The sequence below is a fragment of the Ruminiclostridium herbifermentans genome (assembly GCF_005473905.2).
Classification (GTDB): domain Bacteria; phylum Bacillota; class Clostridia; order Acetivibrionales; family DSM-1351; genus Ruminiclostridium; species Ruminiclostridium herbifermentans.
This window is the reverse complement of record NZ_CP061336.1, coordinates 2,811,270-2,868,940: the sequence shown is the minus strand read 5'-3', so window position 1 is coordinate 2,868,940 and position 57,671 is coordinate 2,811,270. Positions and strand designations below refer to the sequence as shown.

At 32.9% G+C, this 57,671-nt stretch carries 35 protein-coding genes, 2 pseudogenes, 2 CRISPR repeat arrays and 1 riboswitch (2 of these 40 cut by a window edge); of the genes and pseudogenes, 33 read left to right on the top strand and 4 right to left on the bottom strand.

Annotated elements, in window-relative coordinates:
* The 13 genes from EHE19_RS11660 to EHE19_RS11600 all read left to right on the top strand — a co-directional run.
* Positions 1–411 carry the 3' portion of a GNAT family N-acetyltransferase gene (locus tag EHE19_RS11660; RefSeq protein ID WP_137698688.1) on the top strand. Its footprint begins 117 nt before the window's first position, so only the last 411 of its 528 coding nucleotides appear in the window; its start codon lies off the left edge, out of view; it ends in the stop codon at positions 409–411.
* A gap of 126 nt (positions 412–537) precedes the next feature.
* Positions 538–669: riboswitch (cyclic di-AMP (ydaO/yuaA leader) on the top strand.
* A gap of 4 nt (positions 670–673) precedes the next feature.
* The gene (locus tag EHE19_RS11655; RefSeq protein ID WP_137698689.1) at positions 674–1,561 is read left to right on the top strand and encodes a C40 family peptidase; all 888 of its coding nucleotides are present in this window, start codon (positions 674–676) and stop codon (positions 1,559–1,561) included.
* A gap of 702 nt (positions 1,562–2,263) precedes the next feature.
* The gene (locus tag EHE19_RS11650) at positions 2,264–4,678 is read left to right on the top strand and encodes a DNA internalization-related competence protein ComEC/Rec2 (RefSeq protein WP_244648214.1); all 2,415 of its coding nucleotides are present in this window, start codon (positions 2,264–2,266) and stop codon (positions 4,676–4,678) included.
* Positions 4,679–4,965: 287 nt separating this feature from the next.
* Entirely contained in the window at positions 4,966–5,988 is a 1,023-nt protein-coding gene (gene holA / locus EHE19_RS11645) for a DNA polymerase III subunit delta (protein ID WP_137698690.1), read from the top strand.
* A gap of 139 nt (positions 5,989–6,127) precedes the next feature.
* Complete coding sequence (recJ, locus tag EHE19_RS11640) at positions 6,128–7,843, top strand: single-stranded-DNA-specific exonuclease RecJ (protein WP_171003629.1); 1,716 nt, start codon at positions 6,128–6,130, stop codon at positions 7,841–7,843.
* 612 nt (positions 7,844–8,455) lie between these two features.
* Complete coding sequence (locus EHE19_RS11635) at positions 8,456–8,971, top strand: adenine phosphoribosyltransferase (RefSeq protein WP_137698711.1); 516 nt, start codon at positions 8,456–8,458, stop codon at positions 8,969–8,971.
* Between the two features lie 100 nt (positions 8,972–9,071).
* A complete protein-coding gene (locus EHE19_RS11630) occupies positions 9,072–11,276 on the top strand; it encodes a RelA/SpoT family protein (RefSeq protein ID WP_137698692.1) in 2,205 nt (734 codons plus the stop codon).
* A gap of 394 nt (positions 11,277–11,670) precedes the next feature.
* Positions 11,671–12,120, top strand: coding sequence for a D-aminoacyl-tRNA deacylase (gene dtd / locus EHE19_RS11625; RefSeq protein ID WP_137698693.1), 450 nt, complete (start codon positions 11,671–11,673; stop codon positions 12,118–12,120).
* A gap of 184 nt (positions 12,121–12,304) precedes the next feature.
* On the top strand, positions 12,305–12,931 hold the full coding sequence (locus EHE19_RS11620) for an MBL fold metallo-hydrolase (protein ID WP_137698694.1): 627 nt from the start codon (positions 12,305–12,307) through the stop codon (positions 12,929–12,931).
* Positions 12,932–13,781: 850 nt separating this feature from the next.
* A complete protein-coding gene (hemZ, locus tag EHE19_RS11615; RefSeq protein ID WP_137698695.1) occupies positions 13,782–15,278 on the top strand; it encodes a coproporphyrinogen dehydrogenase HemZ in 1,497 nt (498 codons plus the stop codon).
* A gap of 384 nt (positions 15,279–15,662) precedes the next feature.
* The gene (hisS, locus tag EHE19_RS11610; RefSeq protein WP_137698696.1) at positions 15,663–16,979 is read left to right on the top strand and encodes a histidine--tRNA ligase; all 1,317 of its coding nucleotides are present in this window, start codon (positions 15,663–15,665) and stop codon (positions 16,977–16,979) included.
* Between the two features lie 82 nt (positions 16,980–17,061).
* Entirely contained in the window at positions 17,062–18,843 is a 1,782-nt protein-coding gene (aspS, locus tag EHE19_RS11605; RefSeq protein WP_137698697.1) for an aspartate--tRNA ligase, read from the top strand.
* Positions 18,844–19,082: 239 nt separating this feature from the next.
* The gene (locus EHE19_RS11600) at positions 19,083–23,369 is read left to right on the top strand and encodes a 2-hydroxyacyl-CoA dehydratase (protein WP_137698698.1); all 4,287 of its coding nucleotides are present in this window, start codon (positions 19,083–19,085) and stop codon (positions 23,367–23,369) included.
* Positions 23,370–23,523: 154 nt separating this feature from the next.
* On the opposite strand, the gene EHE19_RS11595 is transcribed toward EHE19_RS11600, so the two are convergent.
* Together EHE19_RS11595 and EHE19_RS11590 are read right to left on the bottom strand one after the other, a co-directional pair.
* Positions 23,524–25,863, bottom strand: coding sequence for a HAMP domain-containing sensor histidine kinase (locus EHE19_RS11595; RefSeq protein WP_137698699.1), 2,340 nt, complete (start codon positions 25,861–25,863; stop codon positions 23,524–23,526).
* The gene (locus tag EHE19_RS11590; RefSeq protein WP_137698700.1) at positions 25,838–26,524 is read right to left on the bottom strand and encodes a response regulator transcription factor; all 687 of its coding nucleotides are present in this window, start codon (positions 26,522–26,524) and stop codon (positions 25,838–25,840) included. Before EHE19_RS11590 ends, EHE19_RS11595 begins: the two co-directional genes overlap by 26 nt.
* 923 nt (positions 26,525–27,447) lie before the next feature.
* On the opposite strand from EHE19_RS11590, the gene EHE19_RS19590 reads away from it, so the two are divergent.
* From EHE19_RS19590 to EHE19_RS11550, 9 genes are all read left to right on the top strand, one after another.
* Positions 27,448–27,636: a hypothetical protein gene (locus tag EHE19_RS19590; protein WP_137698701.1), complete on the top strand. Its 189-nt coding sequence runs from the start codon at positions 27,448–27,450 to the stop codon at positions 27,634–27,636.
* Entirely contained in the window at positions 27,629–28,765 is a 1,137-nt protein-coding gene (locus tag EHE19_RS11585; protein WP_137698702.1) for a glycerate kinase family protein, read from the top strand. The genes EHE19_RS19590 and EHE19_RS11585 overlap by 8 nt, the downstream gene beginning before the upstream one ends.
* A 1,259-nt stretch (positions 28,766–30,024) precedes the next feature.
* On the top strand, positions 30,025–31,326 hold the full coding sequence (spoIIP, locus tag EHE19_RS11580; protein WP_137698704.1) for a stage II sporulation protein P: 1,302 nt from the start codon (positions 30,025–30,027) through the stop codon (positions 31,324–31,326).
* A 111-nt stretch (positions 31,327–31,437) separates the two neighbouring features.
* On the top strand, positions 31,438–31,716 hold the full coding sequence (locus EHE19_RS11575; protein WP_137698705.1) for a hypothetical protein: 279 nt from the start codon (positions 31,438–31,440) through the stop codon (positions 31,714–31,716).
* Between the two features lie 311 nt (positions 31,717–32,027).
* Positions 32,028–33,836 (top strand): translation elongation factor 4, encoded by a 1,809-nt coding sequence (gene lepA / locus EHE19_RS11570; RefSeq protein ID WP_137698706.1) that lies wholly within the window; start codon positions 32,028–32,030, stop codon positions 33,834–33,836.
* 430 nt (positions 33,837–34,266) lie between these two features.
* Positions 34,267–35,361: a substrate-binding domain-containing protein gene (locus EHE19_RS11565; RefSeq protein WP_137698707.1), complete on the top strand. Its 1,095-nt coding sequence runs from the start codon at positions 34,267–34,269 to the stop codon at positions 35,359–35,361.
* Entirely contained in the window at positions 35,342–36,850 is a 1,509-nt protein-coding gene (locus EHE19_RS11560; RefSeq protein ID WP_244648213.1) for a sensor histidine kinase, read from the top strand. Before EHE19_RS11565 ends, EHE19_RS11560 begins: the two co-directional genes overlap by 20 nt.
* A 97-nt stretch (positions 36,851–36,947) precedes the next feature.
* Positions 36,948–38,546, top strand: coding sequence for a response regulator transcription factor (locus EHE19_RS11555; RefSeq protein WP_137698708.1), 1,599 nt, complete (start codon positions 36,948–36,950; stop codon positions 38,544–38,546).
* Between the two features lie 5 nt (positions 38,547–38,551).
* Complete coding sequence (locus EHE19_RS11550; RefSeq protein ID WP_137698709.1) at positions 38,552–39,604, top strand: substrate-binding domain-containing protein; 1,053 nt, start codon at positions 38,552–38,554, stop codon at positions 39,602–39,604.
* Between the two features lie 891 nt (positions 39,605–40,495).
* Here EHE19_RS11550 and EHE19_RS20145 read toward each other — a convergent pair.
* Both EHE19_RS20145 and EHE19_RS11540 read right to left on the bottom strand, forming a co-directional pair.
* A pseudogene (locus EHE19_RS20145) lies at positions 40,496–40,645 on the bottom strand (transposase domain-containing protein); the annotation flags it as partial.
* Positions 40,646–40,692: 47 nt separating this feature from the next.
* Positions 40,693–41,064: pseudogene (locus tag EHE19_RS11540) on the bottom strand (ATP-binding protein); the annotation flags it as partial.
* Positions 41,065–41,141: 77 nt separating this feature from the next.
* Between EHE19_RS11540 and tnpA the strand changes: the two are divergent.
* The 11 genes from tnpA (at position 41,142) to cas2 (ending at position 54,674) form a co-directional block, all read left to right on the top strand.
* Positions 41,142–41,477 (top strand): IS66 family insertion sequence element accessory protein TnpA, encoded by a 336-nt coding sequence (tnpA, locus tag EHE19_RS11535; protein ID WP_190530278.1) that lies wholly within the window; start codon positions 41,142–41,144, stop codon positions 41,475–41,477.
* The gene (gene tnpB, locus EHE19_RS11530; protein ID WP_137699309.1) at positions 41,471–41,824 is read left to right on the top strand and encodes an IS66 family insertion sequence element accessory protein TnpB; all 354 of its coding nucleotides are present in this window, start codon (positions 41,471–41,473) and stop codon (positions 41,822–41,824) included. Before tnpA ends, tnpB begins: the two co-directional genes overlap by 7 nt.
* A gap of 60 nt (positions 41,825–41,884) precedes the next feature.
* The gene (gene tnpC / locus EHE19_RS11525) at positions 41,885–43,438 is read left to right on the top strand and encodes an IS66 family transposase (protein ID WP_190530276.1); all 1,554 of its coding nucleotides are present in this window, start codon (positions 41,885–41,887) and stop codon (positions 43,436–43,438) included.
* A 91-nt stretch (positions 43,439–43,529) separates the two neighbouring features.
* Positions 43,530–44,950: direct repeats of the CRISPR family, unit length 30 nt; unit sequence GTTTAGAGAATACCTATAAGGAATTGAAAC.
* Positions 44,951–45,662: 712 nt separating this feature from the next.
* Positions 45,663–46,421 carry a CRISPR-associated endoribonuclease Cas6 gene (gene cas6, locus EHE19_RS11520; RefSeq protein WP_137699222.1) on the top strand — a complete coding sequence of 253 codons (759 nt, stop codon included), beginning with the start codon at positions 45,663–45,665 and terminating at the stop codon, positions 46,419–46,421.
* Positions 46,422–48,443 (top strand): TM1802 family CRISPR-associated protein, encoded by a 2,022-nt coding sequence (locus EHE19_RS11515; RefSeq protein ID WP_137699221.1) that lies wholly within the window; start codon positions 46,422–46,424, stop codon positions 48,441–48,443. It abuts the gene before it with no gap.
* Complete coding sequence (cas7b, locus tag EHE19_RS11510; protein ID WP_137699220.1) at positions 48,427–49,341, top strand: type I-B CRISPR-associated protein Cas7/Csh2; 915 nt, start codon at positions 48,427–48,429, stop codon at positions 49,339–49,341. The genes EHE19_RS11515 and cas7b overlap by 17 nt, the downstream gene beginning before the upstream one ends.
* Before the next feature lie 4 nt (positions 49,342–49,345).
* A complete protein-coding gene (gene cas5 / locus EHE19_RS11505; protein WP_137699219.1) occupies positions 49,346–50,110 on the top strand; it encodes a CRISPR-associated protein Cas5 in 765 nt (254 codons plus the stop codon).
* Positions 50,111–50,376: 266 nt separating this feature from the next.
* Entirely contained in the window at positions 50,377–52,674 is a 2,298-nt protein-coding gene (gene cas3, locus EHE19_RS11500) for a CRISPR-associated helicase Cas3' (protein ID WP_137699218.1), read from the top strand.
* A 106-nt stretch (positions 52,675–52,780) separates the two neighbouring features.
* Entirely contained in the window at positions 52,781–53,272 is a 492-nt protein-coding gene (gene cas4 / locus EHE19_RS11495; protein WP_244648211.1) for a CRISPR-associated protein Cas4, read from the top strand.
* 14 nt (positions 53,273–53,286) lie between these two features.
* On the top strand, positions 53,287–54,279 hold the full coding sequence (gene cas1b / locus EHE19_RS11490) for a type I-B CRISPR-associated endonuclease Cas1b (RefSeq protein WP_137699217.1): 993 nt from the start codon (positions 53,287–53,289) through the stop codon (positions 54,277–54,279).
* A gap of 131 nt (positions 54,280–54,410) precedes the next feature.
* Positions 54,411–54,674 carry a CRISPR-associated endonuclease Cas2 gene (gene cas2 / locus EHE19_RS11485; RefSeq protein WP_137699216.1) on the top strand — a complete coding sequence of 88 codons (264 nt, stop codon included), beginning with the start codon at positions 54,411–54,413 and terminating at the stop codon, positions 54,672–54,674.
* 176 nt (positions 54,675–54,850) lie between these two features.
* Positions 54,851–57,671: direct repeats of the CRISPR family, unit length 30 nt; unit sequence GTTTAGAGAATACCTATAAGGAATTGAAAC; it runs 4,484 nt beyond the window's last position.

Below are 57,671 nucleotides of genomic sequence, written 5' to 3'. Positions count from 1 at the left end.
ATATTTAACACTATAGATTACAAACAGTTTTCACATCAAATTTCTCAGTTTATTACAAGACAAAATGTATTTTTTCTTGATATTTATTTAGTACCATCAAGAGAAGTTATTGGTTTTATTAAAGGCATAATAATTAAAAATGAAAAAATTATATGGATTAACTCTCTGGCAATAAACAAGCCATATCAAAGAAAAGGACATGGAGTTCAAGTAATGAATTTATTAGAAAATTTTTTGATGCAGCAATTTGGTATGGAGAAAAGTTATATTTCGGTATATAAGAAAAATATTACTGGGATAAGGTTTTGGAAAAAATGTGGATATAAAGAATGTAATCAGCTCTCTGAATTATGTTCAGATTCATCAAGTAAATTAGTTACATTCATGTATAAAGATATAAGAAATCAATAACTGATTGGAAAACTAATCCATATGTATCAGTATTTAAAAGAAGATTACAAAAATATTACCAAAAAATTGCGCAAATGTTGCGAAAAGTTTGACAAACTGTTACAAAATGAATATAATAGCTTTGTAGCATAAAAATAGCTGAATCCCGTTATACGGGTACGGAGGAACCAAAATATTTGGGGTGAATCTATGAAAATAGTAGGGCGATCCTATTGCCCGAGCCCGACAGCTAACTTCGGAAGCGTTATTATAGGAGGAGCTAATGATAGGTAAGATTAACAAGATACTCGTTGCATGTATTTTTGCTTTTTCTCTGGTTCTTGTTTGTTCAGCTGTAATGGCTGCTAGTCAGTCAGGACAAATTGATGGAACAAATGTAAATATGAGAAAGGCACCTAATACATCTTCCGATGTTATCACAAAGTTATCCAATTCAAAGGTTTCAATTATTGATAAGTCTAATGGCTGGTACAAGATTTCCTTTAGTGGAAAGACAGGTTGGGTAAGCAGTGACTACATAAAACCACTGCAGACAGCAGGGAAAATTAATGCTAATGGTGTTAATTTTAGATCTAGTGCTAGTACAGAAAGCAATATAATTGGTACTTTGAATAATGGAAAAAGTGTTGTTATTCTTGATACTCAATCAGGCTGGCACAAAGTTAAAGTAGATTCAAAGGAAGGATATGTTGCTACCAAATTTGTAGATTCTACTACTGCTTCAGCAAAAACATCACGTTCAACAACTGCAGTTACTATTACTGAGTCTGATAATTCTGATCTCAGTGATGTTATAGCTTTTGCAAAGCAATACGTTGGTGTACGTTATGTAGCTGGAGGTAAAAGTCCAAATGGTTTTGACTGCTCGGGCTTTGTAAGTTATGTTTACAAGCATTTCGGAGTTAGTCTAAGTAGTTCAGCATCAGATATGTATTCAAATGGTACCAAAGTTTCTAAGAGTGCATTAAGACCTGGAGATATTTTATTTTTTGATGCATCTCGCAGAGGGAAAGCAGGCTCTATAGATCATGTTGGTATTTATATGGGTAATGACAAATTTATTCATGCTTCATCTACGAATAATTCAGTTATTATTCAGAAATTATCAGAGTATAGAGGAACATATATTGGTGCTAAAAGAGTTATGTAATATTATGTAATACTATATAGAACGTAAAATCTCTAGTATTAGCTGATTTTACGTTCTATGATGTTTTTGGCAGTTTTTATTTTGTTATTTTTATTTTGTGATAAGTAATCATTTTTATTTCAAGATTTTTTATTGATACTAAATTTCATTCAGCAATTCCAAAGGTAATATTTACTTCTAAAAACTCTTGTTTTTATAAAATATCAAGTAATGATATAACTAAGTTCTTTATTTTTAGATTAACAATTCACAGATTTACCAATCTTTAAACTTTCTTTAGTTAACAAATCTTATTGTTCTATCAAAGTTATAATCATGGTTAAGGAATGGGTACTTCATATCCAAAAGAGATTTGGTTCTTTCCTTTCGTACCGATGAACTCTATATACGCAAGTTGATTATTAAACTTTAGATTAATCTTTTCACAGGTGCATGTTCGCAAAATTTAGAAATTCATAAATAAAAAAATCAACTTTCTCACTTAAAAAAATTAGTTTATTTGACAATAATAAAACAAATCAGAACCCTAACGAACAAATCACTTAAAAAGTTGGTTTACTAGGAAGCAGCTATTAATAATCTTTAAATATACCTTTCATTGGAAAGCTGAATTATCGTACTTATCTGCACATTACTTAAAAAATGAAATAAAGAAATGAAATTAAAATAGATATTGTATTGTAAACCAATATTACTCAAAGGGTGGTTAATTTGAAAAAATTTAACGTTTACATAAAGAGGCCGCTTTGCTTTTTTTGTGTATCATTTATTTTAGGCATTTTGTTATGCTCTTATTTTGGAATGTTATTTGTTTTAACATTTATAGCCTTAAGCTTATTTTTTATTTTCCTCTTTTTCAATAAAATTAAGAAAGCTATGTTTATTGTAATAGCATCCCTTGCTTTTTTAGCCTATGGTGGTATTAGTTTTTATAATGCGGAGAAAAACTATTCAAACACATTTGATGGATTTTACAATCAGACGGTGACTATTGAGGGCTATGTGGACAGTGAAATTGAAAGTTCATCAGATGGAAAAATAAAATTTTTTATGAAAACAAATAAAATTATCTATGAACAAAATGAGAAAGAAGTTATTGGAAAGCTGCTTATTAATACTTCAAATAATAGCGAGTATTTTGAGAAAAATAACGCATTTGTCTATAGAGCTGCTATATCATTTACTGGAAACATAGAAAAGCCAAAACCAGCTGTCAATCCTGGAGGATTTAATTATAAACGCTATTTAGCCGGTTTAGGTGTATCGGGGGCAGTGTATTTAAGAAATATTTCAGATATAGATTTAATTGGAAATAAAGGCGGTGGATGGATTAACAAGCTGGGATTTAGCATAAAGAATTATGTGCTGGGAATAGTTGAGTTTTGTTTAGACAAGAACCAAGCAGGATTGCTAGCGGGAATGATTATAGGATATAAAGACGGACTTGATGAAAATGCATATAATGCTTTTAGCAAAGCCGGCTTAACGCACATAATGGTTGCCTCTGGTATGAATGTTGCTTTTATTATATTGCCTCTTACGTACATATTTAAAAAAATGCGTATTGGAAATGCTGTGTCAAGTATACTGATAATAGCTGTTTTAATTCTTTTTGTTTTTGTTGCTGGATTTTCAGCCTCTGTAGTTCGTGCTGTAATAATGGGAATTATAATATTGGTTGGAAAATTAGTTATGAGGGAAACCGATATATTTACCAGTATTTCAGCTGCTGCAATTATTTTGTTATTTATAAATCCATATACATTATTTGATATAGGATTTCAGCTTTCATTTGCTGCAACAATTTCACTGGTAATGTTTTATCAAAAAATTAAGGAATGTATTGATAATAAGTATTTACCCAATATTATATCGGACACACTTGCAGCGACTCTTGCAGCACAGATTGGGGTTATACCAATTACGCTTTATTATTTTAATAATCTTTCAACAATATCAATAATATCAAATCTTTTGGTAGTGCCTGTGGTTCAGATGATTACAATTATTGGCTTTATTATGGTATTTGCAGGCATTGTAAATATAAATCTTGCCGTCTTGATAGGTTACATAAATAATACATTTTTATCTTTTGTACTATTTATAACTGAAAGCACGGCAAAGCTTTCTTATGCTTCTTTAAAGCTTCCTACACCACCTTTATGGATAATTGTATTTTACTATATTGCTGTACTATATATTTTTAAATGGAGATATTTTATAAAAAACAAACAATGGTTTAGATATGTGAAATATATTTGTTTAGCATTAACAATTATAATTATTATCATAAAAAATATAATTCCTAAGCCCCTGGAAATTACTTATTTAGATGTAGGTCAAGGGGACTGCACCTTTATAAGAACTGCTCACGGTACGAAAGTATTTATTGACGGTGGTGGTAAGTCTGCAGGCTCGAAATCAACATATGATGTAGGGGAATCAGTTGTGGTACCGTATATTTTGGACCAAGGAACTAAAAAAATAGACATTGTAATTGCAACTCATGGACATTCTGACCATACTGAGGGCTTAGAGGCAATACTAAAAGAGATGAGCGTTGGAATGGTTATATTGCCTGATACTGATGGCAAAGGCTTTGAAAGATTAATCAATTTGTGTAATCAAAAGAAAATTAATATTGTTGAGTGCAAAAAAGGAGATATAATAAGATTGGATGAAGACACTGTATTTGATGTTCTTAGCCCTATGAAATTTGAGCAAGATGTTTTGTCTCAACAGTCTTTGAATAACAGTTCATTAGTGTTAAAATTGAAATACAAGAATTTTAAGGCTTTATTCCAAGGCGATGCAGAAGTTCCAATAGAACAGAGAATGATAGAACAAGGCTTGGATTTGAGTACTGATATTCTGAAGGTTGGACATCATGGGTCATATAGTTCAACAAGTGAAGAGTTTGTTAAGCAATTAAAATCTAAATATGCAGTTATTTCTGTAGGAAAAAATAATTTTGGACATCCTTCTCAATTTGTTGTTGATAGACTTACAGAGAGTGGGATATTACCCCTTAGAACTGATGAAAGAGGCGCAGTCATTGTAACTAGCTATGGTGAAGGCGCTAGCATTAAAACCATGCTTTATAGCGGAAATAGCTGATTTTAGACAATGTCTGCTATTGCCAGTAAAATTATTTTGCAATTGTAAGTCAATGTTGCAGAATTATGGTTAATGATATTTGTAATGGAAAGTAAGTGTGGTTCTGTTTTTTGTCCAGAAGTTTGATTAGAAATAGTTGCAAGAATTAGTTGTGTTATAAAGTCTACCTTACCATTTTTATGTGCCAGGCTTGAATAATTTGAATAAAATTAACTTGAATAAAATTAAAATTTGAATGAATTAGTTTTGTTACCATTTCATTTATAAAAGGTGAAAGAGGAAAATATATGAGTATAGATATATTAAAAAAACAGATCAAAGAAAATAAATTACAAAATGTTTATTTATTTTATGGTGCTGAAGAGTATTTAATAAAATATTATATTAATGCTATTCAGAAATTAACAGTTAATGAAGAAAATAGTGAACTTAATTTTATTACCTATGAAGGAAAAATAGATGAAGAATCAATTATAGCCAGCTGTGAAACCCTGCCTATTTTCAGTGAAAAGAAGCTGGTTATTGTAAAGAATTCAGGCTTGTTTAAGTCAAAAAAAGGTGATGCTGCAGGAAGTTCCTCAAAAAAAACTGGTAATGACAAATTATCTGATTACTTAAAGAATATGCCGTCATATACCTGTCTGATTATGGTTGAAGCTGAGGCTGATAAAAGGCTTAAGCTGTATAAAACCATAAGTAGTGCTGGTCTTGTTGTTGAATTCCCTTTTCAAAAGCCAATGGTTTTAGTTAAATGGGTTATTAAGGCATTTGAAAGTCACAACAAGAAGATAGATCAGCTGACTGCTTCGTATTTGGTTGAAAATAGCGATTATTCTATGACTGAGCTGCTTAACGAAATTGATAAAATAGTTAATTATGTGGGTGAAAAGCCTCAAATAACAATGAATGATATTGAAAGCGTATGCAGCAAATCAATTAAAAGCAAAATATTTGACCTAACAGATGCTATTTCAGGTGGTGATGTGTCAAAAGCCCTTAATTTGCTAAATGATATGGCAGCCCTCAAAGAACCTATGCAAAAAATTCTATTTATGATAATTCGTCAAATAAGGATGTTGTACAGGATTAAGCTTTTGAAGCAAAAAGGTGTGAGTGAAGAAATGGTAAAAAAGCAATTAGGTCTTACACCATATGTTGCAGAAAAGGTAATGAAGATTAGCAAAGGACTAAGTTTAAGTATCCTCGAAAAAGCTATGAGTTACAGCTTAGAGCTGGATGAGTCTATAAAAACAGGAAAAATAACCGATAGAGTAGCGGTTGAATTGCTGATTGCAGCTATGGGTCAATAAACCATTGCAGATTTTAAGTTGTTATTTTAAGATTTTATAGAAGTTTACTAATAGAAGTTTAATATCGGAAAACGAAAAAATCGGGGGTTAAAAATTGGAAAAGTGGATTTTAAAGAATCCTAAAAGGGATTTTAAGAAGATGTCTCAGTCATTGGGAGTTAGTGAACTTATTTGCAGAATTTTAGTTAATAGGTGTATTGATGACTATGAGACGGCTAAACGCTTCATACAACCAGATATAGAAGGTTTGTATGATGGCAGATTAATGAAGGACTTAGAAAAGGGAACTTTAATAATCAAGGATAAAATAGCTGGTAATAAAAAAATTCGAATCATTGGCGATTATGATGTGGATGGTGTAATAAGTACATATATACTATATAAGGCACTTAATAGATGCGGTGCTAAAGTTGACTATGTAATTCCTCACAGAATATATGATGGATATGGCATTAACAATAGCATAATTGAAATTGCAAAAAAAGATGGCATTGATACTATTATCACATGTGATAATGGAATATCTGCCCTAGAACAAATTAAATATGCAAAGGAATTAGGAATTACGGTCATTGTTACAGATCATCATGATGTTCCTTTTATAGAGGATGCCAATTTAAATAGAATACAAGTAACCCCAGAGGCTGATGCAGTTATTGATATGAAGCAAGGTGATTGTGAATATCCTTTTAAGCTGTTGTGCGGTGCAGGGGTAGCGTTTAAATTCATACAGGTGCTGTATCAATATATGAATGTTCCGAAGCATGAAGAAAAATATTTTTATGAATTTCTAGCTATTGCAACTGTATGTGATGTTGTTGATTTGACAGGAGAGAACAGAATACTTGTTAAAAATGGCTTAGAGGCTATAGGCAATAGTAAAAATATAGGGCTAAATGCACTTATTGAACAGACAGGAATAATGGGTAAGGAGATAGGCGTTTATCATTTAGGATTTATCATAGGACCTTGTATAAATGCATCGGGAAGATTGGATTGTGCTATCAAGGGACTAGAACTTCTGTTATGCGATGATAGGGAAAAAGCTGTTCAAATGGCTCAGGAGTTGTATAGCTTAAATAACGAAAGAAAGAATATGACACTTGCTGGAGTGGAAGAAGTTGTTGCCACTGTTGAAAATAGTGACTTGAAAAATGACAGAGTGCTTGTGGTATATAGGCCAGATATCCATGAAAGTATAGCTGGTATAATAGCTGGAAAGATCAGAGAAAAATATAATGTTCCAACATTTATTCTTACAGATAGTGAAAATTGTGTAAAGGGTTCAGGGAGATCTATTGATGCATATAATATGTTTGAAGAACTACAAAAATGTAAGGAGTTGTTGACAAAATTCGGAGGTCATCCGTTAGCAGCCGGATTTAGTCTTGAACCTGATAAAGTAGACGCTTTAAGGCTTAAGTTAAATTTTTGTTCTACATTGACAGAGGATGACTTGATTGCAAGGATATATATTGATGCGCAAATTCCTATTGATACAGTTAATCTTCAATTAGCTGAGGAACTAAAGCTGCTTGAACCTTATGGAAAGGGAAATTCAAAGCCTCTTTTTGCCGATAAAAATATATCAGTAATCAGAGCTTCTGTTTTAGGTGCAAACAGGAATGTTTTAAAACTTAGATTGCTGTCTAATAATAGATACACTGATTGTATTTATTTTGGAGATATACAAGAATTTGATTGCTATATAAAATGTAAATTCGGAGAACAAGAGTTAAATAAGATGTACTCAGGACAAAATAATAATGTTAAGCTAGATATGACTTTTCATATTGATGTAAATGAATATAATGGAAATAGAAATGCTCAGATTATTATGCAAAATTATAGATAATATATATACAAAACTTTACTGTTGATATTTGGTAACAGGGATAGTTATAATAGAGACAATAACATAGTGTATCATGTAAGCATAACTATACTTTCGAGTTGTTTTGACAACAAAATATTGATAAAAATTAAAATTCATAGACTCAGCTAAAAATATTATTAGGCTAATAGTAAATATATGAAAGTAATAGTAAATATATGAAAGTTAATTCAAATAGTTATGTATCAAATTACTTGTAAGTATGTAAATATTTCATTATAATAGTTATATCCTTTATTGATTTTATATGAATTTTATATATTTAGTGGTGTTACGTTAATATTAGCAATTCTGAGTTTAATATATATACATTAGAAAATATTGACCATTAATATAGATATTTGTAATAAAATAATAATAAAAATAAAAAAATACTAAATAAAAAATTATTTAAATGATTGTACGGTAATTGTATGATATAAATACAGTAACATAAAATAGAGTATTAGTAATATTAAACATTATTTTAAATTAGTCCATGCCTTAGGTATGGATATAGTTATAGCAAATTCTTAAATTACAATATATATAGCTTGATACTATATAAATAATTATCGAAGAGGAGTATTAATGATGGATTTAAAGTCAAAACTCAGACATGTTATGGATTTTCCAAAAGAAGGCATTGATTTTATTGATATTACTACAGTATTACAGGATCCAGAGGCGTTTCAATGTTGTATGGATTCTTTCAAAGAACTTGCTGATCAGATAGGCGATTTTGATATGATTGTTGGTTCTGAGTCTAGGGGATTTATTTTTGGAGCACCTCTTGCTTACAAAATGGGAAAAGGGTTTGTCCCAGTAAGAAAGAAAGGAAAACTTCCCTACAAGACTATTAGCGCAGAGTATGATTTAGAGTACGGAACGGACATTTTAGAAATACATGCAGATGCTATAAAACCCGGACAGAATGTTTTAATAGTAGATGATCTTCTTGCAACGGGTGGAACTTCTCAGGCTAATATCAGGTTGATTGAACAGCTTGGAGGAAAGGTTGTTGGACTTATATATTTTATTGAACTTAAAATGCTTAATGGCAGAGAAAAATTAAATGGTTACAAGGTAAGTTCTATAGTAGAGTTTTAAGTAATCAAGCCCAATTTTTTAAATTGATAGTTGCCGGTATGGGGATATCAATGGAAAGTTGAGTAGTTAATTCATATTGACCAATGGAGGGCATTATATTTTGACAGAACGCTTTTTATTACTTGTTGAAAAAGTTAAAAAGTACGATCCTAATGCTAATTTTGATTTGCTGGAGAAGGCATATAATGTATCAAGTAAAGCACATGAGGGTCAACAAAGAAATTCTGGAGAGCCATATATTATTCATCCAGTTGAAGTTGCAATAATTTTAGCTGATATGGAGCTGGATGTTACTGCGCTTGTAGCGGCACTTCTCCATGATACTATTGAGGACACAACATGTACATATGAAGCGTTAAAAGCTGAGTTTGGAACAGCAGTAGCTGAACTTGTTGATGGAGTCACAAAGCTGGGTAAGATTCCGTTTACTTCAAAGGAAGAGCAGCAGGTTGAAAATCTTAGAAAAATGTTTGTGGCTATGGCTAAAGATATTCGAGTAATTATGATTAAGCTTGCAGACAGACTTCACAACATGCGTACCTTAAAATATATGACTGAGGGTAAACAGATTGAGAAAGCAAGAGAAACCTTAGAAATATATGCTCCCTTGGCGCACAGACTTGGTATTTCAAAAATAAAATGGGAACTTGAGGATTTATGTCTGAGATATTTAGATCCCAAAGGTTACTATGATTTAGTTCAAAAAGTAGCTTATAAGAGAAAAGAAAGAGAAGCATATATAAATGAAATAGTAAAAACGCTTAAAGAAAAGACAGCTGAACTTGGACTTGAAAATGTACAGGTAGACGGAAGACCAAAACACTTTTATAGTATATACAGAAAGATGGTTGACCAGGGTAAAACAATAGAACAGATTTACGACTTGTTTGCATTTCGCATAATTGTAAATACTGTTCCAGATTGTTATGCTTTGCTTGGTCTTGTCCATGAACTATATAAGCCTATTCCTGGCAGGTTTAAAGACTTTATTGCAATGCCTAAGCCAAATATGTATCAGTCTTTACACACTACTCTTATAGGACCTGAAGGAAAGCCTTTTGAGGTTCAAATAAGAACTTGGGAGATGCATAGAGTAGCAGAGGTAGGTATTGCTGCTCATTGGAAATATAAAGAGGTTGGAAAAGACGGTTCAGGAGGAAAGGAAGTTGCGGCTAAGGACACCGAAAACAAATTTGCATGGCTTAGGCAGCTTTTAGAATGGCAAAAGGATACCAAAGACGAAAACGAATTTATGGAAACACTCAAAATAGATTTGTTTACTGATGAGGTATTTATATTTACGCCAAAGGGAGATGTTTTAAACCTTCCTGTTGATTCAACACCGATTGACTTTGCATATTATATTCATAGTGCAATTGGTAACAAAATGATTGGAGCTAAGGTTAATGGTAAAATGGTACCAATTGACTATAAACTTCAAAATGGTGATATTATTGAAATCTTGACCTCTTCCACTATACATGGACCTAGCAGAGATTGGCTGAAAATAGTAAAGAGCAGCCAAGCAAGAAACAAAATTAATCAGTGGTTTAAAAAGGAAAAAAGAGAAGAGAATATCATCAGAGGCAAAGAAATGATTGAAAAGGAGCTTAAAAAGCAAGGCTTTACCTACAATCAATTATTTAAGCCTGAATGGGTTGAATTAGTTCTTCGAAGATATAATTTTTCATCTTTAGAGGACTTATATGCTGGAATTGGCTATGGTGCAATGACTACAAATAAAGTGTTGACCAAGCTGAAGGAAGAGTTTAAAAAGACACTTAAACCTGAAGAATTAGAGCAAATTCTTGAAAATATTGCCCAGTCCAAAAATGAAAAGAAGAAAAAGCGTATTCCCGAAAGCGGAATTGTTGTTAAAGGAATTGACAATTGTTTAGTTAGACTTTCTAGGTGCTGCAATCCTGTTCCCGGTGATGAAATAATTGGCTATATAACACGAGGAAGAGGAGTTTCGGTACACAGAAGTGATTGTATAAATGTAAAGGCAGGTCTTGAACAAGAAGGCAGGCTGATAGATGTAAAATGGTATTCAACAGTTGATGTAGCTTATAAGACAGATATAACGGTAATGGCTCATGACAGGTCTTCATTATTGTTAGATGTGACAAATAGCGTTACTGAATTGAAAATACCAATTAAGGCTTTGAATGCGAGAACAACAAAGGAGCAGGTGACTATAATTAACCTTACTTTGGAAATATCTAATACAGAGCAATTAGAAAAAATAATTAAAAAAATACAAAAGATAGACAGTGTGTTTGATGTAACGAGAAATAAGCAGTAATTTTAAAATTAAAGATTGTATTTTGTGTATATTATTAACTCGAAGCATTGTACGAACGTGGTGTATTTTCGAGCTTCAAAAACCACAAGCGGTTTTTGAAGGTTTGGGAAGTAAGTTTGAAAATTATAATTAATGCAAACATGATGCATTTTCGAGCAATCAAGCTATGACCATACATTCATATTTACCATTGGTGTCGCCGACGTTACTGGTAAATAGAAGGTTAGCAGCTTGAATTATTTTTGTTCAAGCATCAAATAATTTTGAACTACTAAAAATGTTTGATTTTTGAATGTATAGTTGTGGAATAAGCTCAAAACATAGTTTGTGTGAACATGATGCGTTTTCGAGCAACAAAAACCGCAAGCGGTTTTTGTTGGTATGGGAGGTAAGAATGAGGGCCATTGTGCAAAGGGTAATAAATTCAAAGGTTACAGTGGAGGATAATGTTGTAGGCCAAATACAGAAGGGACTTATGGTGCTGTTAGGGGTTGGTCTTGAAGACTCTTTTTCCGATGCTGACTACCTAGCAGATAAAATTCTTAATTTGCGTATTTTTGAAGACAATGATGGAAAAATGAATAGATCCTTGTTGGACATTGGTGGAGAAATATTAGTTGTTTCTCAGTTTACACTATATGGAGATTGCAGAAAAGGTAAAAGACCTAGTTTTGATAAGGCTGCAAGACCTGAAAAAGCAAATGAACTTTATGAGTATTTTTTAGATAAATGCAATCAATATGGTATAATAGTTCAAAAGGGAGTATTTCAAGCACATATGCTTGTAGATATAAGCAATGATGGACCAGTTACACTTATGCTAGATAGTAAAAAGGAATTTTAATTCAAATTTACTCACAAAAAAGTCTATTGTTGAATATCAATGGTTTATTATACTCACAAATTGTATATATAAATTATGTAATGAATACAATGTTATAATGATTGAGGCGTATGACTGCGAAGCAGAGGCTCGTCGCTTATAGCTTTAATAATGTTCATGCTCCAATGGGGCGTAGGAGGTTAATATGATTGTAAAACCAATTTATGGCGGAATGTATGATTCAATTTCCTATTTAGTTGGAGATAATAAAAAGGCTGTTTTAATTGACGCCGGTGTTAAATGCGAAAAGGTTCTAGCAGCTGCAAAGGAATTAGATTTAACAATTGAAAAAGTTATACTTACTCATGGACATGTAGACCATATTGTAGAAATAAATGAAATAGTAAAAAGTACAAATGCAACAGTATATATTCATGTTGATGATATAATTGCTTTGACAGATGCTAGACATAATTTATCTGCATTTACAGGAATGGCTACATCATATGATGGAAGCTATGAAGTGCTTAGAGATGGCAGCATAATTCAATTAGAGAGCTTGGAATTAAAAGTTATCCATACACCGGGGCATACGCTAGGCTCTATTTGTGTTGAAGTTAATAATACTCTGTTTTCGGGAGATACGCTATTTAAGCAAGGATATGGAAGAGTGGATTTTCCAAATGGCAGCTTTGAGGAGATATATAATTCAATTGTTAATAAGCTGTTTGTACTACCAGATGATATGGTTGTATATCCAGGGCATGGGAATAGTACAACAATTGAGATGGAGAAAAGAGCCAATCCTATAAGGAGTTCTGGTCAGTGGTAACAACCTGAAATTTAAATTTGTGCAAACATGGTGCTTTTCAGGTTAAGAAAAGCCACAAGTGTCTTTTCATATATAAAAGATTATGTAAGACGGGTGTGTACAACCTGAAAGCCCAATTGGTGCAAACATGGTGCTTTTTAGGTTAAGAAAAGCCACAAGTGTCTTTTCATAATAAAAGATTATGTAAGACGGGTGTGTACAACCTGAAAGCCCAATTAGTGCAAACATGGTGCTTTTCAGGTTAAGAAAAGCCACAAGTGTCTTTTCATAATAAAAGATTATGTAAGACGGGTGTGTACAACCTGAAAGCCCAATTGGTGCAAACATGGTACCTTTCAGGTCAAGAAAAGCCACAAGTGTCTTTTCATATATAAAAGATTATGTAAGACGGGTGTGTACAACCTGAAAGCCCAATTGGTGCAAACATGGTACCTTTCAGGTCAAGAAAAGCCACAAGTGTCTTTTCATATATAAAAGATTATGTAAGACGGGTGTGTACAACCTGAAAGCCCAATTGGTGCAAACATGGTGCTTTTCAGGTCAAGAAAAGCCACAAGTGTCTTTTCATATATAAAAGATTATGTAAGACGGGTGTGTACAACCTGAAAGCCCAATTGGTGCAAACATGGTGCTTTTCAGGTCAAGAAAAGCCACAAGTGTCTTTTCATATATAAAAGATTATGTAAGACGGGTGTGTACAACCTGAAAGCCCAATTGGTGCAAACATGGTGCTTTTCAGGTTAAGAAAAGCCACAAGTGTCTTTTCACAAAAAAGGAGTATGTACACCAATAAACAAAGTTAATTTTATAAGGCTGAATTTTACAAATTCTAAATTAGAAGAGGAATAAAATGTTATTTTATAGAAATGAATGCAGCAGTGTTAACTATGAATTTGAAGATATTATAAAATTGTTTTTTTTACCTGATGAAATCAAGCTTTTAGATGAGCCTAGGGAGAAATGTTCCGGGGCATTTATTTTATGCAGCAAAATAGAATCAGATGGCATTGAATGTATTAAGCTTAGATTAAAAGACGGAGAATTTGACGAAGTTATCAGTCTGCCATGCAATAATGTATTTGAATCTGAGGATAGGCAACAGCTTAAGAGTTTTAAACGTATATTCAAAAGAAAATTGTTCTCACTATTGACCCTATATACAGGCAAAACTATTCCTTGGGGAGTATTAACAGGAATCAGACCAACTAAATTGGTAAATGAGTTCATTGACAATGGTATGGGCAAAGATGATATTATCTCTACTTTGAAAAATGACTATTTTGTTACTGATAATAAAGCAAAGCTTCTATATGAGGTGGCAGAAAATCAACGAGATTTATTTTTAAATTCCAAGGAGAACAGCATCTCATTATATATAGGAATTCCTTTTTGTCCAACAAGATGCCTTTATTGCTCTTTTAGTTCTAGCACAATCGGACAATATAAAAAAACAGTAGATTTATATGTGGAAACCTTGCTTAAAGAAATTAAGCATACAGGAGAACTAATTAAAGATTGTAATTATTATATTGAAAATATCTACATAGGCGGAGGCACGCCAACATCATTACAAGCTTATCAATTGTCAAGGCTTTTAGAAGGTATTGAGGAATACTTAGATTTGGCAGATTTGAAAGAATATACTGTTGAAGCAGGACGGCCTGATACAATTGATGCAGATAAATTAAAGGTTATTAAAGAAAGTTTGGCTTCTAGAATAAGCATAAATCCTCAGACTATGAATTCAGTAACCTTAGAAAAGATAGGGAGGAAGCATTCTCCCGAAGATATCGAAAAGGCATTTTATATGGCTCGTGATCTAGGCTTTGATAATATAAACATGGACATAATTTGCGGCCTTCCAGGAGAGGATGTGGCTATGTTTCGAGAAACACTAGAGAAAATAAAGCCTATGAAACCGGATAGTTTAACAGTTCATACAATGTCCATAAAAAGAGCGTCCCGCCTAACAGAAGAAAGGGAGAAATATAATTTAGAAGCCCAATATAGACAAGTATCCGAAATGGTAGATATTTCAGAAGAATATGCAAAAGAAATGGGGCTTAGTCCCTACTATCTCTACAGACAAAAAAATATTTTGGGTAATTTAGAGAATGTGGGCTACAGCAGAAAAAATAAAGAATGTTTATATAACATACAGATAATGGAGGAGAGACAGTCTATTTTTGCATGCGGGGCAGGAGCAGCTTCTAAATTTGTTTTTCCACAAAATAGAATAGAGAGGGCTTATAATGTCAAGACTGTTGAAGAGTATATTGGCAGAGTTGATGAGATGATTGAAAGAAAAGCTAAACTGTGTAATCAATTAAAAAATAATAAATATTGACAATAGTTAAAGCTAATTTTAAAATATATTATATGTTAAATACTGCAAAAGACCTTAAAAGGAAGAGTATTCAGTAATTGCTATTTCAGGGAAGGCTGCCTTAGACTGTGAGCAGCTTATAGCTAAGCTGAGGAAAGACACCCTCTAGGAGATATTTCTCCGTGGTTGATGAGCAAAAACTCATCCGTTTTCTGCGTTAAAGATTTTAAGAAGGTTCTATATTTAGTAGAGTAATTAGGGTGGCACCGCGGGAAGTTTCCTCTCGTCCCTTGCTGGGATTAGGGGAATTTTTTAACGTATGGGAATTTATTTTTTATGTTGATGTATCTTAACATTGTTCCTTTGAAATTATTAAAATTTTATATATGATAGGAGTTGTATTAAATGACAAAGCAGATAGTTACGCCTTCAATACTACCGGGCTTTATGGAACTTTTACCTGCAGACCAGATTGTATTTAATAATATGCTTGATACAATCAAGAAGAACTATGAAAAATACGGGTTTATCCCTGTTGATACGCCTATGATTGAAAAATCAGAAGTACTGTTAGCAAAGGGAGGCGGAGAGACTGAGAAGCAAATTTATAGGTTTAATAAAGGTGATAATGATTTATCCTTAAGATTCGATTTAACTGTGCCTTTGGCAAGATTTGTTGCACAGCATTTCGGCGAATTGACCTTTCCTTTTAAAAGATATCATATAGGCAAAGTATTTAGAGGTGAAAAGCCGCAAAAAGGCAGATTTAGAGAATTTTATCAATGTGATATAGACATAATAGGAAATGAAAGCTTAAGTGTTATAAATGATGCAGAGATATTAAGTGTTATTTATTCTACCTTTAAAGCACTTGGTTTTGACGATTTTACTATAAGAATTAATAATAGAAAGATTTTAAATGGCTTTTTTGAGAGTATAAAAGTTTCTGATAAAACAGAGGTATTAAGGACAATTGATAAGCTAGAGAAGATAGGAAATGAAGCGGTAGCGGCAGAACTTAAAACAATTGGTCTTTCAGATAAAGATGCCAATAGTGTCTTAAGATTTGTTGGTATTAAAGGCAGTTGCAATGAGATTTTAAAAAGCTTAAAAGAATTAGGAATAGAAAATGATACCTTTGCTGAAGGTGTGAAAGAACTTGAAGAAGTGCTTAACTATATTGCAGCTTTCAAAGTGCCAGTAGCTAATTATACTGTGGACTTGACTATAGCAAGAGGATTGGATTACTATACTGGTACAATTTATGAAACGATATTAAACCAATATCCTTCAATTGGAAGTGTTTGTTCAGGTGGAAGATATGATAATTTGGCGCAGAATTATACAAACAAAAAGTTGCCAGGCGTTGGTATATCTATCGGACTTACAAGGCTGTTCTATCAGTTAAGGGCTGCTGGTGTGGTAGGTGGAACAAAAAAAGCAACAACCTCAAAGATTCTTGTAATTCCAATGCAGGAAACCATGGCTCAATCATTGGAACTTTCAACAAAACTTAGAGAAGCTGATATTCCTACAGAGATATACTTTAATGAAGGAAAAATGGGAAAGAAATTCTCTTATGCAGACAAGCTGGGTATTCCTTACGTAATAGTTGTTGGTGAGGATGAAGTGAAGGCAGGCAAGTTTAAACTAAAGAATATGGAAACAGGAGAACAAATTGAACTTGAATTAGAACAGATTATTGAAAAGCTGAAAAGCTGATAAAAATATAATTACAAAATTAATTAGCATATGTTGAGTATATTAAATAAACCGCAAAATTGCGGATATGGAGGTAATGAAAATGGGTGAATCAATTTATGGACTCAAAAGAAGTCACAAATGTACTGAACTTGGTGTAGAAAATATCGGTGAAACAGTAACAGTAATGGGATGGGTTCAAAAACAAAGAGATTTAGGAAGTCTTGTATTTGTGGATTTGAGAGATATATCTGGTATATTGCAGATTGTATTTACAGATAAAGATGGGGAAATGTTTGAAAGAGCAAAAACTATTAGAAGTGAATTTGTTCTTGCCGTTGTAGGTACAGTTTCTGCAAGAGCACCTGAAGCTGTTAATAAAAAAATGGCAACTGGTGCTATAGAAATTACTGCAAAGGAACTAAGAATACTTAGTACTGCTGAAACTCCTCCAATTTATATTGAGGAGAACTTAGATGCTAATGAAATGACAAGATTGAAGTACAGATATCTGGATTTAAGAAGACCTGATATGCAGAGGAATTTCATATTAAGACACAGAGTTGCAAAGGTTGCACGTGACTATTATGATGAAAATGGTTTCTTAGAGGTAGAGACACCTATTCTAATTAAGAGTACCCCTGAAGGAGCAAGAGATTATCTTGTTCCAAGCAGAGTTCACCAAGGAAAGTTCTTCGCGCTGCCACAGTCACCACAGCTTTATAAACAGCTTCTTATGGTTTCTGGCTTTGACAGGTACTTCCAAATAGCTAAATGCTTTAGAGATGAAGACCTTAGAGCAGACAGGCAGCCTGAATTTACACAAATAGATATCGAAATGTCCTTTGTAAATGTTGATGATGTCATTACTTGTAATGAGGGCTTTATAAAAAGAGCATTTAAGGAAGCCTTAGGAGTTGAACTTGAAACGCCATTTATAAGGATGCCATATGCAGAAGCTATGGAGAGATTTGGATCGGATAAGCCAGACATTCGTTTTGGAATGGAACTTGTAAACATGTCTGATTTAGTTGCAAACTGTGGATTTAAAGTGTTTACCGATGCGATTGCTTCAGGTGGAAGTGTAAGAGCTATTAATGCAAAAGGTTGTTCAAAATTCAGCAGAAAAGAAATTGATGCATTAGTAGAGGTTGTTAAAACATATAAGGCAAAAGGAATGGCTTGGGTTTCAATAAGTGCTGATAATGAGATTAAGTCCTCCTTTGCAAAGTTTATGACTGAAGAAGAGATGAAAGCATTGCTTGAAAGAGCTGATGCACAGCCAGGAGACTTAATTTGCTTTGTTGCCGATAAAAATGATATTGTTTTTGATGCTTTGGGACAGTTGAGGCTTGAAGTGGCAAGAAGACTCAATATATTGAATCCAGATGAATTTAAATTCTTGTGGGTAACTGAATTCCCTCTCTTTGAATATGATGAAGAGGAAAAGCGTTATGTAGCTAAGCATCATCCTTTTACTTGCCCAATGGATGAAGATTTGGAATTACTTGATACAGATCCTGGTAAAGTACGTGCAAAGGCTTATGATATAGTATTAAATGGTGTCGAGTTGGGCGGAGGAAGTATTAGAATTCATATACAGGATTTGCAGGCTAAAATGCTGGAAATGCTTGGATTTACTGAGGAAGATGCTAATAGAAAGTTCGGATTCCTTCTCAATGCCTTTAAATATGGAACTCCTCCACATGGCGGAATGGCCTTTGGTTTGGATAGAATGATTATGCTAATGGCAAAGACTGATAGTATCAGAGATGTAATAGCATTTCCTAAAGTACAAAATTCATCATCACCTATGGATAATGCGCCTGATATTGTTGATGAAGGCCAGTTGGAAGAACTTCACATAAGAATTACAAAAGATTAAATGTTATAATGTTAATGAATACAAAATATAAATATAGTTATGTTTGGTAAACGCAGTATGCTTTATTCATGTCACTAATGCTGACCTCCCGCTTGAGTAAGTGGAGTTTAGACAGATATTGACTTTGGATAACCATTCTTCAGATGGAGTAATAATTCATCTTAAGTTAAGCGTTTAAGTAATATAATAGTAAACAATATAATGCAATCACAAAATATAGTTTGGGGTTAGGTAAGAAAATGAAAAAGTTCTATCATGTTGGGTTAGATGTAGGTTCGACTACTGTAAAAATAGTGGTTATTGACAATAATAAAAATATCCTTTATTCAAAATATCAAAGGCATTATTCTGATATAAGGAAAACCATATTTGAAGTGATGAATGAAACTTGTGAACAGTTTATTGAAGACGAATGTACTGTCATGATAACAGGTTCGGGAGGATTACTTGTCTCTCAGTGGCTTGACCTAGATTTTATTCAAGAGGTTATTGCTGGAGCTGAAGCTGTTCAAAAGCTTATTCCAAAGACTGATGTTGCTATAGAGTTAGGTGGAGAAGACGCTAAGATAACCTATTTTAAAGGAGGTCTTGAGCAGAGAATGAATGGTACCTGTGCAGGAGGTACTGGTTCATTTATTGATCAGATGGCGTCTCTTTTGCAGACTGATGCAATGGGACTTAATGAACTTGCAAAAGGCAGCAGAGTCATATATCCAATTGCGGCAAGATGTGGCGTATTTGCAAAAACAGATATTCAACCATTATTAAATGAAGGAGCAGCAAAAGAGGACATTGCCGCTTCGGTCTTTCAGTCTGTTGTTAATCAAACTATCAGCGGTCTGGCATGTGGTAAGCCAATAAAGGGCAACATTGCGTTTCTGGGAGGACCACTTTATTTTCTATCTGAACTCAGAAAAAGATTTGAGATTACACTAAATCTAAAACCGGAGGAAGTAATTTTTCCAACCAATTCTCAAATTTTTGTTGCTATTGGTGCTGCTCTTTCCTCCAAAGAGTGTAAACCAATTTCATTTAAGAAATTAAAGGAAAGATTACCTAGAATAAATACAATTTCAGTTCATGAAGTTGAAAGGCTTAGTCCTCTGTTTAATAATCAGAAGGAACTTGATGAATTTAGAGAAAGACATAGTAAGGCTTCAATTAATACAAAGCCTCTTGCAGACTACAAAGGAGACTGCTTTTTTGGAATTGACGCAGGTTCAACTACTACTAAAGCAGTTTTGATTAATACAGAAGGAGAATTGCTATATTCATATTATGGAAGTAATCAAGGCAGCCCATTAAATTCAGCAATTAAAATACTCAAGGATATTTATTCAAAATTACCTTCAGAAGCTAGAATTGTTAACTCAACTGTTACAGGCTATGGTGAGGGCTTAATTAAAGCTGCACTTGGCGTTGATATAGGGGAAATAGAAACAATTGCACACTACAAAGCAGCTGACTTCTTCCTGCCTGGAGTAGATTTTATCCTTGATATTGGCGGGCAGGATATGAAATGCCTAAAAATTAAGGATGGTATTATTGACAGCATAATGCTTAATGAGGCTTGCTCATCAGGCTGTGGTTCATTTATAGAGACCTTTGCAAACTCTTTGAATTCAACTGTTGAAGAATTTGCTTCTCAGGCATTATTGGCTGAAAAACCTGTTGACTTGGGTTCACGTTGTACTGTTTTTATGAATTCAAGAGTAAAGCAAGCGCAAAAAGAAGGTGCGCAGGTAGGTGACATTTCCGCTGGATTATCTTATTCGGTAGTAAAGAATGCTCTGCTTAAGGTTATTAAAATTCGTGACCCAAAGGATATGGGCGAAAAGATTATTGTTCAGGGTGGAACATTCTTAAATGATGCAGTTTTAAGAAGTTTTGAATTGATTTCAGGAAGAGAAGCAATTAGGCCAAATATAGCAGGACTTATGGGTGCTTTTGGTGCCGCTCTTATTGCAAAGGAGCGTTATACTGGAGCAAAGTCAACTTTATTAACTAGGGAAAACATTGGTGATTTTGAATATACCACTGAGCTTCAAAGATGTAAATTCTGTAATAATAGCTGTCTGCTCACAATAAACCAGTTTAACGATGGAAGTAGGTTTGTTTCTGGTAATAGATGCGAAAGAGGCGCAGGAATAGAAATTAATGATGAGGATGTTCCTGATTTATATGAATACAAATATAAGAGAATTTTCGGATATAAGCAAAAAAATGATATTGAATATACAAGAGGAACAGTAGGATTACCACGTGTTCTAAACATGTATGAAAATTATCCATTTTGGTTTACATTTTTTAATGAACTAAAATTTAGAGTTGAACTTTCACCTAGATCCTCAAAGAAAATTTATGAGTTGGGTATTGAAACCATGCCATCTGAATCGGTTTGCTATCCTGCAAAGCTTGTTCATGGTCATATAATGAGTCTTATAAACAAGAAGGTAAACTTTATTTTTTATCCTTGTATACCATATGAAATGATTGAGGATGAAGGCGCAGACAATCATTACAATTGTCCAATAGTAACTTCATATCCTGAAGTTATTAAGAATAACATGGATGTATTAAAGAAAAATAATATAAAGTTCTTTAAACCATTCTTGCCTTATGACAACAAGCCTAAGCTGAAAACCAGACTATATCAAGTTTTGGGCAAAGAATTCAATATATCTAAGTCCGAAATAGATGCTGCAGTTGATAAGGCATGGGCTGAAGACGAAAATGTTAAAAGAGATATAAGGAAAAAGGGAGAGGAAACCCTAAAGTTTATCAGAGAAAATGGCAGAAAGGGTATTGTACTATCTGGAAGACCTTACCACATAGACCCTGAGATTAATCATGGAATTCCTCAGATAATAAAATCTCATGGATTTGCAGTGCTTACTGAGGATTCAATAGCCCATTTAGGAAATACTGAAAGACCTCTTAGAGTTGTTGATCAGTGGAAATATCATTCGAGACTGTATGCTGCTGCAAATGTGGTTAACGATTATCCTGAACTTGAGATGATTCAGTTAAATTCATTTGGATGCGGTTTAGATGCTGTAACAACTGATCAGGTGCAAGAAATATTAAAAGCAAATGATAATATATATACTGTTTTAAAGATAGATGAAGGAAATAATCTAGGAGCTGCTAGAATCAGAATCAGATCTTTGGTTGCTGCAATTGAGGAAAGAGATAGGAAAGAGGTAAAGCATCAAAGGAAACGCAGCAGCTTTGAAAAGATTACATTTACAAAAGAAATGAAGGAAAGGCATACTATACTTGCGCCGCAGATGTCACCAATACATTTTCAATTCCTTGAACCTGCCTTCAGAACTGCAGGTTATAATGTTGAGGTGCTTCCGGAGGTTACTACTGCTGCAATTGAGGATGGACTCAAGTATGTTAATAACGATGCCTGCTATCCTTCTATAATTGTAGTTGGTCAGATAATAAATGCACTAAAATCCGGAAAGTATGATTTGAACAATACTACTGTATTAATTACGCAGACTGGCGGTGGCTGTCGTGCAACAAATTATATAGGATTTTTGAGAAAAGCATTGGTAGAAGCCGGTATGCATCAAGTACCTGTTTTATCTCTAAATGCGTCGGGCTTGGAAAGTCAACCCGGATTTAAGATATCACTAAAGCTTATTGATTTGTCTCTAAAGGCTCTTGTATATGGTGATCTTCTTATGAGAGTTCTGTATAGAGTACGCCCATATGAAAAGATTCCAGGTTCTGCTAATGAACTTTATCAAAAGTGGGTTAAGATATGTATAGATTCTATTTGTGAGAACAAAAGAGGCAGCTTTAAAAAGAACATTAAGGCCATCATAAAGGAATTTGATGAATTAGAACTTAACGACATTGTTAAGCCTAGAGTTGGGCTTGTTGGTGAGATTTTGGTAAAATTCCATCCTGATGCAAATAACAATGTAGTTGATATTATTGAGGCAGAAGGAGCAGAGGCTGTAATGCCTGATTTGATTGACTTCTTCCTATATTGTGCATATGACGCCAATTTTAAGTATAGAAATTTATCTGGTACAATTAAAAGCTTGATAATTAATAACTCTGTTATTGCTGCTATTGAATGGTATAGGAGATATTTAAAAAAATATCTGCGTAAAAGTAAAAGATTTGAGGCTCCAAGCTCAATTTATCATTTAGCTGATTGTGCTTCTGAAATACTTTCCCTTGGAAACCAAACGGGAGAGGGCTGGTTCTTGACAGCTGAAATGATTGAACTCATAAAAAGTGGTGCGGGAAATATAGTTTGTATGCAGCCTTTTGCTTGTCTGCCAAACCATGTTACCGGTAAGGGTATGATAAAAGAGCTTCGCAGAAGATATCCCCAGTCTAATATAGTTGCTGTAGACTACGACCCAGGTGCGAGTGAAGTAAATCAGTTAAACAGAATTAAGCTGATGCTGTCTGTAGCCTTTAAGAATATTAGGGGCGAAAAGGATGAGCAAAAGGTTGAAAATGTTGAGGCTCAAGTAGAGAATAAGCAGGCAGAATAGAGAAAGGAGCTTTGCAACAACTTCTTCAATAAAAGATATTTAAAAACCCGCTTTGGTAAAATACTTACTAAAGCGGGTTTTAATGATTTTATATCAATTGTTAGGGTGGAACGGTAATCTGAAATTTAATATGCTTCAGTCATATAGGGTTTTGTTAGTAGCCCACAGGCAGCTCAATTATTGCTTTAAACAAGTCTCCGTCAATTTCGATATGGAAGTTTCCTCCTTGAAGTTCTGTTAAGCTTTTGGCAATTGAAAGTCCTAAACCAGAGCCTTCGCTATGGCGAGAGGCATCTCCTCTTTTGAAACGTTCCATTAGTTCTTCTTCATCAATATTTAGTTCATAAGCAGAAATGTTCTTTATAACGATTTTAACATTATTAGCGGTGGAAAATGTATCAATATATACTCTTGAGTTGGGCAGGGCATACTTGAAAACATTTGACAGCAAGTTCTCTATGACCCTCCACAGCAGCTTTCCATCAGCATAAACAAATAACTTGGAGGAAGGCATATTAATTTTGAAGTTTAAGCCCGACGCTTCTATTTTATCCGATAACTCTCCAAGACCTTGAGATATTAATGATACAACATCTAGTTTTTCTAGGTTTACAGCTATACTGCCGCTGCTTGCTTTTGCTGCCTCAAATAAGTCTTCAGTTAAGGCTTTGAGGCGCTGGGCTTTATTGTCTATTATACCTAAATATTTTTCTGCATTTTCAGAATTAAGTCCCTCGCTTTTCAGTAAATCTATATAGGTTATTATTGATGTCAATGGAGTTTTCAAATCATGGGATACATTTGTAATTAACTCTGTCTTCATACGCTCTGACTTAACTTGACTACTAACAGCAGTTTTGAGTCCATCGGCAATTCCGTTAATAGTAGCTGATAACTGCTTAAATTCAGGAATTCCTTCTTGGGGTATGTTATATGACAGCTCACCTGCACGAATTTTTTCTGCACCCTCGTTAATAGTTTTTAGAATTTTATAGTATTTAAGGATATAGTAAAATGATACTACATTAATGCTTATGATACAAAAAAAGCCTAAAAAGATACCTATAGAACCTGCAAGAAATAGAAGTAAACATACAATAGTCAAAAATGCATATGAGCCGAAAATAAATACTAATCGTATTGTTATAGGACTTGTATCATAAACAGAGCCCATTTTAGAGATTAATTTCTTGGATTTTACAATACTCCATTTGCAAACTTTATATAAAATAGTATGACTGATTACTTCATGTCGTTTAACCCTTTTTGATAAGATTGTTATAAATAATATCCCTATAAGAGTACCTAATGCGACTATCAGAGCAAAACCTGCAAAAAGAAGACTACTATTGATTTGCGTCATTTCCATAATAAAATAACTATAAAAATGGTATGCCTGAATAGTACATAGTATTATGGCTGCTGATGAAAGGACAAAAGCAGCATCTAAATGAATATAGTCTGCAAATATTAAATGAATTCCATCTTTACCAACACGTCGTCCTGAAGCATATACAATATAAAGCAAGCCAATCAGGAAGGCAGCAAGTCCAATTATAAGCAAGGTTAAACCTAAACGGCCGTCACTATAATTTTGGTTGTATGCAGCTAGTTCACTTCTATATTTTGCTGGAGTAAGTCCAAGATAAATTACAGAAGTTTTAGGAAAATTTGAAGTGTCATAATAGTAGTTTATTGGATATGTAGAATTAATGTTTTCATAAGTAAGTACAAGGCATTTTTCATGCCTTAAATAAAAAGAATCAATAGAGTTTGAACTAGAGTCGGACATATTAGTAAAAGTTACTTTGTTATTGTCAACAACTGCGTAGTGTATTCCTTCTAGCTTTTTGAGATATTCTAATTCTTTATAATAATCCTTTACCCGTTCATCAATATAGTCTGATTTTATATTATTTATAGAGGCATCATATTTTTCTATAACAGCTTGTATTTCTTGGTCTCTTTCTTGAACGAGAACTTCGAGCCAGTTTTTGTATTCACTTGATTGTGAATTTGATGGAGCTGTATCAGTTTTAGTGACATCATATCCATTATTTTCTATATTGCTATTTTCTTCAGAAACATATGGGTCTTCAATTACATTAGAATATATGTTGTTTATGTTCCAATTATCAGAACGTTGCTGTATCAAGCTGGCATATCTATCTGTAATTTCTTGAATTGCAATTTCTCTTTCATAAAGTAGTTGATTCTTTTTATCACTAATATAGCTTTCATCTACTTTAGAGGTTGTCCTAATATTTTCTTCACTTTTATAATTGAAGGCAACGTTTGACACATGCTGGTAAATATTACTGAATATGTTTTTCAGTTCAATGCTATCTTCAAAATCGGTGCTTTGAAATACAAATTCAAAATAAGGTGCTTTTGTTACACCATAGGCTATGCTTATCATTCCAGCTGTACAAAGCACTATTGCAAGTAATTTAAACCATACAGAAAATTTATATTTTTTCAATTTTATATCCAATACCCCACACCACCTTTAAATATTTTGGTTCCTTCGGATTGATTTCGATTTTTTCTCTAATTCTTCTAATATGTACTGCCACTGTATTTTCAGCAGAGAAACTTGGTTCATTCCAAACCTGCTCATAAATTTGGTCAATAGAAAAGACCTTTCCTGCGTTTTCGCACAAGAGTTTTAATATTTTGTATTCTACAGGTGTTAGCTTTACCAGTTCATCATCTACTTTAACCTCTTTAGCATTATCGTCAATAATGAGCTGACCTGTTTTAAATACTCCAGTTCGCTGGACAAAGCTGCCTAAGGTAACATATCTTCTCAGTAGTGATTTTACACGAGCAATCAATTCTAATGGATTAAAGGGCTTAGTTACATAGTCATCTGCTCCTAAATTCAGACCAATGATTTTATCTGTGTCTTCAGACTTTGCACTGAGCATCAGAATTGGGATGTTGTACTTTTCTCTTATCTTTGTTGTAGCCCTTATTCCATCCATTACTGGCATCATTATATCAATAATAAGCAATTGAATATCATTTTCTTCAAACACTGATAAAGCTTCAGCTCCATTGTATGCTTTATATACTATATATCCTTCATTTTTAAGATATATTTCAATAGCAGCTACAATATCTTTTTCATCATCACAAACAAGAATATTCACTAGAAAACCTCCAAGTTCCTTTGGCACTAAAGTAACAGTGTTGACCTTCTGCTTTGCAGAGGTACATTTCGCGCTTGTTAAGCTAAGTGTCACTGCTCATATAGCACACCGTTTCAGCGGTAATTAAAATAGTTCCATTATTTTAATATGGAATAGTATTAGATACATTTAATATACATTCAATATTATATCACACCCCATCTATCTGATTTTAAATACTGAAAATTAAGTAATTCAACTTTCACTGCTAATTGCATGGTTAATAATATCAAGTGAATATTACAAAATATCCAATATAATTCTTAAGATTTTCTTAATTTTAATGGTTGTTATATCAATTTTCCGTGGAAAGGTAGTGCAGGGTATGATAATCTAATATTAACTGCGTATATTACTAATTGAAGTGCCATAAGTATTGGCGAGATGGAGGTAAGCTTGCAAAATGCGAAGTTCACATTTGGTGTATTCATCATTCTCTTCGCATATCAAAAAGCTGCTCACAGCTTTTTGCGGATTTGAGCAATCAAGCAATGAACATACACTTTCTTGATTACTATATTACTATTGTATCGTCAACGGTATTGGCGAGATGGAGGTTAAGCTTGCAAAATGCGAAGTTCACATTTGGTGTATTCATTGTTCTCTTCGCATATCAAAAAGCTGCAAGCAGCTTTTTGTGAATTTGAGCAATCAAGCAATGACCATATACTTTCTTGATTACTATATTACTATTAGAATAGCCAGAGATACTGGTGAGATGGAGGTAAGCTTGAAAAATGCGAAGTTCATATTTAGTGTATTCATCATTCTCTTCGCATATCAAAAAGCTGCTCACAGCTTTTTGCGGATTTGAGCAATCAAGCAATGAACATACACTTTCTTGATTACTATATTACTATTGTATCGTCAACGGTATTGGCGAGATGGAGGTTAAGCTTGAAAAATGCGAAGTTCACATTTGGTGTATTCATTGTTCTCTTCGCATATCAAAAAGCTGCAAGCAGCTTTTTGTGAATTTGAGCAATCAAGCAATGACCATATACTTTCTTGATTACTATATTACTATTAGAATAGCCAGAGATACTGGTGAGATGGAGGTTAAGCTTGAATAAAGTAGTACTCATTCCCGATTCTTTTAAGGGAACTATGTCTTCAACTAAAATTTGTGAAATTATGAGTAAAGTGATTGTTAGATATTTCCCAAGTGCTGAGATAATAAGTGTTCCGGTGGCTGATGGAGGAGAGGGCAGCGTGGATGCCTTTATAACTGCTGTTGGTGGTAAAAAGGTGACACTTAGTGTGAAGGGACCTTATTTTGAAGAAATTCAAAGTTTTTATGGTATTTTGCCTGATAATACAGCAGTTATTGAAATGGCAGCAGCAGCGGGGTTTCCACTGGTTGGTAATAATAAGCATCCTGAAAAAACTACTACATATGGAGTTGGACAACTTATAAAGCATGCTGCAAAGGCAGGCTGCAAACGGATAATAGTGGGACTTGGAGGAAGCTGCACTAATGACGGTGGAGCAGGTGCAGCGGCGGCATTTGGTGTAAGCTTTAAAGATGAGAATGGAAACAATTTTGTACCGGTTGGTGAGACTCTTGATAAAATTACTTCAATAGATGTTAGGGGCATTAATCCTGCATTAAAAGGAATAGAAATTATAACAATGTGTGATATAGATAATCCTCTTTGCGGTTCACAAGGTGCTGCAGTTGTTTTTGCTCCGCAAAAGGGGGCTAATGAAACTATAGTAAAAATGCTTGATAGAAATCTCGCTCATTTTGCTGAGATAATTAAAAGAGATTTGGGACAAGATATTATGAATATGGCTGGAGCAGGTGCAGCAGGCGGTATGGGTGGCGGCATGTCAGCATTTCTAGACAGCAGGTTGCAGATGGGAATTGAAACTGTTCTCGATACTGTTGGATTTGATTCTATGCTTGAAGACGCAGATTTGGTAATTACAGGCGAAGGGAAAATTGATTCGCAGTCACTAAGAGGAAAAGTTGTAATAGGCGTAGCTCGCAGAACTAAGAAAGCAGGTGTCGCCCTCATTGCAATAGTTGGTGATATTGGTGATGATATAGAGAAAGTATATGAAGAGGGTGTAAGTGCTATATTTAGCATTAATCGAGTGGCATTGCCATTTGACAAAGCAAGGGAACGCTGTAAAAATGATTTGATGCTTACTGTAGACAATTTGATGAGATTTATTTCACATAGAAAATTTATATAGATTGTATAATACTATTTGGGATGTAAACTTCTTAGTGCAATTACTTGTACGGAAGTCCAGTAAGCCAGAATTTAAATGTTACTATATAAGGTTTATACAAAATTAGCACAATGAGTTGATTTATATCACTGCAAAGCTCGGTTAGAAATTGATGCTAGAAATAGTAGGTGAAGAACAAGTATTGTAGCCGACACTGCGGAAGTAAAGTAGCAGTGAGTATTAACCCTAGACAAGGAGGCCTTGGTAATACGGTCGGAGGAAGTACTTGTTCTTCACATAAGTTATTTCAGCATCAAATTCGTGAGCAAGCAATAGATATATATTGCACGGGAGTACTATTAAAGATATTTTTTCAACATCCCCGCGAAGTAATGAAATATAAATGCTGAATATATTTTGCGGTATAATTAACTATTATGAACCAATACAAATTCAACAAATATCTTGGAAGTAGTACATTTAAATAAGTTTGTACAGGAGTTAACTAGTACTTTTAACCCTTAGTTTATGCTTTTACTGGAGTACAAGTAAACCAATGTTGTAATGTTGCTATTGGCATTTATTTGTACGGGAGTACCAGTAAGCAAGTATTTAATTTTACTATGTAAGATTATGTAAGTTTTAAATAAACAATATGTTAAATTAGATATTATTCAAGTTTAAAGATACTCATAACTTAAATAATTAAAAATGGAATCGTTACTTTTAACTTGGATAACTGAAGTCCCTTTTAAAACAAGTTGATGTCCGCAGCATTCACATCTGAAAGTAAGATTGTTTAATTTTTCCACTTCTTCTTTGGGTAAGTTTAATAGTACGCTATTACACATGCAGCACTTAATGGTATTAAATTTCAATTTTTCTTGTCCTCCGTTTCTAAAATAAGAATATTCTTTAGTATAATTGTGTGTTTTGATTAAAAGGAAGTTTTAAAACAGTCACTAAACAATTTTACAACATTTCCCGTAAAATGGTATTTATTTTCCAAAAGATGTACAAGCTAGGTATATTTTTATTAATGTTTGAATATATTTGTTTAGAAGATTTGTTAAATGGCAATGGAAGAGAAATAAAGACAAGTCTATCTATAAAAAATATCAGCCCTAATACAAAAATCTTTTTGATATTTATATATTGTAGATATTGTTAGAAGAATAACTAATGTTCATTACAAATCAAGTCTTTGCCCGATAAGATATAGGCTTTTGGGAGATGTAAATATTATTTATTTTGCAGGAAGCATCTGTGGGAGGTAAAAAATGAGGGATATTGTAAGAGTTCAAAATGGCACTTCTATATACAATAGTTCAAATTTGGGGGGCATGAAAAAAAGTACAAACAAACTGCCTATAATTATATGTGCAACTGCTGGAATTTTATTGGGAAGCTTTGCCTTTAAAGTTTCTATAGCGGGAATAAATAAAACTGATACCAATGATAGTTCTAAGTCAGGATTATCAGATGCACTTAATAATAAATCAACAAATTACGAGGCTATTGACAAATTCAACGATATTTTGTTTAACTCATTTGGAATTGACAGGTATAATCCAATTACAATCTTAACAGCGAATTATCCTTATTTTAAAATGTATTATAATAACGAATATCAAGACTATCTTGTCCAAACGCAAATTGAATTAGAAAAAAAGGCATTAGAAGAGAAAAAAATTCAGGAGGCTAAAGAAAAAGCTCTAGAGGCAAATGCTCAAATTAAAGAAAATACTGAAACTGCTGAAAATACTAGTTCAGAATCTAGTGCTAATACATTTCAAGAGGTATCAAGCAGTATAACTTATGAGGGTGATGAGGAAGATGAAGAAAAAGTTACCGATTCTGTTGTAACTAGCGGTAAAGTTAATATAATAAATCAAACAAATTATAAAATAGATGTTAATAAGCTTTTAGCTGAACCCCTAAATCTTCCAAATAAAAAAGGCCCTCAGATATTGATTTATCATACCCATACAACCGAAAGCTATTTAAAAAATCTAGAACAATTGACAATGAAGAATGTTGAATCAAGAACAACAGACTCGAAATATAATGTAACTAGAGTAGGTGAAGCACTTATTAATAACTTAAAAAAATATGATATTAATGTATTGCATGATACTACTATTCACGATAAAGATTATAACAGTTCCTATGGAAATTCTCTTAAGACTCTTACAAAATATGTGGATAAATATTCTTCGTTAAAGATGACCATAGACTTGCACAGAGATGCTATAAGCGGGCAAAAGCTTAGAGTTGTTAAAACCATTAATGGGAAAAATGCAGCCCAAATAATGTTTGTTATTGGTACAGACTCAAAACTTCCTAACTCCAAATGGAAAGAAAACCTAAAGCTTGCATTAAAAATTCAGGCTAGGCTAAATGAATTATATCCTGGATTAGTAAAGCCCGTATACATAAGCAAAAACAGATACAATCAGCATTTAACTAATGGCTCAGTTATAATTGAAATAGGAGGAGATGGAAATACAATAGATGAATGTGTCAGAAGTACTGAATATTTAGCTAGGGCAATAAATGATGTTCTATATAAAAGTAAATAATTAATAGTTTTATACTGACTAAAAATTCTCTGCTTTGTCAAATATATAATTAAATCTATTTTGATGTGGTTTTTATTTACAGTTTCACTGTTGCGGCTATTGGAGGTTAATTTGGCTAGAAAAATCAGATTTAGACAGCAGAGAATTTATAAATTGAAGATAATGTTTGTATTTGTTTTGTTTTTTAGCATCCTTTTTATAGGCTTGCTGGTGGTAGATTTAAATAAGAGCTATGTTATGTATGGGACTCCTCGTATTGAAATATTACAAATAGAAATGCTTGAAAATGATATTTGTCAAATAAATGTGCTGAATAGCAAAATCAATTTAAATTTAAAATATATAAAAAGGGATATAAATAACGTAAAGTCTTATTTTAATATCAATTAATGCGTAGCGTTTCCCTATCTAAGTTGTACTCGTGTATAAGTAGTAAGCAAGTAAGCTAGTAAATAAGTAAGTTACCTGTGAATTTAGTTCAAAATAAATTAGCACATTTGCAGGATAAAATTATGAAACTAGCTTACTTATACTCCCGTACAAACTTATTTAAATGGATTACTAACAAGATATTTCTTGTTTTAACAGCTCCCGGCATATTTCTTGGAATATCTATATTGCACCTATGCAATGGTATGGTATAATTAATTGCGCAGTAAAAGATATTTTAAGATTTTAATTGAGCGTGTGGAGGTTAACGGATGCCAAGTGAAAGACAAAAATATATAAGAAATTTTTGCATAGTTGCTCATATTGACCATGGAAAATCTACTCTTGCTGATAGACTTATTGAAAAAACAGGTGTTCTTACTTCAAGAGAAATGCAAGAACAGGTTTTGGACAATATGGATCTTGAGAGAGAAAGAGGAATAACCATAAAAGCGCAAGCTGTCAGGATGGTATACAAAGCTTCTGATGGGCATGAATATATATATAACTTAATTGATACACCAGGTCATGTGGACTTCAATTATGAGGTGTCCAGAAGCTTGGCTGCCTGTGAAGGAGCAATTCTTGTTGTAGATGCTGCTCAAGGTATTGAAGCTCAGACTTTAGCAAATGTTTATTTAGCTATTGATCACAACCTTGAGGTAATGCCAGTTATTAACAAGATTGACTTGCCAAGCGCACAGCCTGAAGAAGTGAAAAGAGAGATTGAGGATGTTATAGGTATAGATGCATCTGAAGCTCCGCTTATTTCAGCTAAGAATGGAATAAATATAGATGAAGTTCTAGAAAAAATAGTGACTATGATTCCTTGTCCCGATGGAGACGAGGACGCTCCATTACGGGCACTTATTTTTGATTCCTTCTATGATAGCTATAAGGGTGTTATTGTATATATGCGAGTTAAGGAGGGTACTGTAAAAACTGGAGATACCATCCGAATGATGAACACAAAGAAGGAATTTGTTATAACAGAGTTGGGATATATGAAGCCGAGAGGATTGACGCCTGCTAATGAACTTAAGGCTGGTGATGTAGGTTATTTAGCAGCTAGTATTAAAAATGTTAGAGATACTCAGGTTGGAGATACTATTACTTTGGTAAGCAATCCTGCAAAGGAACCCCTTGAAGGATATAAAAAGGTTAATTCAATGGTTTTCTGTGGAATCTATCCTGCAGATGGCTCAAAGTATGGAGATTTAAGAGATGCTCTTGAAAAGCTTCAACTAAATGATGCTGCATTGACTTTTGAACCTGAAACCTCAGTTGCATTAGGCTTTGGCTTCAGATGCGGATTCTTGGGACTTTTGCATATGGAAATTATACAGGAGAGGCTTGAGAGAGAGTTCAACTTTGATTTGGTAACTACTGCACCAAGTGTTATATATAGGGTCACTACCAAAAAAGGTGAAGTGATTATGATAGACAATCCAACCAATCTTCCGCAAGTAACAGAAATAGAAATGATGGAGGAGCCAATTGTAAAAGCAACTATTATGGTTCCAACTGAATTCATAGGCAATATAATGGAACTATGTCAAGACAGAAGAGGTATATATAAGGATATGTCATATCTCGATGAAACAAGAACGGTATTGACATATGATATGCCTTTGAATGAGATTATATTTGATTTCTTCGATGCTCTTAAGTCTAGAACAAGGGGTTATGCTTCTTTTGATTATGAACTTTTAGGCTACAGAGAATCTGACTTGGTAAAGCTTGATATAATGCTTAATGGAGAAATCGTAGATGCATTGTCCTTTATTGTTCATAGAGAAAAGTCTGCCTCTCGTGGAAGAAGAATGGCGGAAAAGCTTAAAGAATCAATTCCTAGACAGATGTTTGAAATACCAATTCAAGCATGTATAGGTGGAAAAATTATTGCTCGTGAAACAGTAAAGGCATTTAGAAAAGACGTTCTTGCAAAATGCTATGGTGGAGATATTACCAGAAAGAGAAAGCTGCTTGAAAAGCAGAAGGAAGGTAAGAAACGTATGCGTCAGGTTGGTTCCGTAGAGGTTCCGCAAGAGGCATTTATGAGTGTGTTGAAGTTGGATTAATTAAATTATTTAATAAATGTGGAATTATTCTATAATCGATAATTTTTTTAAAAGTTTAAGTAAATTATATAAATAGGGCTGTTGCATAATTAACTCAACCACAGTATATTGTTAAATATAGTTATTTATTAATTGTGGTTAAGGAAAGTTATACATCGGCCTTTTTATTATATTAAAACAATAAATGTTTTCTCACTTCCTATGAGTGGTGGTATAGTTTTTGTGAGGTTAGAATGTTGCTAGGTGAAATACCGCTAAATGAAATAACTGGAAATAAAGTAAATACGAACAAGGTGAATTTTCGAGCCAAAAAAACATAGATGTTTTTTGAAAGTTTTGTATCGAAAAATTCATCTTGATTATATGCGTTATTAGATTACATAAGGAGGAGGTGTCCTCCATGTTTTTGAATCAGTCATGGAGATAAACAATGAACAGAAGAAATATTTATAAAGAACGTTTTTCGAACTCTAAAGATAACAGCAAAACTATTTTAATTATATCATTGTGCTTTGTTAGCTGCATGCTCTTATTAACTGTGGGATGTTTAGTATATTTGAATAAGCTTACAGAAAATAATAAGATAGAACTTATAGGAGAGAATTACGATACATTTGACAACTATTATGTGCTTATATCTAATAATAGAAAGTCATATTTTTGGAAAAGCGTGTTTGAAGGAGCGAAGGATGCTTTAGATAAAAATAGCTATATAGAAATGCTGGGGAATAATTTAAGTATGGAATACTCCACTGCAGACCTTATGAGAATAGCTATTAATTCTAAAGTTGATGGAATTATTTTGGAGGCCAATGAAAGTGCAGAAATGACAGAATTAATCAATGAAGCAAATGATGCTAATATTCCTGTCATTACAGCAGTAAGCGATAATAATATCAGTACAAGAAAAAGCTTTATAGGAGTTAACAGTTATAACCTTGGCTTAGCATATGGTCAACAGGTTTGTAACATCCAAAAAAAACTTTATGGCGGCAAAAGCAAGTCTTCAAAAACTACTGTTTTGGTATTAATGAATAAAAATTCAGATAACAATATGCAAAATATTGTTTTTTCAGGTATAAAGGATAGTATTAAGAATAGTGAATATCAAGAAAACATAGAATTAGAAACTGTTGCTATTAGTAATAATGCACCTTTTGCTGCAGAAGAATCTATTAGAGACATTTTCATAAAAGAAGAAAATATTCCTGATATAATAATATGTATGGATGAAATAAATACAACCTGTGTTTATCAGGGAGTAGTAGATTACAACAAGGTTGGTAAAACCAATATAATTGGGTATCATGATACAAATACCATTTTAACGGCTATTGATCGTAATGTAATTTATTCTACCATTACTGTAGATACCGAGCAAATTGGTATGAACTGTGTTAAGGCATTAGAAGAGTATAAAAAAACAGGACATGTTAATGCATATTTTGATGTGAACATTTCAGTAATTACTGCCGATAATGTAAAAGATTACTTGGGAGACACTGATGAGACGATTAATGATTAGAATAAAAAACAGAATTCAGAATAGTACTATTCAAGGTAAATTAATTACGGTGTTCATTACAACATCGCTGATTATATTAACTGTGAATATGTTTATGTATTTTAATGTGAATACAATGGTCAATCAGCTAGAACAAGTATACTATGGGAATATAAGATTAAATGAACTAGTTGATACACTTGAAGATATGCATGTAAGTCTTACTGATTATCTGAACACAAAAACTTCTGATTCCATAAATGACTATTACAGATATGAGCAGGATTATACCAATCTAATAGGTAATACAAGTTCTGAAATAACTAATAATTCTATGAAAATAATGGAACGTAATATTAGAACAATGTCTGAAGAATACTTAAAGCTAGCAAATCAGGCTATTGAAGCAAAACGAGGACGAAATGTAGAAAAATATAAGGTGCGCTATGAAAGTGCTTCAAAATTATATAATTATATAAATATATATATATATAGTCTGAATAATGAGCAATTCAAGAATAACTCTTTTAATTATAAGGTTCTTGCAGAATCTCTTCAGTATATAGAGACAACAAATATTATTATTATGATAGTTGTTACATTATTTAGTGTTATTTTGATTATTATGGTGACTAGAACTATAACAAATCCGTTAAAGGTTTTGGCTAGTACAGCTAATCAGGTGGCTAAAGGAAACTTTGACATTGAATTATTAAAGGTATATTCAAATGATGAAGTAGGTGTTGTTAGTACAGCTTTTAATAAAATGGTATTAAGTATACAAATTTATATTGAAAAGCTTAAAGATGGTATGAACAAAGAGAGAAAAATGGAGGAAAAACAATTACTTATGCAAAACCATCTTAAGGATGCACAGCTTAAATACCTGCAAGCTCAGATTAATCCACATTTTCTATTTAATACGTTAAACGCAGGAGCCCAACTTGCAATGATGGAGGGAGCTGACAAAACCTATGAATATGTCCAGCATGTGGCTGATTTCTTTAGGTATAATGTTAGAAAAAATAATGATATAGTAACCCTTGAGGAAGAACTTGAGTTGATAGATAATTATATATATATTCTAAATGTACGTTTTTCAGGTAAAATTCATTATAAGAAAAATATTGAGAATGAGTATCTCAAAGCCCATGTGCCAAGTATGATTTTGCAGCCTATTGTAGAAAATAGTATAAATTATGGAATCAGAAATATCGATTGGCAAGGCTTAATTGAGTTATCTGTATATGGCAAGGACAATAATGTTTGTATAAGTATAAAAGATAATGGTGTGGGTATGTCTCAGGAACTGATTGATAAGATTATAAACAGCAAACTAAGAACAGATGATTTGTCTGCAAATTCCAATGGTGTTGGGCTGGATAATGTTATAGGACGTCTTAGGCTGCTTTATGATAAAAAGGATGTTTTAAAGATAATCAGTGAAGGAGAAAACAAGGGTACAGAGGTTTTGATAGTTATACCTTGCGACAAGGTGTATCAAGTGTAGAAGGTAGAAATATATTGTGTCAAATTATAAATTTTAATATATAGAATAACTTGAGTATCGAATACGCAAATGGACAACACAAAAGGAGAAGGTACAGATGTATAAAATAATGCTGGCTGATGATGAAGGAATAGTTATTGACTCATTACGCTTTATTATCGAAAAGGAATTTGGCAATCAATGTATTATTGAATCAGCTCAAACAGGACGCAGTGTTATAGAATTAGCAGAAAATTTCAGACCTGATATTGCTTTTATGGATATTCAAATGCCTGGGATTAATGGAATTGAAGCTATAAAAGAAATAAAGGAACTCTATTCAAATACTATTTTTATAATTTTGTCAGCATATGATAAATTTGATTATGCACAGGATGCCATTAATTTGGGAGTGCTAGAGTATTTAAATAAGCCTGTTGCAAGAACCAAGATAATTCAAGTTATTAAAAAAGCTATGGATATCATTGAAAAAGAAAGGGAAAAAAGAAGCAAAGATTTACTAATTCGTGAGAAGTTAGAAACCGTTATACCTATAATAGAAAATGGTTTCATTAATAATATACTGTTTAATGAATATTTCAAAAAAGATGTTGAGAATTATAAAAAGCTTCTTGAAATAAAAGAAAAATATGGCTATTTTATTGTACTTATAAGCGGAGAAGAGCAAGAAGGCAACCATATGACAAATGCTGTAGGAGCAAGTGTTCACCTACAGAATAATTATAATATAGTTCGTGAAATTGTTAAAGGCAGCATGCATTCCATTGTGGGTTCAGCTATGGCAAATAAAATTCCTGTTTTTGTTCCAACCAATCATATGGAAATGGATTATAATGATAGAATTGAACTTATTAATAAGGCAAGAGAAATGGTTCGTGTGCTAAGAAAGAGACTAAATGTTAATTTTCGCATAGGCATAGGATCAGTTCATAGTATTAATGAGGCAATGGAGTCTTACAATGAGGCCCTAAATACATTAATCCATACCACTACGATGATTGCACATGTTGACGATATGGCAATTTCATGTGCTTATGAAGAAAATTACCCCATTGAAAATGAAAAATCCCTTTTCGAGAGTATAGAGGCAGGAGATATAAATGGAGCTGTTATAGCTGCTAACAGTTTCTTTGACTGGATGGCAGCTAATTATGCAGAGTATATTATGGATGTTAAATTAAAAGTACTGGAGTTTGTTTTGTGGGGTGAACATATCGTTTATGAAAGCGGCGGTATGACCTATGAATTTTTGTCCAGACATGAATATCTTCCATCGCTTTTAAAAAATAATGAAATGGAAGAAATCCGTAATTGGTTTATTGAAAAAATAAGAGTATCTTGTTTAAATATGGTAAGCAAAAAGAGCGAGCGTTCAACTAACGTAATTGAAAAAGCAAAAGCATTTATCAATTGTAATTATAATAAACAAATATCTCTTGATGACGTTTCTAGAGAGGTTGATATAAGTCCATATTATTTTAGTAAAATTTTTAAAGAAGAAACAGGAGTAAATTTTATTGACTATTTAACAAACATTCGAATTGATAGGGCAAAGGAACTTTTAGCAAACACTGATTATAGTATGAAGGAAATTTGCAGCAAAGTGGGTTATTCAGACCCCAATTACTTTAGTCGCTCTTTTAAGAAAAATGTAGGGGTAACCCCAACGGATTATAAAGAAAGAAAGAAGGGTTGACCATTATGAAAACAAGAATAAATATAAAAAAAATAATTCTGGTTTTTTTAGGATTATTGACTTTGATAATTTTTTCTGCATGCAATAAAACTGATAGTAAAAGTGCAGATAATCCAGACGTTGAAGAAAATAAGATTCAAATTGGAATGTGTTTTGATTCATTTATTATTGAGCGATGGATACTTGACAGAGATGTTTTTGTTTCAGCAGCTAAAGCATTAGGTGCTGAAGTCAATGTACAAAATGCAAATGGTGATGTAGACAAGCAAAAGGAACAAATTAAATACTTTATTAAAAAGAAAATAGATGCATTGGTTATTATTCCTATTGATTCGGAAGCAATTTCAAAGGTAGTATTAGAGGCAAAAAATGCTGGTATAAAAGTAATTTCTTATGACCGATTAATAAAAAATGCAAACGCTGATTTATACATTTCCTTTGATAATGAAAAAGTAGGCAGGATGATGGCTGAAGCAATGGTTGCATCAGGTCTTCCTAATAAAAGTGTTCTTATGATTTGTGGTTCACCGAAGGATAATAATGTTTCCCTTATCAAGCAAGGATTCTTTGATGTAATGAACAGAAACAATATTTATATTATTGATATAGCATATGCGAATGATTGGAAGGCAGAGTTGGCAGCTTCTTATATTTATGATAATGTTGATAAGGTAAAAAAAGCTGATGCAATAATGTTTGGAAATGATGATTTGGCTACACAAGGAGTTAGAGCATTGTCTGAAAAAAGGCTGATTGATAAGGTTAAAGTAGTGGGGCAGGATGCAGATTTAGCTGCTTGTCAGCGTATTGTTGAAGGTACACAATTGATGACCGTATATAAGCCAGTAGATAAGCTTGCTAAGCAGGCAGCAGAATATGCTGTTAAACTTGTTCAAGGTAAAAAACTAGAAAATGCTCAAACCATTAATGATGGAAACTATGATGTTCAGTATATAGCCCTTGAACCAATTGCAGTAAATAAGGATAATATGGATGAGGTTATTATTGACAGCGGTTTTCATCTGAGGGAGGATGTATATCTGAATGTATTAAAGTAAAGTTGGACTTATGCCATTTGGACATAAAATCCAACTAATTCTCGTAAGTGCATATATATTTCTTCATTCATAAGAACACAATGAAAGGATCTCCTTGGATAGCTAATTCTGTTATCATTGTTACGCCATATAGATAGCTAATTTATGTTGTGTACTTATTTCTCATTTTAGCAAATGTTGAACTTATTTATGTTTATTATAATTAAAATGATCTTTTAGTAGAAGAGAAGAGAGTTGTGTAACAATGAGTATAGCAGCACAGAAAAGAGGTACTTCTTTCTAACTAAAAGATATTCTTACATAAAGTCTCTAGAGATTGGTTGTAAAACACTAATCTTCAATTTTTGATGTAAACATAGTCTAATGTCTAATATATTAAAAGATTTGGGATGCCTAATGCTAGAAAATAGATAACCTAGTTATAGAATCGTGAAAGATACCCCTAAGATTTGTACATGTATAACCACTATATAAAATTCGACTGAGACATGACGAGGTGTTAATAAGCACGCTAAATCTATCATGGAGTTTCATTAATTTACCAAAAGAGAAAATAAATAACAATAAAGTATATTATTTTTTTCATAAAGTAACATAATTTTCCTTAAGAATGAAGTAAAATACATTTGTGCCTATTAAGACAGCATTTTTGAAAAGAAAGAATGTAATTATCAAATAACAGTAGAAGATAGTTTAGAATATCATGAGGGAAGTAGAAGTAATATATTGTTATAACATCTCTATTTAAACCAATAATGCGGCTATCTATCATCGTAAGCGTCAAATAGAAAAGCACCTTGACAAAACCTATCGAGCAGCACTATTACATGATTCTGGCACGTTAGATGGAAGTAAAAGTTCAAGTGCATTAATATTATTGTGAATATCCCAATTGGGAGCATTTTTGAAAATATACACAAGATAAGCATAAGGATTTAAGCCGTTCTCTTTTGCGGTCTCTATGATACTGAAAATTACAGCACTTGCCTTGGCCCCACGAGGTGTATTTGCAAAAAGGAAGTTTTTTCTGTCTATCATATAAACTGTCAAGGAAAAATGTATAAAAAGTATTAAATAATTATGTACAACTATTCTCCTTGCTTCATATGATCCTTTAATCTGTATGACTTTCCAGATATAGATATTACATGTGCATGGTGCAATACCCTGTCAAGTATTGCATTGGCTACAACTGCGTCATAGAATACACCATCCCATTCGTTGAAATTCATGTTTGTTGTAAGAATGGTACTTTTTCTCTCATATCTCATATCTATAAGCTGAAAAAACATATTAGAATCTTCTTTATCAATGGGTAAGTAGCCAAGTTCATCAATGATAAGTAGTCTGTAATGGCAGAAGTGTCTGAGTCTTACATCAAGTCTGTTTTCCAGTTTTGCTTTCTTTAGTTGCTGCAATAAATCATGACATTTGATAAAATATGTGCTAGTACGTTTCTTTGGTAAGCGTCAAACCAATGGACACCTACACATGATAGTATTGGGATGATAAACTGAGCCCAAGGGGGTATGAGTATATGGGCTCAGTTAAACGAACTAATGAGGAATGGATTAAATTATATGAACAGCAACGCATGAGTGGTCAAACACTGAAAGCGTGGTGTGCAGAGAATAATATTAATCTTTCTACAATGTCAGATAAGATTAGTAGGTTAAAGAAAGCTGGTCTTCTTTCTGAGCAAAATTCTCGTCGGAATAGAAAAACAAAGGTTGAAACTAAATGGGCAGAAGTGACATCCTTAGCAACAGATACTGAAATACAAGTAGAAATTAACGGCTTTACAGTTATTGTACCTGTAGACTTTAATGAAGCGGCATTTATACGTGTCTGCAAGGTGTTGAAACTATGTTAAATACAAGAGACAAACGAATATATCTTGCCTGTGGATATACAGATATGCGTAAGTCAATAAACGGACTAGCGGCAATAGTCGAAGGTAGTTTTAGACTTGATCCGTTTGGTAGGGCGCTATTTGTATTTTGTAATCGTAATCGAGATAGATTAAAAATTTTAGAATGGGATGGGGATGGCTTTTGGCTGCACTTTAAGCGATTGGAAAAAGGGCATTTCAAATGGCCATTAGCAGGAGATGAGCAAACTATGATGCTTACATCTGAAGAAATGGAATACTTGTTAGGAAGTCCACGTCTCACACAAAAGTTAAAGCGACAGGAAATAAGAGCAAACACCGCTATATAAAAACAGAGTAAAACAGCTGAAACTATGGATTTTCATGGATTTTCATGATATAATAGGAACATGAAAAACGATGAAAAAATTACAATTTCAAAATCTGAATACATATCAATGAAAGAACAAATTGCAGAGCTTTCAAAGAAAGTAGACTGGTTTATGGAACAGGTGCGCCTTGCAAAACATCATCAATTTGGTGCTTCCAGTGAAAAAAGCCAATACGACCAAATCAACCTATTTAATGAAGCTGAAGCAACTGCAGATGAAGCAAAGGCAGAGCCAGAGCTTGTAGAAATAGAACGCCATTACCGCAAAAAAGCAAAAGAAAATGCCGATAGACTTCCACCGGATTTGCCTGTGGAAGTGGTTGAGCATACTCTTCCGAAGGATAAACAAAAATGTCCAGAATGTGGCGAGGCTCTACATATTATGGGTAAGGATGTCCGACGTGAATTAAAGCTGATACCTGCAAAAGCAGTTATTGTAGAACATGTTAGGTATACATATGCTTGCCGAGATTGTGAAAAAAATGCTTGTGGGGTTCCAATCCTTAAAGCACCTGTAGACAATCCCGTTATTAAGGGCAGTTTTGCATCACCAGAAGCTGTAGCACAAATAATGACACAAAAGTTTGTTATGGGAGCACCTCTGTACCGACAAGAGCAGGATTTTCGTAGAAATGGAATATATTTATCACGGCAAACCATGTCAAACTGGCTGCTCAAATGTTCCGAGGATTGGCTGGAGCCAGTATATAACGCATTACGAGAAATACTCTGTACACGCGAAGTACTTCACGCTGATGAGACTACGCTTCAAGTACTACACGAACCTGAAAAGACAGCTCAAAACAAGAGTTATATGTGGATGTATAGGACAAGTGGTGAAGAACAGCATCCTATTGTGTTATATGAATACCAACCAGATAGACGAGCCAAGCATCCTGCAGAATTCCTCAAAGGTTTCCGCGGATATCTTCATGCCGATGGATACAAAGGATATCACAATTTGCCTGAGGGAATTACAGTTGTGGGATGTTGGGCACACGCAAGACGCAAATGGGACGAAGCACTCAAAGTCCTTCCAACAAAAGATAGGGAAAACTCTGCAGCCCTCCAAGGTAAGAGGTACTGCGATGGACTGTTTGATATTGAGTGCAGTTTACAAAAATTAAACTCGAATGAGCGCTTTCAAAAACGTCAGGAACTGGCAAAGCCTTTGATTGACGAATTTTTTGCGTGGCTAAAATCTTTAAATCCTGCACCCAAAACCAGTTTGGGACAGGCAGTTCATTATATGATTAAACAACGTAGATATCTGGAGCGTTATCTTCTTGACGGCAGACTAGAAATTAGCAACAACCGTGCTGAGCGTTCCATCAAGCCGTTTGTGATAGACAGAAAAAACTTCCTTTTTGCAAATACACCTCGTGGGGCCAAGGCAAGTGCTGTAATTTTCAGTATCATAGAGACCGCAAAAGAGAACGGCTTAAATCCTTATGCTTATCTTGTGTATATTTTCAAAAATGCTCCCAATTGGGATATTCACAATAATATTAATGCACTTGAACTTTTACTTCCATCTAACGTGCCAGAATCATGTAATAGTGCTGCTCGATAGGTTTTGTCAAGGTGCTTTTCTATTTGACGCTTACATACCTATAAGGAATTGAAACATATACCAATATACATGAATGGTGCTAAAGGCATTTGTTTAGAGAATACCTATAAGGAATTGAAACTCAGCAGATAAATATTAATATATTACTATATTCAAAGTTTAGAGAATACCTATAAGGAATTGAAACATACAACTGTAATCATAATATAAACCTCCCTCTGAGTTTAGAGAATACCTATAAGGAATTGAAACTTTCCAATCAATACTACTATGTATATACATAGTATGTTTAGAGAATACCTATAAGGAATTGAAACTTTTCATTATTAGTTATTGTTAAATTCTGTTTAGGAGTTTAGAGAATACCTATAAGGAATTGAAACTATATTACTCTCATTCCTACCCAATTGTCTCCTGCTGTTTAGAGAATACCTATAAGGAATTGAAACGAAGGAACTGCAATTTACAGTCAATTAAAAAGGCATCGTTTAGAGAATACCTATAAGGAATTGAAACCTTTTACAGTGTATAGTGCTGCATTATCCCAACTTAGTTTAGAGAATACCTATAAGGAATTGAAACAAATTCATCTCTCTCAATAATTTTAAGTAATTGTGGGTTTAGAGAATACCTATAAGGAATTGAAACTAATTTGGGTAAACTCAGTATCTGTCGCATGTTGCTGTTTAGAGAATACCTATAAGGAATTGAAACATAATATATCCTGCTCGATGATCTTTACTCTCAAATCCGTTTAGAGAATACCTATAAGGAATTGAAACCATAATCATAAGAATCTTTATAATATCCTTTTCTAAGTTTAGAGAATACCTATAAGGAATTGAAACATAATATTATTCGGGGAACTATTAAAGACCTAGACAGTTTAGAGAATACCTATAAGGAATTGAAACAATTTTTTCAGGCTGTCAATGTATTCTTCTTCAGAGGTTTAGAGAATACCTATAAGGAATTGAAACTACAATCCCTCCTATTTAATAAGCTCTTTTAGTTCTGGTTTAGAGAATACCTATAAGGAATTGAAACAACTTTGTTTTCTAACCATTTTTATAGAATCAAAGTCGTTTAGAGAATACCTATAAGGAATTGAAACTTTCAACACTGAATGTGAAATTAGAGAACCGAAAGAAGTTTAGAGAATACCTATAAGGAATTGAAACATTAGTTGGCTGCATAATTATATGTAAATAAAAAAGCGTTTAGAGAATACCTATAAGGAATTGAAACTATACAAATCTTTTCTGTACCTTTTAAATTTTTCAGTTTAGAGAATACCTATAAGGAATTGAAACCAAAGGAGAAAGAGCAAAGTTGGAGGTCAACACTAAGTTTAGAGAATACCTATAAGGAATTGAAACATCATACCGTTTCGGGAAATTAAACTCCCTCCAATGTTTAGAGAATACCTATAAGGAATTGAAACTCAGAAAAACAAGTACTAGTAAAACGTGCTGGTGTAACGTTTAGAGAATACCTATAAGGAATTGATTATATAAAAAAAGTAAAAAGATATATCCAAATATTGACAAAACATAAAATTAGTAGTAATATGAAAGTAAAATTAAACAAAATAAAATATGTATTGTCCTTTAAAAACCGTTAAATTAAAGATATGTAGAATAAGTGGATTTTCTAAATCCACTGTATATAGGTGGTGTTATTGACTATTGCAGCTTTGATTTTTGTGAGGCTAAAGATTAACACGAGTATATTGAAAAATAACTCATACAATTACATAACAAAAAGTCAGGAGAAAGTGATATTAATGTGAGCAATAAAGATACTAGGGTAAAATTAGAATTTGTCTTAATAAAAACTAAACAAAAGTTTTGAAAAACTTAATTATATATTTCAGAATACCTATAAAGGACTTGAAACGTAGTTAGATGAAAGTGTAATTACTAAATGAAAGATTAAAGAATACCTATAAAGGACTTGAAACGTAGTTAGATGAAAGTATAATTACTAAATTAAAGAATACCTATAAGGACTTGAACCCTGTCTTAAATTTATGCTTCATTACGAAAAACCAATCCAACCGCCAAAAATAGCATAATATATCGCTATTGGTAATAGCATTATTGGGTTAATTTTATACATTAATTGGATAAATATGTATAAAAATATATATATTGTATTACGTGTATGATATGAGGTAAAATAATGTAAGTAAATTAATTATTGTAAACAAAGGAGAAAAATAATGTATTGCAGATTAACCATTAGCAGTTCTGATAAAATTGTACTACCATTTCAGTATAACCATATAATTCAAGCATTGTTATATAAATTTATTAATGATGAAGAGTATTCGAATTTTTTACATAACAATGGATATACACATAATAAGCGCAGTTTTAAGCTTTTTTCCTTTTCTAACATCATTACCAAGCCATTGAAAATTGACAGAGAAACGAAAAAATTTGTCTTTCCTGAGGAGATTTCCATTTACATATCATGTGTTGATGCTGAATTTCTTAAATACATATTTCAAAGCTTTGCTGTCAGCGAAAAAGAACTGCGAATCCATAACAATCTAGCGCACATTTCAAATGTATTTTTCAGACAGGATGTTCAAAATTATAAAGAGGAAATGGAGGTGAGAACTCTTTCACCAATAACCACCTACAGTACCTTATTTTCTGCTGACGGGAAAAAGAAAACGTACTATTACACACCATATGAAGAGCAATTTTCAGAGAATATAAGAAAAAATTTAATAAAAAAATATTGTGCTTTTTATGATAAAGAGCCTGAGGATACGTCTTTTTCTATAAAGCCTCTAGGGAAAATAGCAGAAAGAATCATAATTTACAAAGGATTCGTTATTAAGGCATATAGTGGTGATTTTAAAATATCAGGATCAGAGGAATTAAAGAAGATGGCTTTTGCAAGCGGTATAGGAAGCAAGAATTCACAAGGGTTCGGATTTATTTTGCCTAAAGATGAGGAGGTGCTTTAAATGGACATGCCGTTGCTGATTGCCGATATTGGCAGAAGCTCGGAAGGAGGAATTTATGACAAGCTTGGTAAGAGTATAAAGCTGATGTCAAAGGATTTAAAGAAGGATTTGATTAATGTATTTTTAGATTTAAATTTGGACAAGCAGTGTATTGAGTTGGATTTTCAGCCTTATTATGCTGCTAGCGAAAAGGAGTATAACTATTTTGGAAATAATAGTGCATCAAATGTACAGTTTTACGCAGTTAGGGATGCTGCAAGCATTTTGTACTATTGGTTTGGTAAGAGCAAGGGTGTTTTGAAAAATTTATTGGATTCTCTAGAAGGTGGCCAATTACATGAGTTGCTGAAGGAATGTGAAAAAGCAGAGTTATTCAACATTAATGGACTCAATTGTGAAAAGATAATTCCTCGAGATAATGAAAGCTTTGAGGTGAAATTTGTTAAAGAGAATAAGGAAAAGGCTGTATATGTGAATGGCGAAAAGTCATCTGCTGAAAAATTGTTTTTGGCTTATATTGGAGCCAGAAATGCAGAGAAAATCTGTCTAGTCATACCAAGGATTATCCATAATAGTTCAAAACATGTTATATCAAATCACAAGGATTACTTGGAACTTTGTGAAAATCAAATCCAGGGTCAGTCAGAAGGAGCAAAATCAAATTATATTTGCCATATATGTAATAACTCATGTGATGATGTAAATACTGTAGCTTACAGCGGAAAACTGGCTAGAAGCAGTATTAGTAAAGCCTTTGTTACAACCACTATAAATTATGCTCCTAATTTTGATAAAAATAAATTTGACAGTGTATTTTCAATTTGCGGCTCATGTGCAAGCTTGCTTAAATCTGGTGAAAATAAAGCAATGAGTGAAATGAAGTCCAAAATAGCTGGAGAGGATGTTGTATTACTGTTTGAAGGCTTGTATGAGGATATTGAATACAGCTGTTATCAAAGACTAAAAGAAAATATTGATATTGTTTTCAGTCCAAAAGAATCTGACGAATGGTTTGATGAACTAAATCAAGAAATAAACTATTTCCAAGAGGTAGAAAATTTCTATTTCAGTATAATTTTTTACAAAACAGATGGTAATTCATGTGCAATTAAGAAAACTATTGAAAGTATCTCAAATGCTAAATTCATATACATTCAAAAGATATTTGAGGAATGCAGACTGACAATGAGTCAATATCTGAGGTATTTTAACCTTGGACATATCTATAGAATTGTTCCAGTTACTACAGATAAAAAGGGAACACAGTTAAACATCAAGCGAGTGCTCAATTTAATAAGTGCTGTTATTCAAGGGGAATTAATTGATAAGAATGAAATAATGGAATTGGCATGTGATGCTTTAGAAAAAGGAGTAATGCAATTAAAATCCTCTGAACTCAGAAACTACAGGAATCTTTACGGCCTTGAATTCTATTATAATGAGCAGAAAAAGAGCAAGGACTTTAGATATACGGACAGATACATAAAAAGAATAGTTATGTCATATATATGCTTCTTCAAAAGCTTACAAAAGCTGAAAATACTAAATAAGGAGGTTTTTCAATTGGAAATTGCAGAACAGATCACAAGTGGTTTGCCAGAGAGAATTGCAGAAATGGAAATATTTTTGAATTCAAATGGATTTTCAAAAGAGGCAAAGGGTCTATTTTATCTAGGTACAATGATATATCAAATAGGTGTGGCACAAGCCAGAAGCAAACATACCCAAAAGCCTATACTTGATAAAATATCCTTTGGGGGCATGAATTCTAAGGATGTAGTTCAGCTGTATTTAGAGGTTATTGAAAAAACTAGACAGTATCAAAAGAATGTAAACTTATGGTGGTTTGAAAGGCTTCAAAAGCAAATGCATTTGAATTTTGGAGATTTATCATCAGTTAAGCTGCTGAATGAAAAAGAAAATGTGTTTTACATAATGTCAGGCTACGCTTTTTGCGTGGATAACTATAAAAAATCAAATATAGATTCTGAGGAGGACACTGAAAATGATAGTGAACAATAGTGAATTTTTATTCTTGTTTGAGGGTACTATGACAAATCCTAATGGTGATCCAGACCAGGAAAATAAGCCTAGAATGGATTATGAAACAAAGACACTGTTAGTTAGTGATGTAAGAAGAAAGAGGGATTGCAGAGATTTTCTTGAGGAAAAAGGCTATGACATATTTGTTGCCACAATGAATGGTACTAAGGTTACTATGGACAAGAAGTTTGATGCGGTTCTAAAAAAATATGGTGTTGATGGTAAAGATGTACCGGAGGATAAAAAAATTGATGCAATACTTGATAATCATATTGATATGAGATTATTTGGAAGTGCAATGGCGGTGGGTGGAATTACAAAAACCTTTACAGGACCTGTTCAAATTAGCTGGGGTTATTCACTTCACCCTGTAGATTTAGTAAAATCAAGCTCTATAGTTACCATTATGAATGATGACAGCTCAACCTTTGGGAAAATGTATAAGGCTCATTATGCTTTGATTGCTCATAGCGGAAGTGTAAATAAGTATGCTGCAAAGAAAACAAGAATGAGCCAAGAGGATTTAAGCATTTTCAGAAAATCTCTTGTCCAATCTATGATGAATAATCTAACTCATTCTAAGCAGGGACAGATACCTCTAATGTATCTTGAAGTGATTTATGACGAAAATTTTGATGGTTATCTAGGCGATTTGAGAAGGTTTATAAAAGCCCATTACAATCCAGAGACACCAATTAGAAGCGGCAATGACATAAAGGTTGACTTTTCAGCATTATCAGATGAATTGAATCTGTTAAAGAAGAAAGGATACATCAAGGATGTAATACTATGGAAAAGCAGTCAGTTTACAAATGTGTCAGGATTACCTGATGCAGCATCTGTTGATATGCTTGATCAAATAAAAGCAGGACGGTGATTATATGAAAGTCCTATCCTTTGAGCTAAATGGCAAGATGGCTCATTTTAGAAAATATTATTCTAATTCAACTGCATTATCTTATATGCTTCCGCCTGTTGCTACGATAAAAGGAATGCTGGCTGGTTTGTTGGGATATGAGAGAGATACATATTATGAATTGTTCTCGAATAATTTATGTAAAATTGCTGTTTGTGTTAATTCTCCAATAAAAAAAATGACACAGAGAATGAATTTGCTTAAGGTTGAGAGAATAAGCCATTTAAACGGTTCTGCTGCTAATAGAACACAGAATGATACTGAGTTTATTATACCTAAGAACATCAGAACTGGGCATGTCAGCTATCAAATTATATTTTGGCACAAGAATGATTCTATAATAGATGAACTATCAAAGCTTTTATGTAATGGTTCTAGTTTTTACTCTAGTAAAGGCATTTGTATGGCGTTAGGTAGTGCACAATGCCTTGGTTGGATTCAAAATGCCAAGGTAGTTGAGGCTGAGGAACATAAAAGTACTGGAGAGAAGCTGAAAATATTTGGGGCAATAAATATTGAACATTTGAAATACTTAGAGGTTCCAGAATCATATGAATTTTCAGTTATAAAAGAGGAAAGTATCACTGAGTTTGATGAAAACAGGTTTATTACAGCAGATTCAAAGAAAAAGCTATTGGTAAACCTGCTAGATACGCCTGTTTCAGCAGTATTACACAATGGAACAGATTACATTTCTGTAGAAAATAAAAGCTATCTATTTGTGAAATGAGTGACTATATGCTGCATATAATTTTTGACTAGAAAAAACAATCAAGCGTAAGCTCAATGCAGGTAGAGAGTATATGCAGTATGTAGGATTTATACTGAATCCGTACCAGTTTTCAATTGTTTAAAATATGGGGTAACTATATACAGCATGTAAATTTTGACCCCAAAATCAAGCGGAAAATTAATATGGTCGGTGAATATATGTGGCGTGTAGGATTTTTTACTTAGGCTGTAGCAATTTTCAAATATTTAATATGAGGTGGTTATATGCTGTATGCACATTTTGACAGAGATAAAAATGAGGAACAATTATTATATGACCATTTGAAAAATGTATCTGATTTGATGACAGATAGGCTGTGCTATTTGTCCTTTGAAGGAATACCTAACGAAGATTTTAAAAAGCTTTTGACATTAGTAGGAAGATATCATGACTTGGGGAAAGCTACTACTTATTTTCAAAGCTATTTGACTAAAGGCATAGAAAATGAATTGAAGTCACATTCCTTTTTATCCTCTTCTGTCTTTGTTAAAATGTGTGAAGACAGCTTTTCTAAGGAGTTAATATATTTAGGGTTAATTGCTATTTACAATCATCATGGAAGCTTAAGTACCTATTTTGATAGCATTAATTGGAATGACTTGATTAAGCAATATAATAATTTTATTAAGACAGTAAAAGAGAATTCATTTAATATGGATTATCTTGATATTGACAGGTCAGAGCTTGAAATTAAGGAAATTGAGGAAGTTATTAAATATAAAAATAGAATGATTAATATAAGACGTAGAACACCTCTTCACTTTTTTGTACTTCAATACATTTTTTCTTCTCTCATATGCTTTGACAAATTGGATTCTGCCGGGATTTATCGAAAACAGCAGGAAAAGCTTCCTACAATTGCTGCTTTGGATGACCATATTTTAAAGAAATCTAAGGGTCAGCAAAGTAATATGCAAAATCAGCGAAATGAGATAAGATGCAAAGTGCTTGAAACAATAAACAGACTTACAGATGAGGAACTTAAAAACAATAGAATATTTACTTTTACTGCACCTACAGGAGCTGGCAAAACTCTTACAAGTGTTGCTGCAGAACTAAGACTTTCTGAAAGATTAAAGAAAATATATGGAACAGAACCAAATATAATTGTAGCAATTCCTTTTGTAAATATTCTTGAGCAGACGAAGGAAGATTATAATAGCATTTTCAAAAATGTCCTCGTACACCATTGCTTGAGTAATTTAAAAGAGTACGATGAATCAGATATGACTAATCTGCATGAAAAGTCGTTACTAACGGATACATGGGAAAGCAACGTAATAATGACTACCTTTGTGCAGTTTTTTGAAAGCATTCTTACTGCGAAGAATAACAGGCTTATGAAGCTTAATAAAATGTCGGGAAGTATAGTGGTTTTGGATGAAATTCAATCGCTTCCTCCTCAATATTATCCCTTATTAGGGGCTGTAATTAAAAAAATATCTGATTACTATGGTATTTGGTTTATTCTTATGACTGCTACTCAGCCTAAAATAATTGAATATGCTAATATGCTTCTTGATGATAGCGAAATGTCAGCAATTGAGCTGCTTCAGGATGGCAGACGATATTTTATGGAATTAGAAAGAACAATGCTGATACCTTGCTTTGAAAAAATATATGAAATTGATGATATCGCAGAATTGATTCATAAAACCAAGCCTTGTTATAGGAATGCTCTTGTTGTTGTAAATACAATAGCATCTAGCATCGAATTGTATAATAAATTAATTAAAGATGGCCATACGGTTCTATATTTGTCTACAAATTTAATCAGCGTGGACAGAAAGAAAGTTATTGAAGATTGTCAAAAACTGATAAAGGATAAAGTACCTTTTATTCTTGTATCTACACAGACTATAGAAGCAGGAGTTGATTTAGATTTTGATATTGGGTATAGAGATCTTGCTCCTCTTGAATCAATTATTCAGGTTGCAGGAAGAGTGAACAGAAATGGCAAAAAGGTGCCTCATAGCCCAGTTTATATTTTTGAAAGCGGTAAAGGCAGCCAAGTTTACAAATTATATAGAATTGATAAAACTAAAAAGTATTTAAGCGGAAATATAAAGGAAAATGAATATGTAAATTTGGTTGACAGCTATTATACTGAAATGCTTGAGGATAAATCCTATAACAGAGAAATCTGGGAGGCTGTACATAAACTTGATTATGAAGAAATTTCCAAATTTAAGCTTATTGATGAGCAGAATATTCATGATGTGATTATTGAAAAGGATGATATTATAACAGAAGCTTTAGAGGAATATTGTGCTTTGAGAAAAGAATATTCAAAGAATAAAAGCTATGATATTCGAGATGAAATTAAGCAGAAAACCATGTTGATAAACCAATATACAGTGAAAGTCAGAACTAATAAATTAGTCAAAAATATGCCGTGGAGATTTAATGAAATTTACTCGTATATTGATGCACCGTATTTAATTGTTCCCAAACCAAATGTTTCCCAGTTTTATAATTGTACAGGCTTTATATCTGAAAATAATGATGCATTTTTTTATTAGTAAATTTATTAGTTAGATTTACTATTAGGTTATTAGTAGTATCATTTTCAAAAGGAAAACTATATATGTGGGATTAATGCATGTGCTCTGTTTTGGAGGTGATTTTGTGGAGGTTAATGGAACATTAATTTGGTATTATAATATCTGCAAAAGAGAAGTATGGCTAATGTCAAGAAATATAGTGCCGGATCAGCATAATGAAAATATTGATTTGGGCAAATTTTTACATGAGAATTCATTTTCACGAAAGAAAAAAGAGATAAGCTTTGGGTCTGTAAAATTTGATGTAATTCTTGATACAAAAGATAAATTAGTAATAGGTGAAACAAAAAAATCATCAAAGTATGAAGCAGCTTCTAAATGGCAGATGATGTTCTACTTAAAAACTCTTAAAGATGCAGGAATAAATGCCGAAGGCGTTATGCTTTATCCTGAAGAAAAGCGTCGGGATGAGGTGCTGCTGGATGATACTAGTATTCAGACTCTGAATAATATGATTTTGGATATTAACTCTATTATAGAGAAGGAAGAGCCTCCTAAGGCTGAAAAATGTAAATACTGTAAAAATTGTGGCTATTTAGAATATTGCTATGCATAGGGCGGTGATTAGTATTGAAAAAGGATATTTATATTTTTAATGGCGGAAAGCTTGTTAGAAAGGACAATACATTGCTTTTTGAAAGTGTTGAAGGAAAAAAGTATATTCCTGTAAATAATGTTGAAAGTATATATATTTTCGGCGAGGTAGATATAAATAAAAGCTTGCTGGAATTCTTATGCACCAATGAAATTGTTCTGCATTTTTATAATTATTATGAATACTACATAGGAAGTTTTTATCCAAGAGAATGTCTCAATTCAGGTTTTGTTACACTAAGACAGAGCGAGTTTTATATTGACTACAATAAGAGATTATTTATTGCAAAACAGTTTATTGATGGAAGTGTAAAAAATATAATTCAAGTTCTGAGATATTATAATAGCAGAAGTGCAGATTTGTCACAGGAAATAGAAGAAATACTTCAAATGTTGGATTCATTAAGTAGTCAGGAAACCATTGAACAGGCAATGGCAATAGAAGGTAATATACGAGAAAAATACTATAAGTGCTTCAATAAAATAATTAATGATAAAGCGTTTACTTTTACCAGCAGAACTAAAAGACCTCCAAAAGACAAAATTAACAGTTTAATTAGCTTTGGAAATTCAATGCTTTATACTATTGTATTGTCTCAGATATATCAAACAAATTTAGATCCGAGAATAGGTTACCTGCATACCACAAATAATAGAAGGTTTTCGTTGAATTTAGACTTGGCTGAAATTTTTAAACCCATTATAGTTGACCGGACTATTTTTAGTGTTATAAACAAAAAAATAATTACTGCAAAGGATTTTAACAAGGATTTAGGCGGCATTATATTGAAGGATGAAGGTAGAATGAAGTTTGTAAAAGAATTTAACGACAAACTAGAAACTACTATAAAACACCCTTCTCTCGAGAATAAGGTTTCATACAAAAGGCTTATAAGATTAGAAGCATACAAGCTTCAAAAGCATATTACAGAGGGAGAAGTTTATGAGCCATTTATAGCGAGGTGGTAGTTTACAGCCAGTTTGATATCTCGACCCATTTAGCCGATTAGGACCTATTTATAGTGAGGTGGTAAGTGGCATTTTGCGCCATTCAATAAGTCCATCGTTGGTTTTTGAGTCATTTATAGCGAGGTGATAAAGTGTTCGTTATTTTAGTATATGATTTTGGTGAAAAGCGAGTAGGCAAAGCATTAAAAATATGTAGAAAATACTTAACTTGGGTTCAAAATTCAGTTTTCGAAGGGGAAATTACAGAGGGCAACTTAAAGAAATTAAAAATAGAACTTACAAAAAAGATGGAGAAATCAGAGGATTCAATAATCTTGTATTCTTTTTCAAATACTAGATATACTCATAAAGAAATAATTGGGTTAGAAAAAAATGTTCCAACAGTTTTTCTGTGATGTCGATAGGTAATAGTGCAAAAAACATGGGGGGTCGACAGCACAATAAAATCTCCGAAATGCCTGAAATTAAAGATTATTTTAAAAACACTTGATAAATTTTGGTTTCTACTGTAAATTATAGTAGTAAGCCTCAAATAGTTGCTTTTAGTGGCTTTTGTGGCAAATAAAAATGGGTTTAGAGAATACCTATAAGGAATTGAAACCGTAAAACGCGCGTCGCTCCGCTTATGACGCGCGAGTTTAGAGAATACCTATAAGGAATTGAAACTAGGTAAGTACTAAATGAATTTGCCCTAAATCATTTGCGTTTAGAGAATACCTATAAGGAATTGAAACTTCCTATTTCAGCATTTATTCTTCTTACATGTACGTTTAGAGAATACCTATAAGGAATTGAAACAGTGTTTATGAGCAAGCAATGCTCCCATAGTTGATTTACGTTTAGAGAATACCTATAAGGAATTGAAACCTAAACCTACAATTCCAGCTACAATACTTAAACAAGTTTAGAGAATACCTATAAGGAATTGAAACGAATTATAAAGCCATCATCCAATAGTGTAGAAATTCCGTTTAGAGAATACCTATAAGGAATTGAAACGCTGCCTGTCCTTCTCTCTTACTATCAGCGAAATACGTTTAGAGAATACCTATAAGGAATTGAAACACACCTACATACTGCATACAAGGCAACTGCATAGACGTTTAGAGAATACCTATAAGGAATTGAAACACACCGGAACGCATGGAGGGCATGGGAATAATGTTGTTTAGAGAATACCTATAAGGAATTGAAACAAAATATGAGAATATGGCTAAGACTTGGCTGGATTGAAGTTTAGAGAATACCTATAAGGAATTGAAACAAGAAGTATTAGAACCTAGCACGAAAGAAGGTGATTGTTTAGAGAATACCTATAAGGAATTGAAACTTCAGAGTTTAGTAAAACTAGAAGGTCAAGAAGTTTGTTTAGAGAATACCTATGAGGAATTGAAACATGACTGATTTAGAATTGTTACAGCAAATTCATACAGTTTAGAGAATACCTATGAGGAATTGAAACTTAATAAGTCTGCTTTTTATTTTTCTGTATTCGGCTGTTTAGAGAATACCTATGAGGAATTGAAACCTGGAGTAGTAGGTGCAACAAATATTGCATGTAATGGTTTAGAGAATACCTATGAGGAATTGAAACATAAATAAAAGGAGTGAGGCAGGATTTTCTGAACGAGTTTAGAGAATACCTATGAGGAATTGAAACATAAATAAAAGGAGTGAGGCAGGATTTTCTGAACGTTTAGAGAATACCTATGAGGAATTGAAACTTAATAAGTCTGCTTTTTATTTTTCTGTATTCGGCTGTTTAGAGAATACCTATGAGGAATTGAAACCTGAAGCAAATACATATACTGATTCAGTTACAGGAGGTTTAGAGAATACCTATGAGGAATTGAAACCTAAAAGCATTATAAAGATTGCACCAGACTTGTGGGAGTTTAGAGAATACCTATGAGGAATTGAAACTATTGCTTTTCAACAGGAATATTGGATTCCTGTGTGTTTAGAGAATACCTATGAGGAATTGAAACACATATATTTTCATATCGCTTGAAATAATGACTTTTCGTTTAGAGAATACCTATGAGGAATTGAAACTTTAATTTTTCTAGACTCATGCCAGAAAATACACAATGTTTAGAGAATACCTATGAGGAATTGAAACGTTAAATATCCGTTTATATGGTCTCCAGTTCTTCCGTTTAGAGAATACCTATGAGGAATTGAAACATATGATGTGCACCATTTAAATCCAAAAATTCTGCTGTTTAGAGAATACCTATGAGGAATTGAAACATATGATGTGCACCATTTAAATCCAAAAATTCTGCTGTTTAGAGAATACCTATGAGGAATTGAAACATATTTGCCGCATTAAGCTATCTTTAACGCCGAATGTTTAGAGAATACCTATAAGGAATTGAAACAAATATTTGTGTGACTTCCCACGACCTCCGGTTGGGTTTAGAGAATACCTATAAGGAATTGAAACAACCGTTCATAACGGTCCTGTATCTCACGTAGTCAGTTTAGAGAATACCTATAAGGAATTGAAACAACAATATTTTTGAAGTTAACTACAATTTAGGCGAGTTTAGAGAATACCTATAAGGAATTGAAACACTGTGTTTCAGCGTGTTTAAATGTGTTTAGATTATAGTTTAGAGAATACCTATAAGGAATTGAAACATAACTATGGATTTTTTTTCCTGCTTCCATTTAGTTTGTTTAGAGAATACCTATAAGGAATTGAAACTTTCAATTCCACAAGATATACCTTACACAGGAGGGCTGTTTAGAGAATACCTATAAGGAATTGAAACGACAATGAATGGCTTAATACAATAAATTATTTCTTGCGTTTAGAGAATACCTATAAGGAATTGAAACCCCTCCACGTCTGAAGGTGCGCGCACTTTCTTTAAAGTTTAGAGAATACCTATAAGGAATTGAAACATCAATACTTGTCTTTGCTCGTCGTTTTTGGCGAAAGTTTAGAGAATACCTATAAGGAATTGAAACTAATTTTTGTCTGTAGGATGGCTTAAAAATTGATTGTTTAGAGAATACCTATAAGGAATTGAAACAAGCAGAAGAAACCCCACCAGAAGAGAGTTAGTATAGTTTAGAGAATACCTATAAGGAATTGAAACATAAAAACTGGTTCGATTTTCGTTTTTGAAACAGAAAAGTTTAGAGAATACCTATAAGGAATTGAAACCTGGAATTAAACCAGTAGGATAAATAGAATCATTAGTTTAGAGAATACCTATAAGGAATTGAAACTAATTTATCGAACTGTCCAAGACCCCCTTTGCACTACGTTTAGAGAATACCTATAAGGAATTGAAACACATCTACTACACCTCTATTTCTTCTATATAATCTAGTTTAGAGAATACCTATAAGGAATTGAAACAAATCTGAAGCTTTCT

Bases quoted from the DNA above. Each gene is read 5' to 3' on its own strand.
- EHE19_RS11655 (WP_137698689.1), top strand. From the start codon at position 674: ATGATAGGTAAGATTAACAAGATACTCGTTGCATGTATTTTTGCTTTT.
- holA (WP_137698690.1), top strand. From the start codon at position 4,966: ATGAGTATAGATATATTAAAAAAACAGATCAAAGAAAATAAATTACAA.
- recJ (WP_171003629.1), top strand. From the start codon at position 6,128: ATGTCTCAGTCATTGGGAGTTAGTGAACTTATTTGCAGAATTTTAGTT.
- EHE19_RS11635 (WP_137698711.1), top strand. From the start codon at position 8,456: ATGGATTTAAAGTCAAAACTCAGACATGTTATGGATTTTCCAAAAGAA.
- dtd (WP_137698693.1), top strand. From the start codon at position 11,671: ATGAGGGCCATTGTGCAAAGGGTAATAAATTCAAAGGTTACAGTGGAG.
- EHE19_RS11620 (WP_137698694.1), top strand. From the start codon at position 12,305: ATGATTGTAAAACCAATTTATGGCGGAATGTATGATTCAATTTCCTAT.
- hemZ (WP_137698695.1), top strand. From the start codon at position 13,782: ATGTTATTTTATAGAAATGAATGCAGCAGTGTTAACTATGAATTTGAA.
- hisS (WP_137698696.1), top strand. From the start codon at position 15,663: ATGACAAAGCAGATAGTTACGCCTTCAATACTACCGGGCTTTATGGAA.
- aspS (WP_137698697.1), top strand. From the start codon at position 17,062: ATGGGTGAATCAATTTATGGACTCAAAAGAAGTCACAAATGTACTGAA.
- EHE19_RS11600 (WP_137698698.1), top strand. From the start codon at position 19,083: ATGAAAAAGTTCTATCATGTTGGGTTAGATGTAGGTTCGACTACTGTA.
- EHE19_RS19590 (WP_137698701.1), top strand. From the start codon at position 27,448: ATGGAGGTTAAGCTTGAAAAATGCGAAGTTCACATTTGGTGTATTCAT.
- spoIIP (WP_137698704.1), top strand. From the start codon at position 30,025: ATGAGGGATATTGTAAGAGTTCAAAATGGCACTTCTATATACAATAGT.
- lepA (WP_137698706.1), top strand. From the start codon at position 32,028: ATGCCAAGTGAAAGACAAAAATATATAAGAAATTTTTGCATAGTTGCT.
- EHE19_RS11565 (WP_137698707.1), top strand. From the start codon at position 34,267: ATGAACAGAAGAAATATTTATAAAGAACGTTTTTCGAACTCTAAAGAT.
- EHE19_RS11560 (WP_244648213.1), top strand. From the start codon at position 35,342: ATGAGACGATTAATGATTAGAATAAAAAACAGAATTCAGAATAGTACT.
- EHE19_RS11555 (WP_137698708.1), top strand. From the start codon at position 36,948: ATGTATAAAATAATGCTGGCTGATGATGAAGGAATAGTTATTGACTCA.
- EHE19_RS11550 (WP_137698709.1), top strand. From the start codon at position 38,552: ATGAAAACAAGAATAAATATAAAAAAAATAATTCTGGTTTTTTTAGGA.
- tnpA (WP_190530278.1), top strand. From the start codon at position 41,142: ATGGGCTCAGTTAAACGAACTAATGAGGAATGGATTAAATTATATGAA.
- tnpB (WP_137699309.1), top strand. From the start codon at position 41,471: ATGTTAAATACAAGAGACAAACGAATATATCTTGCCTGTGGATATACA.
- tnpC (WP_190530276.1), top strand. From the start codon at position 41,885: ATGAAAAACGATGAAAAAATTACAATTTCAAAATCTGAATACATATCA.
- cas6 (WP_137699222.1), top strand. From the start codon at position 45,663: ATGTATTGCAGATTAACCATTAGCAGTTCTGATAAAATTGTACTACCA.
- EHE19_RS11515 (WP_137699221.1), top strand. From the start codon at position 46,422: ATGGACATGCCGTTGCTGATTGCCGATATTGGCAGAAGCTCGGAAGGA.
- cas7b (WP_137699220.1), top strand. From the start codon at position 48,427: ATGATAGTGAACAATAGTGAATTTTTATTCTTGTTTGAGGGTACTATG.
- cas5 (WP_137699219.1), top strand. From the start codon at position 49,346: ATGAAAGTCCTATCCTTTGAGCTAAATGGCAAGATGGCTCATTTTAGA.
- cas3 (WP_137699218.1), top strand. From the start codon at position 50,377: ATGCTGTATGCACATTTTGACAGAGATAAAAATGAGGAACAATTATTA.